Genomic DNA, 56,886 nt, shown 5'->3' with positions numbered 1-56,886 from the left:
TGCAGAACAGGCGGCCTCGGGTTGTGCTCGCGCCGGACAAGTTCAAGGGGTCGCTGGAGGCGGCCGGGGTGGTTGCGGCGTTGGCGGTGGGGATCGGGCGGGTTCGGCCGGATGCCGAGATTCGGCGGTTGCCGGTGGCCGATGGTGGGGACGGGACCGTGGCGGCGTTTCTGGCGGCGGGGTGGGAGCCGGTGGCCGTGATGGTCGCGGGGCCTACCGGGGAGCCTGTCGAGGCCGTTTACGCCGTGCGGGGGAAGACCGCGGTCATCGAGCTGGCGAGGGTGGTGGGGCTGGTGAGGATGCCGGGTGGGCGGTTGGATCCGTTGCACGCCAGTACCTTTGGGCTCGGTCAGGTGATCGGGCATGCGCTCGATGGTGGGGTGCGGGAGATCGTGCTCGGGGTGGGTGGGAGTGCGTCGACCGATGGCGGGGCGGGGATGTTGCAGGCGCTCGGGGTGCGGGTGCTCGATGCCGAGGGGCGTGAATTGGCCAGGGGCGGAGCCGCTCTCGCGCGGGCGGATCGGATCGATGGCTCGGGATCGCATCCCGCGCTGCGCGATACCGCCGTCACGCTCGCCAGCGATGTGGATAATCCGCTACTCGGAAGGCATGGTGCCGCAGCCATTTTCGGGGAGCAGAAGGGGGCCGATGCTCGGCAGCGCGGCATCCTCGATGCGGCGCTGGCCAATTGGGCGCGATTGATGGGCCCGGAGGTGGCCGATCGGCCGGGTGCGGGGGCTGCCGGTGGTACCGGATTCGGGGCCATGGCGATGCTCGGTGCGGTGGAACGGCCGGGCATCGAGGTGATTCTGGAGCTGATCGACTTCGCCGATCAGGTCGCCGAGGCCGATCTCGTCGTCACCGGTGAGGGGTCGCTCGACGAACAGACCCTGCACGGTAAGGCGCCCGTCGGTGTCTGCGCGGCGGCGCGGGCCGCCGGAGTTCCGGTCGTGGCGGTCGCCGGGCGATGTCTTCTCGACGAAAGCGAGTGGCGCGCGGCGGGTTTCGCGGACTGCTATGCGCTGTCCGAACTGGAACCCGATCCGAAACGCTCGATGGCCGCGGCGGGCCCGCTGCTGGAACAGCTCGGCGCCCGCATCGCACTCGACCACCTCCCGTCCTGAATCAGGCCGGGGCCAGGGGTCGTCCGAGCATGCGGTCGCGGTGCCGCTCGCCCCACTGTTCGAGCGGGCGCAGTGCGCGGCCGAGCTCCTCGCCGATCGGAGTCAGCGAATACTCCACGCGCGGTGGCACTTCCGGATAGACCTCCCGGCGCACGACGCCGCTGGCCTCCATCCGGCGCAGATTCTCGGTCAGCACCTTCTCGCTGACGCCGGTCAGCAGCGCCCGGATCTGCCCGAACCGCTGCGGCCCGTCGCCCAGCACCCACATCAGGTGCAGCTTCCACTTGCCCCCGACCACATCGATGGCCACCGACATGCCACACGCCTCGTGATCCGCACCACTGTCCGTCGTCACGGCGACCCTCCTGACCGTATTTCGTACCTCCGGGTTAGCAACCGCAGCTGGAGGTGCGTTATTGCCCGGCCCCGAATTCGTGGTGAGTATCGCTGTAGGCGCCGCATCCACCCGAAGATCTCGAACCGGAGGAATCACCATGTCAGAACGTCGCTCCGTCACTGTCATCGGCCTCGGGCCGATGGGCCGATCGATGGTGCGGGCCTTCCTCGACGCCGGTGTCGCGGTGACCGTGTGGAACCGCAGCGCCGATAAGGCCGAGGCCATGGCCGCAGTGGGCGCGACCCGCGCCACCACCCTCGCCGAGGCGCTCGACGCCAACGAGGTGATCGTGCTCAGCCTCACTCACTATGCCGCGATGTACGACGTGCTCGGCCAGGCCGCGGACCGGCTGCCGGGCAAGGTGATCGCGAATCTGTCCTCGGACTCGCCGGAGAATGCCCGCAAGGGCGCGGCCTGGGTGCGTTCGCACGGGGCCGAATTCCTCTCGGGCGGTTTCATGTCGGCCGGTGACAACATCACCCACCCCGCGTCCTATCTGTTCTACAGCGGGTCGCGGGAGGTCTTCGACCGCCATGCCGAGCTGCTGCGGCCGCTGAGCCCGCAGGAGTATCTGGGCGCCGACGACGGTCTCGCACAGGTCTTCTACCAGGCCCTGCTGGCGATCTTCCATCCGTGGTTGATCGGCTATCAGCAGGCGCTGGCGCTGATCGACCGCGCGGGCCACGACCTCGAGCAGTTCCTGCCCTACGCGCTGCGGTCCAATGCGGCCTTCCCGTACTTCATGACCGAGTACGCGACCGCCGCCAAGGCCGGGGGCTGGGGTGATCCGGCGACCTACACGATGATGGACGCCGGCGCCCAGCACGTCATCGACGCCCTCGACGAGGAGGGTGTGGACGCCTCGCTGTCGCGGACCGCACAGGATCTGTGGCGCAAGGGAGTCGAGGCCAACAGCGCGGCGGACGGCTCGATCACGGTGTACGAACTGATCCGGGGCGAGCGTCGATAGTGCCGCCCGTTCAAGCCGTTTCGCTGTCGGAGCCCAGCCTCGGGAACGGCCGGACCGAGAAGACCACCTCCATCGGCACCTCGAAGTACTCCGAAATCCGGAGTGCCAGATGCAGGCTCGGGCTGTACTCGCCGCGTTCGAGATAGCCGATGGTCTGGTAGTGCACCCCGAGTGCCTCGGCCAGCTGCCGTCGCGAGATGCCGCGCTCGGCGCGCAGCATCGCGATGCGGTTGTAGATGACCTCAGTGGGCACCGTGGATCGCCCTTTCGCGGCGGGCGGCGACGCCCGATCCGGATTCCCGACGAGCCATGCGCCGCAACATGATCGGGGCGCAGGCCAGGCCGAGGACGGCCCAGGCGCCGAGCACCCCGAAGGTCTCCCAGTGTCGCCAGGAGTGGCCCAGTTCCACGGCGGCGGCCTGGCCGGGCAGTAGCGCCGATCGCATTCCCAGGCCCAGCCAATACATCGGGAACACCTGCGCGATGGCCTGCACCCAGCCGGGCATCGAGGTGATCGGATAGAAGATTCCGGAGATCCCGACCAGGCCCATGATGGGGAGCGAGACGAACGCCATCGTGCGGGGACTTTCGAACAGCGACCCGAGGACGGCTCCCGCTGGCAGTGTCGCCAGCATGCCCAGGACGAAGACCCAGATCAGGGTGAGCCAAGCGCCGGGATGCCCGAAATCGAGGCCGCCTACGAGGAATGAGCCGATGATCAGCACCGTCATGATCTCCAGTAGCAGGAGGTTCGTGAACATGACGATCTTGCCGATGAGATATCCGGCCATGCCGTGGGGAGTCGCCTTGGCGCGCAACAGGGTTCCGTCCTCCCGGTCCACCGCCAGGAACTGCGAGATGCCGAGCAGGCCGCCGGAGGCCACCAGCATGCCGAGGATGCTGGGCAGCGCCAGCGATCCCAGGCCGATCCCGGTCTGCTGGAAGTGGCCGTGCCGCATGAAGTACAGCGCCACCAGAATCAGGACGGGCCAGAAGAACTGGGTGAACAGATCCGTGCGGCTGGTCAGCATGTGGCGGGTCTCGATCAGCCCGCGTGCCAGTCCCGTGCGCGTCGCGCTCGTCAGCGGAATCATCGGATCACCTCCTCCAGGGTGTGCGCGGTGTCGTCGCCATGTCCGGATTCGGCGCGCCGCACCAGTGTCATATACGTGTCCTCCAGGGAGGCGCGGCGCACCTCGAGTTCGCCGATCTCCTCCCCGTACTGCTTGAACAACTCGTAGACGTACTTGGTGGATTCGGTCGAGCTGTGCACGAATCGCTGCCCGTCGCGCGTCCAGCGCACCTCGGCCTCACCGGCGATCCTGCGTGACAGATCGTCCGCGGAGCCGTCGGCGATGATGCGCCCGCCGACCAGGATCAGAATCCGGTCGGCCAGCTTCTCCGCCTCGTCGAGGTCGTGCGTGGTGAGCAGGATGGTGGTCTGTCCGTCGTCGGCGAGATGATGGATCAGATCGTGGAATTCGCGGCGGGCCTGCGGATCGAAGCCCGCGGTGGGCTCGTCCAGGAACAGCAGTTCGGGGCGGCCGACGATGCCGATCGCCACATCGAGGCGGCGGCGCTGGCCGCCGGACAATCTGCTGATCTTGGTGCCGGCCTGGGCGGTCAGGCCGACCGCAGCGATCAATTCATCGGTGTTCCATGGCCGTTCGATCGCCGCCGTGGAATACGGCGCGTAGTAGGACCCTAGATGCGCGAGCAGTTCGCGGACCCGCCAGCGACCGTGATCGCGCCAGGACTGCAGCACCACGCCGATCCGCGCCCGCCAGTCCTCCCGGCCATGCGCCGGATCGGTCCCGAGCACCGAAACCGTACCGGCCGAACGCATTCGGAAACCTTCCAGCACCTCGATGGTGGTCGTCTTACCCGCGCCATTGGGCCCGAGCAACACCAGCACCTCGCCGCTGTGCGCTTGAAAGGTGATGTCCTGCAAGACATCTCGTGTGTCGTATCGCATTCGCAGACCGCGGATGTCGAGTACGACATTCTCCCCTGCCGTCATCCTGTCCTCCGTAGCATCCCCAGGATGCCATGTAGCATAGATGCTACATCCAGAGATAGGCAAGGCCCCGGTGACCCGTGGCGAATCCTGCCGGGATCAGCCTCGTAGGCAGAGGAATTCGATGGCGGCGGCGTAGCCCTGGACGCCCATTCCGGCGATGACGGCCGTGGCTATGGGGGAGATGTAGGAGTGGTGCCGGAACTGCTCACGCGCGTGGACGTTGGAGATGTGCACCTCGACGATCGGGACCTCCGGGATCACCAGGGCGTCCCGGAGGGCCACGGAGGTGTGGGTGAGGCCGCCCGGATTGATCACGATGGCGGACTCGGCCCCGCGCGCAGCGTGGATGCGATCGATCAGCGCCCCTTCGGAATTCGACTGGAAGGCGACGATCTCCCGGTCGAAGCGGGCGGCGGTCTTGTGGCACAGCTCGATGACATCGTCGAGCGTCTCCGAGCCGTACACCTCGGGCTGGCGGGTGCCGAGCATATTCAGATTCGGTCCGTTGAGCACGAGGATCGGCGCCATGGGGCCAATCTAGTCGGTCATCGGCCGGTCACAGCCCGCGCGGACCCTCGGCGCGCAGATCGTCGACCTTGCGCATGGCCTCGCGCAGTTCGTCGAGCCATTCCTCGGCGTGCTGACCGGCCAGCCTCACGGTCCAGGCCAGAGCGTCGGCGCGGGAGCGGGCGACGCCCGCGTCCACCAGGGTGTCGAGCACCTTGCGTTCGGGCTGGCGCAGCCGGGTCATGACCGGAACGGCCAGATGGGTGAACAGGATTCGCTCGCCGTCCACCGAGACGCCCCAGGCGACATTGCGGCCGTAGCGGGCCTGGGCCTCCTGGGCGATCTGCATGCGGGCCGGTCGGGTGGATTCGCGGAACCGCGCGATCAGGCCCTCCCGGGTGGCCTTGGGCACCTCGCCCGTCGGCGGTTCGGCATCGGCGGGCTGTTCGGCGTCGACCGGTTCGGCGGCGGGAATCGGCAACTCGCCGATCACGACGATCTCGTCCCGGTCGATCTCGATGGTCGGCGGTCCGGCGAACCAGTCGGCGGGCAATCTCCCCGCGAACCAGTCCGGGGCCTCCGCGGCATCGGGGAGATCGGCCTGCTGCCAGCCGCCCGGCCGGCCGAATCCGCGTCCTCTGTATCCGTGTCTCATGGGTGATCCTCACTTGCTTGTGCAAGAACTGTTTCAGTGATTACAAGATTACGTCGAAAGGCGGCGTGGCGATTCCGCCCTGGGAGAACGACGTCGAGATGGCAATTCAGTGAACACGGCTAACGATTCCGCGGCCGGTCCCAGCGATGTATGGAAACGGGCACTATTGTGGTCGCTGAGCATGGAGAATGCGGGCGGCGTCGAGGTGACGTCGCAGAAGACTCCTTCGGGTACCGTTGGTCTTGTTGCAGAAGTGACAAGAGTGAAGAGTGGGCGATATGGATGTGTGGGGATCCCGCCGCTTTCGCGTTCGCGGCGCAGCGGCAGTCGGGGTGACGGCTGCCCTGGCGATCGCGATGGGATCATGCGGTTTTCATGACAAACCCAGCGACCCCCAGGGCATCGTCAAGCGCTTCGTCGAGCTGCTGGACAACCAGGACGCGATCGGCGCGGCACAACTGACCTCGTACCCCAGTGGGGCCGAGGCGACACTGAAGCAGATCTTCGGCGGGCTCAATCCCGGCAAACCCGATTACTCGGTGGTGCAGTACATCGGTCTGGACGCGGATTCGGCCATGTTCAACCTCAAGGCGGACTGGAACTTCGGGCCGGGTAAGGACTGGAACTACGATCTGCAGGGCAGTATTCGCAAGCTGGCCATCGGCTGGCGAATCTCCTGGGATCCGACCGTGGTGATGCCGCAGCTGGACTACAAGCGGACGGTCAAGCTCGTGAAGACCGATGCCACGCCGTCGCCGAAGGTCGACGACAACGCGGGCGCGCCGCTGATGTCGGAGCAGATCATCAACGTGATCAAGCTGGATCCGACCAAGACCTCCGATCCGGTCGCCTCCACCAATGCCCTCGCTGCCGCCATTGCGCCAGTGGCGCCTTTGATCACCGGACCCGCGCTGATGCAGCAGCTGGCCGCGTCCCAGGGCAAGCCGATCGTCGCGGTGAATCTGCGCGAGGACGACTTCGCCATCCTGCAACCGCGTATGGCGCCTATTCCGGGCGTGGTGATGGAGAAGCAGCCGCAGCTGGTCGCCGCCGATCGCCGGGTCTGGTCGCCGCTGCTGGACGCGCTGCGCAAGGTGTGGCAGGACAATCGGGATCAGCACGCGGGCTGGGGTGTTCAGATGTTCGAGCCGGACGGCAAGTTGGTCACCCAGCTCGCCGGGCAGCAGGGCCCGCCGGGTCCGGATATCGCCTCCACGATGGATCAGCGCCTGCAGCGCGCGGCCGAGGATGCCGTGGTCAGCGCGGGTACGGCGGCCTCGATCGTGGCGATCCAGCCGTCCACCGGTGCGGTGGTGGCCGCCGCGCAGAACACCTATGCCAGCTCACAGGGTTCGGTCGCCTTCACCGGCGCATATCCGACCGGCGGCATGAACGAGCTGTTCAAGCAGGTGGCCGCGATCGTGAAGAAGAAGGCACCCCAGGACGTTTCGACCCAGGACATGGCCGAGGCGGCCGCATCGCTCGGCGTCGGCATCGGCTTCAAGGTGCCCGGCCTGGACGAGACCACCGGCCGGTTGCCGCTCGGTATCCGCGGTGTCGAACAGGTTCGCCAGGGCAGTAACGATCCGATCCTGGCCAGCCCCTTCGGCATGGCGATCGCCGCGGCCACGGTGGCCCGGGGCTCGGTGGCGCCGCCCATGATCGAGATCGGCCGACCGGCCACCACCGAGGCCGAGCTGACCCCGCCGCCCGGCGAGGTCGTCGACCGTCTGCGCGGCATGCTCCGCGATGCCGCGGGCGGCCCCGAACTGGCGAGCCTGCGCCGCTATGCCGATGTCACCGCGTTCTCCGCGACCGCGGGTTCGGCGGGCTGGCTGATCGGGACCATGGGCGATCTGGCCTTCGCCATCCATATCGACGACGTGGATTCCGGCGATGCCACCGCCCGCATGGCCACGCGCATGCTGCAGTCGCTGGCCGCGCCGGACGACAAGTGAGCGTCAGCTCAAGGCTTTCCACGCGCCGCGCCAGCCGAGCAGGAAGAAGGCCAGCACCGCCGCCGCGACCAGGACGAAGCTGAACGCGATGCCCTGACCGCTGAGCACTCGCAGCGCCATACCGCCGAGCAGCGTGCTCAGCCAGATGACCACACCCGTCGGCCACATCCGGCGGCCGTCGAAACGCTTGATGGCGCGGGCCCATTCGCTGCCCGCGAACAGCCATAGCCCCAGGGCCCAGCCGATGATCAGTCCGGTGCCGAACGGCCAGAACGTGTGCAGGAGGCCGGAGAAGGCACCCTCGCCGTGATTGCGCCGGCCGATCGCGCAGAAGACGATCACCAACAGGGCGTCGAGCACGAACGGCACCAGTTTCTTCACGCCGACAGGGTAATCGGGGCGATGTAGCCGACCGCTCACCCGGTCTGCGCGTCGTTGTTCGGGCGCGGGTCGGCCTCGCCCGTCAGCCGTCGCTCGGCCAGGATCGTCGAGCGCTGCTCGAACTCCTTCTCGAATTCGGCGTCCTCGGCCTGCGGCTTGCGGAATACGAAGGCGAAGACGATCCAGCCGACGACCGCCACCAGGATCAGGCTGACCAGCCGATAGACGAAGGCGGCCGAAACCGCCTGTGCGAAGGGCAGACCCGCCGCGGCCGACAGGCTCGCCACGAGCGTCAGCTCGACATAGACCAGCCCGCCGGGCGCGAACGGAATCGTCCCGACCGCCTTGCCGACGCTGAAAGCGATCATCACACCCGCCAGCCGCGGATCGGCGCCCACGGCGTAGCAGGCCGAGGCCAGACAGGCGACATCGCCGAGCCGATGCATCAATGCCCACAGCACGACCAGCGCGCCGTCGCGCCGGCCCAGATCCACCGACTCGAGCTGATTCAGCATCTCGGCGACCGTCTCGATGCCGTCGTCGGGCCGCTGGCGGCGAATCCGATTGACCAGGCGCAGAATCCGCAGCGCCAGCGCGCGCACGGCCCCGGGGTGATGGGAGAGATAGTTACCGGCCCACACCAGGACGACCACGCCGCCCAGCGGCAGGATCAGCTTCCACGGCCCGATCTGATTCCCGACCAGCACCGCGCCGCCCACGCCGAGCAGCACCATGCCCGCCGCGGCCACCACCCCCGACACCGCCAGCTGCCAGGAGGCCAGGATCGGGCTCGCGCCCCAGCGCCGGGTCTGCCGATAGGTGAACGCGGTGGAGAACACCTGTCCCGCCGGCAGGGTCACCGACATCGCGGTGGCGCCGTAGACCACCGCCACCGATTTGCGCTGTGTCACATTCACGCCACCGGCATGCAGCAATTGTTTCTGAATGCGACCAAATCCACTCATCGAGACGGCCTGCATCACGATGGCGGCCGTGACCCAGCCCCAATGGATTTCGGTGAGGGTTTGCCACGATTCGTGCAAACGGGGCCATAGGTATACGCCCTCGGCGATCAGAACGGCCGACACGGCCACGCCGAGCACCCATTTCAGCCAGCGGAACCGTCCCCGACGCGCCGGCCGTTCGGGGCCGCCGGCAGGTTCACCATGGGCCGTCACGAGGTCAGCCTAACAGCGCCGAAGCCTCCTTCGGCCAGGCCAGTTTCGTCTTGCGCCGCCGCCCGCGCAGCTGGACCTCGTCGCCGGATTCCCAGGATCGCTGTTCGAACTCGTCGGCGAAATACAGCGCACTACCCGAGGCCAGCACCCGGCCCGGATGTTCCTTGGCCAGTTCCGTCAGCCGTGAAGCCTCATTGACGGGATCGCCGATCACCGTATATTCGAAACGATTGGCGGCACCGATATTCCCGGCGACGGCAAGCCCCGCCGAAACGCCGATTCCGATATCCAGCCCCGAAACCTCGCGCAATGCCTCGCGCAGTTCTCGCGCGGCCGCCAGCGCCGCGGTCGGGGCGTCCGGACGGTCCAGCGGCGCACCGAAGATGGCCAGCGCGGCGTCGCCGACGAACTTGTTGATCAGCCCGTTGTGCCGGTCCACGACATCCACGACGATCCGGAAGAACTCGTTGAGCAGGCTGACCACCTCGGTCGGCGGGCGCTCGGCCGCGGTGGCCGTGGAGCCGACCATATCGACGAACAACACCGCCACGAACCGGGTCTCGCCGCCCAGTTCGGTGCCGTACTCCAGCGCGCGGCGGGCCACCTCCTCGCCCACATGCTGGCCGAACAGCTCCTGCAGTTCGCGCCGCTGCGCGGCCTCCTCCATCATCCGGTTGAAACCGACCTGCAGCAGCCCGATCTCGCTGCCGTCGAAGACCTCGACCTGTACATCGCGCGCGCCCTCCTGCACCCGGTCGATGGCCCGGGACAGCTGGCGTACCGGATCGGAGATGCTCGAACCGGTCAGCATCGACAGCGCCAGCGCCTGCAGGATCACCACACCACACAGCAGCAGGATCGATACCGCCAGCGAGCGCGCGGAGAACTGCACCTGCGAGGTGATCTGGGTGACACACAGCAGCACGATCGCGATGGTCGGCGCGAATGTGCCCATGCCCCAGGTCATTCCCATCCGGGTGCCGACGCCCGGGGTGAGGGTGTGGTCGAAGGTGCCGGTCTGCAGCGCATGCGCCGCGACCGGTCGCAGAATCCGCTCGCCCAGCATGTAGGTGAAGCCGAACACGATGGTGGCGGCCATACATTCGGTGACGATGACCGCGCCTGCCAGCCGCGGCGTCTCCGCGATGATCGACCAGGCCAGCACCGCGCCACCGACCAGCCACAGCGCCAGATGCACGATCGCCTGCCGCAGTGGCGCGTGCAGGGCGGCCATCTGCTCCTGGCGGCTCGGCGGACCGCCGCGCATCTGCCAGCGCATCACCGGGCGCAGCATGAGCGCCGAGGCGGTCATGCTGAGCGTGCCGCCGACGACGAAGACCAGGGCGGGCACCAGCAGGCCGGTGCGGCGGATGCCGTTGGGGCTGCCCTCCGGTGCGGGCAGGCCGTATTGAATGAACGCGTACACCAGAATCGCGCCGAAGGCGTTGGCCGCCAGCATCGATGCGAGGTATAGCGGCCAGCGCGTTCGCATGGTCTGTTTGACCGCTTCCAAGGGCGCTGACACGAGACCAATCTAGCGTTTCGAGTGGTGTCGGCTCGGCGGTGCTCCCGTGTCCGGGAACGGCCGGGTCCGTGCGGATGCGGTCTATCTCCTGGTCCGCATCGGGCGTGCCCTTCGCTGTGGCCTGTCTCGCCGGGTGCCGGTGCTCGCGCTGACATGACCACCAATCCAGCGTCACCGCACCGTGGACACGTGCTCGCGGCGGTCGCGGCGGTTAGGCTCGCGGCGTGAACGAGGCCACGGGTACCCAGTCGACCGGCGGCTCGGCGCGCCGGGCGCGCGCGACCCGCGCTCAGCGCTCGGCGCCGGACGCGGTGCATCCGCTGGTGCGCGAGGCCGCCGAGTGGTGCTGGCGGCTGTTGATCATTCTGGCCGCCGTCCTGGCCGTGGCCTATCTGGCGCATAAGCTCACCACCGTCGTCATCCCGCTGGCCCTCGGGCTGCTGGCCGCGGCGCTGCTCTCGCCGCTGGTGGACTGGATGCAGCGGGTCGGATTGCCGCGCGGCATCGGCGTGTTCGTGGCGTTGATCGGATCGCTCGGGCTGGTGGCCGGGATCTTCACCTTCGTCATCGAGCAGGCCGTCACCGGCATCCCGCAGCTGACCGACGAATTCAAGACCAGCATCCATCAGGTCCAGGACTGGTTGATCAACGGACCGCTGCATCTGAGCAACGATCAGATCCGCGATGCGGGCAACACCATCATCAAGACCATCGAATCGAATCAGGCGTCGCTGACCAACGGCGCGCTGACCACCGCCGCGGCGATCGGCGAGTTCTTCACCGGTGCGTTCCTGACGATGTTCATCCTGATCTTCTTCCTCTACGGCGGCGACCACATCTGGGAATTCCTCACCCGGATCGTCCCCACCGCACAGCGCGAACGGGTCCGCACCGCAGGACGATTGGGCTTCGGGACGCTGATCGGATTCGTGCGGGGCACGGTCATGGTGGCCGCGGTGGATGCCATCGGCATCGGCGCCGGACTGGGGATTCTCGGCGTGCCACTCGCCCTGCCGCTGGCCTCGCTGGTCTTCATCGGCGCGTTCATCCCGATCATCGGTTCGCTGTTGGCCGGATCGATCGCGGTGTTCCTGGCGCTCATGACGAAGGGCTGGGTGACGGCGGTGATCGTGCTCGGCATCACGATCGCGGTCATGCAGCTCGAAGGGCATGTGCTGCAACCGTTGTTGCTGGGGCGGGCGGTGGATATCCATCCGCTGGCGGTGGTGCTGGCCATCACCACCGGTGTGGTGCTCGCCGGAATTCCGGGCGGACTGCTGGCGGTGCCGTTCGTGGCGGTGCTCAACACCGCGATTCGGTCGCTGCTGGCCGACAGTCCCGAGGATCTGTACGACGAGCTCAATACCGGCAGCAAGGAGCCCATGTTCCACGCCGAGCCGGACAAGCCGACCGACTGACGTATATCGGGGATTGCCCTGATGTGCCGAATCCGGCGCGTCGGTAGCCTCGATCGCATGGGCGAGACGGTTTCTCCCTTCACGCGGCCGGTCGAGCCGGGCGGGGGCGCGGTGGGCGATCGGGATCTGCGAGTGTCGGATGTCGAGCGCGAACATGTGGGCACGTTGCTGCAGCGCGCGGTCGGGCTGGGCATGCTGTCGCTGGGGGAGTTCACCGAGCGGATGGATACGGCGCTGGCGGCCAAGACGCGCGGCGAGCTGAACGCCGTGCTCGTCGACCTGCCCGGGATTCGCCTGGCGGGACAGCCGAATCCGGAGCCGCGGCAGTTCGCGCCGCCACGGCAGGCCCCGCCGCCCGCATCGGGCAATGTGATCCGTACGCGGCTGTCCGGGGTGACCCGCAAGGGCATGTGGCAGGTGCCGCCGACGCTGTTGATCAACAGCTATCTGTCCTCGGTGACGCTGGACTTCACCCAGGCGATCATGAGCACGCAGGTGGTCGAGCTGCGGATCGACGATTTCTGCAGTTCACTGACCCTGATCGTGCCCGCCGAGGCGACCGTCGATCTCAACGGCATCGAGCTGATCAGCGCCAGCGCCAACACCAAGGTCCGCACCGGCCCGCCGATGGGACGGCTGCATCTGGTGGTGCACGGGCGGTCCCGATTCAGTTCCGTCACCGCCAAACAGCCGTTCGGGGTGCAGTGGCGGCGCATGATGTCGGGGTTCTGAACGGGCCGACGCCGTGCCCGCCCGGTAACCTCAGCGCATGGCGGAGGGCGTGATCCAACCGGAGTCCCGATTTCGTGCCGGGCGAGGCGAGCCACTGCTACTGGTGCACGGCCTGCTGCTCACCTGGCAGTCCTGGGGTGTGGTCGCCGACGAATTGGCAAGGGATTACGAGGTTCTCGCGCCCACCCTGCCCGGGCATTGGGGCGGACCATCGCCCCGCCGACCCGCGACCATCGCGTATCTGGCGGACTTCGTGGAGGCCGTGCTCGATGAAACGGGCTGGCCCACAGCGCATCTCGTCGGAAACTCGCTCGGCGCCTGGCTGGTGCTGGAACTGGCCGCCCGCGGTCGCGCCCGCTCGGTGACGGCGATCGCGCCGGGCGGACTGTGGGATTCCGATACCGATGCGGGCCCCCGCCTGATCCGCAAGTACCGCGCCTTCGCCCCCATCATCGGCATCGGCACCGGCGCGGGCGCACATCCCATGGTCCGCAGTCTGGTCACGCCCCTGCTCGCCCACCGCCCCGCCCTCGTCCCACACCGCCTGGCCACCGCGAACGCCCTCGCCCCCGCGCACTGCACGATCGTCGACGACCTGATCGAAGACCCCGCCATCCCCACGGGTTTCACCCGCTTCGCCGAGATCACCGCCCCCGTCACCGTCCTCTACTGCGCCGAGGACCGCCTCCTCCCACCCCGAAACCCCAACCCGCTCCCCACCCACCCCACCCTGCATGCCCACACCCTCCCCGCCGTGGGCCACGTCCCCATGCTCGAGGCTCCCACCCTCATCGCCACCGAAATCCGCACGGCCACAACCCGACCCGGCCGGACATCCGCGATGTGATTCGCCGCTCAGGCGTATCGCGGCAGGCATCCGCTGTCGACGGTGAACCCGAACGGCCCCGGCAGCGGAATGTCGAGGCCGTATTCGCCTTCGAGTTCGCCGTGATACGAACCGCTTCGGGGATGTGAATACAGGGTCCACTTCCCGAAGCGCGGGTCGACGACCAGCAGCAGGCGGACGCCCGCGATGCTGTACCAGCCGTTCTTGTCGGTGATCCGCCGGGCCTTCTCGGTCTGGGAGATCACCTCGATCGCCAGTTCGGTATCGGTGGGATCGGCCAGCCACTCGTCATCGGTATCCCAGGCCTCCGGCAGAATCACGAGATCCGGTGTGCAGTAGTCATCGGGGTCGCCGGGCATGGCGAGCGAGGTGACCTCATAGGCCGCGAGCCCGCCGGGCATCCGAGCCTCGAGTTGCTGGCGTATGCGCCTGATCGTCCCCGCATGTTTGCCACGGGGAGTCGGTGACATCACGAGACTTCCTCCCAGAATCTCGACACGTAGACCTGTCGCCTTCTCGATCTGTTCGGCGACCGTGCGCAGATTACCGGGGCGCGGGTGCATTGCGGGGACAGTCACGGACGATCACTCCAATCCTTACGGACGGGCCCGCCTCGAGACTAGCTCGAGCGGGTCAGTCGCGGTTCTGGCGGCGGAGGAGTTCGTTGACGCTGACCGTGCGGCCCGGGGTGCCGGTGTGTCTGCCCTCGCTGGGGTCGGGGGTGTTGGTGCGGCGGCGGGAGGAGCGCAGGTCGGACATCCACTTTTCGATGCTGCTGCGGTTGGTGGTGTCCGGTTCCTCTGGTTCCTCCGCGGGCTGGGCGGGTTCCGCGGGCTGTTCGACGGGGTCGGGGTCGGGCTGGGGGTAGGCCTGGGCTCGGCTGGCCGGGTGCGGGGGGACCATGGGCAGCGGCTGGGGCGGCAGGATTCGGGGGGTCGCGCCGACGGGGGCCGTGGGGGCGGATGTGTCGGTGGGCGGGAAGTCCTGGTCGGGGGAGCCCAGGCGCGGGGGTGTCGCGGGGCGGGAGATCTGGGGGGTGGAGATGCTCGGCAGCGGTGGGGGCTGGGGCGAATCCGCCTGGGGTGCGGGCGGAATGGGCTGTGGGGGGGTCGGGACGGCGTCGGCCGCGGTCGCCTCCGACGGCGGGGTCAACGGAATCACCCGGGGCCGCGGGGTTCCCTCCGCGCCGCGCATATCGAGCAGACTCGGCGATGGGTCGCTCGGGGACTTGTCGGCGGCGGGGGTCTGCGTCAGACGTTCGGTCGGCGCCTCGCTGTCGGCCTCGCGAACGAGCCTGGCGCGCTTGGGTTTACGGGCGGGTTTGGCGGGCGTGCCGTCGGGCAGCATCGGAATCTGCATGGTCACCGGATCGGTGACGGGTGTGGTCTTGACCAGGTCGACCACATCGCTGTCGCCGGGGCGCTCGCTGTGCAGGATCGGCTCGCCGAGGCCGATCCTCCGCTGGATGCGCTTCATCCACGCCGGCGCCCACCAGCAGTCGTCGCCGAGCAGTTTCATGGTGGCGGGCACCAGCAGCATGCGCAGCACGGTGGCATCGATGAACAGCGCCGCGACCATGCCGTAGGCGATGTACTGCATCATCACCAGATCGGAGAATGCGAACGCGCCGACCACCACGAACAGGATCAGCGCGGCCGCGGTGATGATGCGGCCGGTCTGCGCGGTGCCGATGCGCACCGCCTCGGTGGTGCTCGCGCCCTGGGCGCGAGCCTCGACCATGCGCGAGAGCAGGAACACCTCGTAGTCGGTGGACAGGCCGTAGATGATCGAGATGATCAACACCAGCACCGGTGACATGATCGGCTGCGGGGTGAAGTTCAACAGTCCGGCGCCATGCCCGTCGACGAAGATCCAGGTCAGAATGCCCAGCGTCGAACCGAGACCGAGCCCGCTCATCAGGGCGGCCTTGATCGGCAGCACCAGCGAGCCGAAGGTCAGGAACATCAGCAGCGTGGTGGCGAGCACGACCAGCAGGATCATGAGCGGCATGCGCTTCATGAGCGAGTCGATGCTGTCCTTCTGCATCACCGGCTGGCCGCCGATCAGCACCCGGACATCGCTGGGGACGTCCATCGATCGCAAGTAGTCGACGGTGTCGTCGGGGTGGTCCGGATCCTTCAGCTGGGTGGTGGTCTTCCAGACGTCCGAGCCCGTGGGCGGTACGCCCGGCGTGGAGAACTTCCCCATCAGCCCGGGCGCCTGATTGGACGCGTTGATGACCGCGCCGATGGCGTTCTTATCGGTGCCCACGACGACCAGCTGAATCGTCTTGGTGCGGAAGGCCGGGAAGAGCTGGTCGAACTCCTGCTGCGCGACGCGCGTCGGATTGTCCGGCGGCAGATAGGTTTCGCTGATACCGCCGAACGTCAGGTTCTTCACCGGGATGATCAGCAGCAGCAGGATGATGCACAGCGGGATCGCCACCTTCAGTGGATGTTTCATCACCCACTGGGTGCTGCGACCCCAGAACCCGTTCTCCACCTCTTCGGCGGTCTTGGTCTTGCGCATCCACTTCAGGCCCAGCATGTCCACGCGCGGGCCGATGATGCTGAGAATGGCCGGCAGGATCGTGATGGACGAGACGGCCGCCAGCACCACCGTCGCGATGGTGCCGTACGCCAGCGACTTCAGGAAGCCCTGCGGGAACAGCATCATGCCCGCACTGGCCGCGATGATCATGATCGCCGAGAAGGTGACGGTCCGGCCGGCGGTCACGACCGAGCGCCGCACCGCCGTCCGGGTGTCGTAGCCCTCGGCGAGTTCCTCGCGGAACCGGCTGACGATGAACAGGCCGTAGTCGATGGCCAGGCCGAGGCCGATCATCGAAACCACGGCGCTGACGAACGAATTGACATCGGTGAAGTTGGTGATGATCCGCACGATGCCGTTGGCGCCGACGATCGTCAGCCCGCCGACGATCAGCGGCAGCGCTGCGGCGACGATGCCGCCGAAGATGAAGAACAGCAGCACGCCGACGGCCGGGATGGCCAGCAACTCCATGCGCTTGGTATCCGCGGCGATGGTGTCCTGCAGCGTGCCGGAGACCGCCTGCAGACCGGCGACCTGGACATTGACTCCCGGGATCAGGAAGGCGTCCTTCACATCCCGGTAGTTGTTCATCGTGTCGGTGTCGTTGTCGCCCTTGATGGCGATCGTCGCGAAGGCGACCTTCTTGTCCGGACTGGCGAAGACGGCCGCGGACTGGGTCTTCGGATTCGCCAGCCGCCAGTACGAGACGTTGACGCCGGTGATCTGATTCGGATACTTCTGCGGCAGGCCGTTGAGCGAGCCGACGACCTGACCGCTGAACTGCGGATCGTCGACGGTCTTCCCGTCCGGGGCGGTGTACAGCAGGACCACGTCGCCGGTGTGGTCGCGCCCGTAGGCGTTGTCCACCAACTCCCCGGCCTGCGACGACTCCGCGTTCGGATCGAACCACCCGCTGGAGCTGAGGTGCTTCTCGAGCCCGAACCCGTAGCCGCCCAATCCGAGCAGCGCGGCTACCACCACGCCGAGTACGGCGAAGCGGAATCGGTAGACCAGGTCGCCCCAGCGGGTGAACACTAAGCGACTCCTTGAGCGGGGCGGGAGGTGAGCAGGGCCGACAGCGGTCGGAAGGGCTGCAGCCAGGCTCCCTCTTCGGGCAGCGAGTCGAGGCTGACCCGGGGCAGCGGTTCGCGGAACACACCCGGGATGTCCTCGAGGTCGATGAACTCGAGGATATCGGACGTGACCGCCCAACTGGCATGCTCACGGAAACCCAATATCTGCACCGGAACTCCGCTCGCCGCGATCTCCTCGAGCGGTTCGCGGAAGGCCTGGCCATCGGCCGAGGCCACCATGATGCCGGCCAATCCGGCGCCGCGGCGGCGTAATTCGATATGCCCCAGCATGTCGCTGTCGACGTCGGAATCCTCGTCGATCTTGGGCTTGGCGAAGACCGCGTAGCCGACGTTGCGCAGCGCCTCGACCCAGGGCCGGACCACATCGGCGGTGCCGGGGGCGATATTGGTGAAGACGGTCGCCTCGGCCTCCACGCGATGCGCGCTGCCGACCGACAGTTCCGCCGTTCGCGCGAGCAGCCACCGTCCGAGCGCGTCGAAGCGCGGCCGGTATGCGGCCGTGGGTCTTCCGCCGAGGATCGCGCCCAGGCCCATATCGAGATTGGGCGCGTCCCACACCAGCAGCACCCGGCGCATATCGCCCCCGGGTGGTACCGCCGATACGGCTCCCGGACCCTCCGAGGCGGTGCCGTGCACTATCTCGGCAACATCCATGACCTCGTGGGCCATCTCGCTCAGGCTCATGATGCGATCTTCCCCCAGATGAGCTCCGTAATGGCGCTACCGGCCCGATGCGCCTTACCTTCGAACTTGGTGACGGGCCGCTCGAAGCCGATCGGGGCGCTCGCGCGGAAGGCCTCCGGATCGCCTCCGGTCGCCTCGTTCATGCCGATGAACTGCGGTTCCGCCCCGCCCACCTCCGCGATGTGCTCGGCGTAGTCGGCGTGGTCGGTCGCCACGTGCAACACGCCGCCGGGCATCAGCCGACTCGCGATGAGCGACATCGTCTTCGGCTGCAGCAATCGCCGCTTGTGGTGGCGGGCCTTCGGCCAGGGGTCGGGGAAGAAGACACGCACACCGGTCAGCGAACCCTCGGCAATCATGTGCTCGAGGACGTCGACGGCATCGCCGCGCAGCAGCCGGATGTTCTCGATGCCCTCGCGCTCGATGCGCTGCACCAGCTGCGCGAGGCCCGGCTTGTAGACCTCGATGCCGATCAGGTCGAACTGCGGTTCGAGCTGGGCCATGGCCGCGGTCGCGGTACCGGTGCCGCAGCCGATCTCGACGATCAGCGGGGCTCGGCGGCCGAACCACGCGGCGGTGTCGAGCTGTTCGTCGCCGACCTCACGTCCGATTCGAGGCCAGGTTCGCTGCCAGGCTTCCTGCTGGGTCGCGGTGAGTGCGCCACGGCGCGACCGGAAGCTGGTCACCCGGGGATACAGGCGGGAGCCGGTGGCTGTGGAGCCGCCTGCGGGCCCGTCGCTCCCGGCGGTGGGATTCGCGGCGTCGTTCACGGCCTCCATTGTCCAGTATTCGACGATCACCGCAGCAATCGACCGCGCCTACCGGGACTGTCAGGGGTCAGGCGGCGAGGGTGCGGGCCGGGCGCAGCACCGGCTCGGACTCCTGCCGCAGCGGCAGGCCCAAGGCGACTCGCGTTGCGGTGCCGATCATTTCGAGTAACCCGCGCCGGCTCGCCGGCGCCGTCGTGACCGACCACACGGTCCGTGTCGTGGTATCCGTCACGGGGCGCCCGGCGATCCGATCGGCCAGCCAATCCAGGCTGAGCGGAGTGCTCAGCGGAAGCAGTGTGAAGTGATCGCTGCATCGGTCGCGCAGATAGGTGACGGCGGCGCCCGCGCGACGGTACCGATCGACCTGTCCGTCGATGCCGTCGACGTGGATGATCTGGTCGTGCACCGGCTGCAGCACCAGGATCGGGCAGTGCGGCGCGCTGCCGCCGAGGCGCATATCGTCGAACATCGCCCGCAGTTCGGGCTCGTCGAGAATCTCCTCGAGCGATCGGTTCAGATGGTCTGCCACGTTGTTGTGGGCCAGCCGCAGCATCGCCACGAGCGGGGTGAGCCGGGCGGCCTGGTCGATCAGCCGCAGCCCGCTCGCGGTCAGATCCTCCGCCATCACCCGGCCCAGCGCCGGATACACATGGCGCAGCGCCGCGATCACGATCGCCGGGAATCCGGCGTAGCGGCCGCCGTTGAGCCGGAGGAAGACCTGGCCGGGATCGCCGACCGGCGCGCCGAGCACCGCGCCGACGATATCGAGTTCGGGTGCGTAGGCCGGGGCCATCTCCACCAGCCATGAACTGGCCATGCCACCACCGGAATACCCCCACACCGCGACCGGCGTCCGCGCGTGCAGGCCCAGCGGTGCGAAGCGCAGCGCCGCGCGGATGCCGTCGAGCGCGCGATAGCCCGGCTCACGCGGCGCGCCGAAGTTGCCGTGCGGGCCTTCATGATCGGCGATGCTCACCGCCCAGCCGCGCCGCAGCGCCCCGGCGACCAGCGGCCATTCCAATTGCGTGATGGAACCGGGCGCGAAGGCGCCCGCGCGCAGGACATAGGAAGGCGCGCAGCGTTCGGAGACGGCATCGATGGCGGATTGGAAGGCCAGCAGCGGGCGCTCGGCGGTGGGGTCGGCCCCCGCGGGCAGCAGCACCGTGGTGATCGCGGCCTCGGGGCGGCCGTGCAGATCGTTGCTGCGATACAGCAGCTGCCAGGCCGAGACCTGCTGCGGCACCAGGCCCAGGAGGGCCACCCGGACCGGGCGGCTGCGCAGGATCGCGCCGGGGGCCCGGTCGGCCAGATCCACGGGAGGTCGCAGGAACGGATCCCGTGACGGCGGCAGCGGACGCCCCGTGCCGATCTCCTCGATGACATCGCCGATGACGGTCATCGCAGCCTCCTTCACCACCCGCGGACCGCGACGCCGTCGTCGCGGATCGAGTCAGCGTAATTCTGTTCTCTTAGAGCACAAGCCATGACCCATGGCGGAGAATTCCCGCGAGTGATCCCGATATTCGATCGGGATGCTGTGAGCGATGACACAGTGAATCCGCACGCCATGCCGACAATCGCCTCCGCTTCTGACAGAATTTCCCGCCGGAAGGGGGTGCCAACCGTGTCGACAGGCATCACATCGTTGGGTCTGGTCAGCGATTACGGCGGGCGCACACCGGGACTCGATCAGCTGCTGACCACACTGCGCGCCGACGCCGATCCGAATCTCACCGCGGCGGTGGCCACCGCGCTCGCGAGCCGGCGGCGGCCGTTGCGGATTCAGGTCACCGGCCGCGCGCGGGCGGGTAAGAGCACCCTGCTGCGGGCCCTGGCGCTGATCTCGGCGGAGGAGACCGATCCGGTGGACGAACCGGGCCGGCCGGATCCCGCCCTCGACGGCGATCTGGTGGTCTACGTGCTCGCGGCCACGCCGCAGCCCGCCGACCGCCGGATCCTGGCCGATCTGCCGCGGGATCGGACGGTTGTCGTGGTGAACAAAGCCGATGCGATCGGATCGCGCTGGGCCGACGCCGTCGCCGCGGCGCAGGGCTGCACCCGCGAACTCGGCATACCGGTGCTCCCGGTCGTATCCACCTTGGCCGCGCACACCCGCGCGGGTATGCCGAGCGAGGACGATCTGCGCATCCTGCGGCGGCACGCGGATCGCGCCGATCCGGCGTTCACTCTCTCGCCGGAGTTGTTCACCGCATCCGGCGCCGGGCCCGACGGCGCGGATCGTCAAGCGCTGCTGGATCGTTGGGGCCTCTACGGCGTCGCCTGCGCGCTCACGGCGGTGCGCCACGAACCGGCGCTGCGACCCCAGCAGCTGCTGCAGCTGTTGCACGCGGTCAGCGGTATCGATGCGGTGCACGCGCTGGTGCATGTGAACTATCAGCGGCTCGCCAGCCAGCGCGGCGGCGATCTGCTCGACGAACTCGCTCGCCTGGCCGCCCGCGCGGTCCCGGACGCGCGCTCGCGGGCCCGCGATCTGATCGAGGACTATCTGGCCGGTGACGAGGCGCTGTGGCTGGGCGTACAGGCCGGCCTGGCGTGCCCGCACGTCCGCCATCTCGCCGCGGGTTATCCGTCCGCGGAGCCGTCCGATGCCGACGATGCGCTCGCCCGCGCCGAACGCTGGCGCGCGGTCCTGTCGAGCGATATGCCCGCCGACGCCCGGCGATCGGCGATCCGCGTGCACAACGGTTACGTCCGGATGTGGGAACGGATGAGCAGTGCCGGACTCTGAATCGCCCTCACCCCAGGTGCTCGCCGTCGTCGAGCGCTGGAATCCGCAGGGCGGCGCGCTGTTACAAGCGGTTCCGGCCGAGCCGCGTGACCGATCCGCCGCGGGCGGACCGGTCACCCTGATCGGCCCCGACGATGCCAACACCGCGCTGTTGCGCACCGAACTGGCCCGGCTCGAGCCGCATATCGCCCTGGCGGGTCCGATCGCCGATCCGGCCGGTCTGGCGACGCCGCCCGATGTGGCGCTGATCCTGCTCGACGCCGGCGCCACCCTCGGCGCCGCCACCCTGGAGCTGATCCATCGGCTGCATGCGGGCGGATCGCGAATCCTTTTCGCGCTGAACGGATTTCACGCACACGCGGATTGGCGTATCGTCGCCGAACGCGATCGTGCGCTGCTCGCCCCGGTGCTGGGCGGCGAGCCGGAGATCGTGCCTGCCTCCGCGCGGCTGGCCGTGGCGGCGCGCGGCAGCGGCGACGCCGCCCTGCTCGATCGCTCGGGCATCGCCGCCCTGCACGCCCGCCTCACGGCCGTGGTCGGCGCGCCGGGCGCGGGAACCAGGCCCGGGGTCGTCGAGCGGGTCCTCGCCGATACCCGCCAGCGCATCCTCGATCAGGCCGAGGCGCTGCGATCCGGCGCGACCGCGCGGCAGGTCCGCGAGGAGCGCGCCCTGCTGTCGGCCAATCGCGACGGCGGGCGCGCCCAGGCCATGGCGACCCTGCGCAACCGCCTGCATCTGGCCCGGATGGATCTGCTGCACGAGGTCGGCGCGCGCATCCGCACACTGAACACCACCGCCCGCACCGAATTGGATCGGCTCGCCCGTCGCGAGGCCGACACCTATCCGGACCGCCTGCAGCATGCGGTGAACGCGCTGACCACCGAACTCGATGCGATGGTGGGCCGCAGGCTGATCGAGCTGATCCGCCAGCTCGACGCCGTCACCGGTCCGACCCCCGCCGAGGCGGCCCTGATCCCGCGCACGGATCCGCCGCCGCGGGTCGGCGCGGATCCCGAACCGCGCCACCGCGGCGTCGAGGATCATCTGATGGTCGCCCTCGGCGCCTCGGGCGGTTTCGGCCTGGGGCGGCTCGTCGTCGCGCCGCTGTCGCTGGTGCCCGCGCTGGACTATGCGACCGTGCCGGTGACGCTGCTGCTGGGCGGTGGCGTGGCGTACTGGGTGGTCCGGGCGCGCGGACATCTGGCGGATCGCGCGCACCTGCGCCAATGGGTCTCCGACGTGCTGGTCAATGTGAAGGCCCACCTCGAGCAGCGGGTCGCCACCGCCCTCGTCGAGGCGGAATCCCAACTCACCGATCAGGTGGTCCGCGCGAGCACCGCGCGCGTGATCGAGGCCGATCACCGCATTGCCGAACTCGAGGCGCAATTGCGCCAATTGAATTCGCATCGGCCCGCCCAATTGGCCGCCTGCGAACGCGACCTTGCCGTCCTCGACGGGGAGCAGTAGCACATTCTGGGGGTTGACCGGGGGAGGTTTCGACCGGCTACCGAGTGAGCAACCCCATTCCGTACCGGCCGTCACATCGCGTTAACCTCTTTACACAGGAACCTGGGCGTCCGCTTCGTCCTTGTACGCCGTCCAGCCGGGGCGTGCTTTCGGCAAAGCCGGAGCGGGTACCCTCCGCCAACGGTGGCTCTCCGGCGTCGCGAGTTGCCGGAAGCAACCCCATTCAGGAGAGTTTTCATGACCTCAGTGACCATTCCTGGTCTTCACGGATCCGATGGCACCGCACCGACAGAGCACGCGGGTCTGCTCGCCTGGGTGCAGGAGGTAGCAGAACTCACCCAGCCGGATCAGGTGGTCTGGGCGGATGGTTCCGAGGAGGAATGGAGCCGGCTGACCGAGCAGCTGGTGAAGGCGGGCACCTTCAAACAGCTCAATCCCGCCCAGAAGCCCAATTCGTTCCTCGCGCTGTCGGATCCGTCCGATGTGGCCCGCGTCGAATCGCGCACCTACATCTGCTCGCGCGAGGAGTCCGACGCCGGCCCGACCAACAACTGGGTCGCGCCGGACGAAATGCGCAAGACGATGACCGAGCTGTACCGCGGCTCGATGAAGGGCCGCACCCTGTTCGTGGTCCCGTTCTGCATGGGCCCGCTCGGCGCCGAGGATCCGAAGCTGGGCGTGGAACTCACCGACTCCGAATACGTGGTCGTGTCGATGCGCGTGATGACCCGGATGGGCAATGCCGCGCTGGAGAAGCTCGGCAGGGACAAGCCGTTCGTGAAGTGTCTGCACTCGGTGGGCGCGCCGCTCGAGCCGGGCCAGGCCGATGTGCCGTGGCCGTGCAACGACACCAAGTACATCACCCATTTCCCCGAGGATCGCGAGATCTGGAGCTACGGTTCGGGTTACGGCGGCAACGCGCTGCTGGGCAAGAAGTGCTACTCGCTGCGCATCGCCTCGGCCATGGCCCACGACGAGGGCTGGCTGGCCGAGCACATGCTGATCCTCAAGCTGATCTCCCCGGAGAACAAGAACTACTACATCGCGGCGGCGTTCCCGAGCGCCTGCGGTAAGACCAACCTCGCGATGATCCAGCCGACCGTGCCGGGCTGGCGCGCGGAGACCCTGGGCGACGATATCGCCTGGATGCGCTTCGGCGAGGACGGCCAGCTCTACGCGGTGAATCCGGAGTACGGCTTCTTCGGCGTCGCGCCGGGCACCAACCACAAGTCCAACCCGAACGCCATGGCCACCATCGAGGCCGGAAATACCGTCTTCACCAATGTCGCGCATACCGACACCAATGACGTGTGGTGGGAAGGCCTGGAGGGCGAGCCCGATCATCTGATCGATTGGAAGGGTAACGACTGGTTCTTCCGCGAGACCGAAACCCTTGCCGCCCACCCGAATTCGCGCTACTGCACGCCGATGTCGCAGTGTCCGACCCTGGCGCCGGAATGGGACGACCCGCAGGGCGTGCCGATCTCGGCGATCCTGTTCGGCGGCCGCCGCAAGACCACCGTTCCGCTGGTGACCGAATCCTTCGATTGGCAGCACGGCGTATTCATGGGCGCCACCCTGTCCTCGGAGCAGACCGCCGCGGCCGAGGGCAAGGTCGGCACCGTCCGCCGCGACCCGATGGCCATGATCCCGTTCATGGGCTATCACGTCGGCGACTACCTGGGCCACTGGATCAACATCGGCAAGAACGCCGATGCCGCGAAGCTGCCGAAGATCTACTACGTCAACTGGTTCCGCCGCGGCGCCGACGGCCGCTTCCTGTGGCCCGGCTTCGGTGAGAACTCCCGCGTGCTGGAGTGGATCATCAACCGCATCGAGGGCAAGGCCGACGCCGAGCCGACCGCGATCGGCAATGTGCCGACCGCCGCGCATCTGGACCTGGACAACCTCGACGTGAATGCCGCCGATGTCGACGAGGCCCTGAAGGTCGATCCCGCCGAGTGGCGCAAGGAGATTCCGCTCATCGAGGAGTGGTTCGAATTCATCGGCGACAAGCTGCCCTCGGGCGTGCGCGACGAATTCGAGGCGCTGAAGCAGCGGCTCGGATAGGGGTCTGCGACTCCCGTAGCCAGCCGGTTCATCAATCGCCCGCACCGCGTCCAGCGCGGTGCGGGCGGTCCACTATTGTGTGCCCTATTCTGGGTGTTCTACATCTCATGACTGACCAGTTCGATTTCAGGTAGATAGCTATTCGAGTGAACTGATTGCCACGCCGTTGCTCGCGGATTCTGGCCCGTCCGCGACCGTCGGGCCGAACGTGTGAGAGATGGGTGGTTGGGATGACCGATCTGCAGTTCGACGCCCACGTTGTCCCCGAGTTGCCCGACGCCGGGGCGAGTACCCCCCTGCGCCGCGCAGCGCAGCGCTTGCAGGCGGTCCTGCCGCCCGGCTGGGCGGTCGACATCGTCGATCCGCCGCTTCGCTCCGATCGTGGATACCAGCCCATTCTGCGCGTGCGCATGCCGGAAAACTGAGCACATCAGGCATATCGGTTAATCCGCAGCAATTCCAAAAGCGAAACCCTACCCGCCGGTTCGCTTTTCGCGGAACGCACTATTGCGTTCTGTAGTCCGTCGGAGCATGCTTATAGCAATCTGCTTTGCCCTCCCGATTTTACAGATGCAATCGCAGGGGAGTCCGAGTCATGGCGGTGCAAGTGGTCGGCCGGTCCTTGATGACCAGCGATCAGACCCCACATCAGGCGAGATGTGTCGGCATGGGTGGTTGGGTGGTCTCCTTCCTGCCCGGCCGCACCCTCACACTCGAACAGGCCGCGGCCGCACTACAGGCCGCCGAGGCGGTTGCTGCGGTGCGCGCGCTGGCGGATCGGGTGGGCCTCACTCCACTCGAGACCGTCGGGTTGGCTATGCAGGAGCCACCCTGGAGCGAACTACCCGCGCATACCGGCCGCCGGTCGTGGCGGCGCGGTCGGCTCGAGCGTTAGCGCACCGTCGCCCTCACGGTTTGGCGACCACCACGACGAGATTGCTCACCAGCAATTCGCGCAGGCCCGGTAGCCGTACCAGCCACCAGGCCCACCGGGGGTGATAGCGAGGAAAGGCGGCCAGCACCTGGCCGCGCGCGCCGAGGCGATCCGCCCAGCGCAGGCCCTCGGCCGCGGTGACCACGAACAGCGATGTGCCGAAACGATTCTTCGGCTCCCGGCCGTTGCGGCGGTGATATCGCCGCGCCGCGTACTCACCGCCCAGATAGTGCCACGGCCCGGTCTCGTGTCCGCCGAACGGACCCAGCCACACGGTGTACGAGAACACCATCAACCCACCGGGTTTCGTCACCCGCAGCATCTCCTCGGCCATCCGCCACGGTTGCGGCACATGTTCGGCCACATTGGAGGACAGGCAGATCTCGACCGCGTCGTCGCGGAACGGCAGCGCCATCCCCGACCCGCGCACCGCACCGGGCACCCGCAGTCCGGCGGCATGCATTTCGCTCGGATCGGGTTCGACCGGAAGATAGCGCGCGCCCGCCTCGGCGAATCGGTCGGCGAAGTAGCCGGGTCCGCCACCGACATCGAGCACCGTGGCGCCCGACAGATCGCGGCCGGTGAGATCGCGATGGAAATCGGCGATCAGAGCCACGGTATCGGCGGCGATGCCGCCGTAGAACAGGCCCGGATCGGTCTGCTCGAAGCGAAAGCTGCCCAGCAGCCGCAGCGATCGGCGCAGTGTCGCCCGGCGCGCGAAGCTGGGTCTTCCCGGCGAAAAACGTGCCGGGAACGAAGTATGGCGGCGTGCCGGGAACGAGGTATGGCGGCGTGCCGGGAACGAAGTATGGCGGGTTCGAAGCATGGCGAATCAGTCTCGCACAGCGGCTCGGCGGGAGGGTCTTGACCCAAGCTGTAGGGTGGACCCACTTGTCCCTAGATCATCTGGAGTAGTGCCGTGTCCGAATCCGGCAGAGTGCGTGAGGTGCTGCTGCTCTGCTGGCGCGATACCGGACATCCCCAGGGTGGCGGGAGTGAGCGTTATCTGGAACAGGTCGGCGCACAGCTGGCGGCGCGCGGCATCAGGGTGACCCTGCGGACCGCGCACTATCCGGGCGCCCCCCGGTCCGAGCGCGTCGACGGCATCGAGATCAGCCGCGCGGGCGGGCGGTTCACCGTCTATCCGCGGGCCCTGGCGGCGATCCTGGTGGGTCGGCTCGGATTCGGGCCGCTGCGCGGGCTGCGCCCGGACGCGGTGATCGATACCCAGAACGGCATCCCGTTCTTCGCCCGCGCCGCGACCCGATCACCCGCGATCGTGCTGGTCCATCACGGCCATCGCGAGCAGTGGCCGGTCGCCGGTCGGCTGGTGGGACGGATCGGCTGGTGGATCGAATCGCGGGTGTCGCCGCGGGTGCATCGGCGCAATCAGTATCTGACCGTATCGCTGCCCTCGGCGGAGGAGCTGGCGATGCTGGGTGTGGACAGTTCGCGAATCGCGGTGGTACGCAACGGCGCCGAGCCCGTGCCGACCGGCGCCGGGCAGGCCCGCACCACCCATCCCAGCATCGTGGTGCTGTCCCGGCTGGTACCGCATAAGCAGATCGAGGATGCGCTGGCGGTGGTCGCGGGTCTGCGGCGGCGGGTGCCCGGTCTGCGTCTGGACGTGATCGGCGACGGCTGGTGGGCCGACAATCTGAAGGCCCGTGCGCGCGAACTGGATATCGACGACTCCGTCACCTTCCACGGCCATGTCGGCGAAGGCCGTAAACACGAATTGCTCGCCCGCGCCTGGGTGCATGTGCTGCCGTCGCGCAAGGAGGGTTGGGGGCTGGCGGTGATCGAGGCCGCCCAGCACGGCGTCCCGACCGTCGGCTATCGCGGTTCGCGCGGTCTGACCGATTCGATCGTCGACGGCGTGACCGGCACCCTGGTCGACGACGCCACCCAGCTCACCGAGGCCGTGGGCCGACTGCTCGTCGACGCCCAGGAGCGCACCGTCATGGGGGAGAAGGCCCGCGCGCGATCGCGCGAATTCTCCTGGGAGCAAACGGCCGACGGCGTCTACGAGGTGCTGGCCGCGGCCGGGCGCGGCGAATACGTCTCCGGTCTGGTCAACAACGGTCGCACCGATCACCGGCCGTAGGCCCGCTCACCGCCCGGGCGGCAGAACGAATACGCAGAACGGATGTCCGGCCGGATCGGCGTAGACGTAGAGCGGTTCGACCGGATCGTCGAATTCGTCGTGCAGGAGCGTCGCGCCCAGCTCGAGTATGCGCCGGTGCTGTGCGCGGAGGTGGTCGGTGGTCGGGACCTGGAAGTCGAGGTGCAGCTGTTGCGGCACTTCGGGTTCGGGCCAGGTGGTTCGCGGGAGTTCCGGCACGGGCTGGAAGGCCAGGCGAATGCCGGTGGGGCCGAGGAGATTCAGCCAATCCGGGTAATCGGGTTCGCCGGATGTGGGTGGTGTGTCGTGCGGGGCGTAGTCGTAGCCGGTGAGTTGTCGATAGAACTCCGCCAGGCCGCCCGGATCGGTCGAGTCCAGCACGATCGATCGCAGCGTAGGAGCGGGTCGGCCCGCGGGGACATCGCGAACGGCGACGACGCAGAACGGATGTCCGGCCGGATCGGCGCTGACATACAGCGGCTCGTCGGGATGGTCGGTGCGATCGAGGAGCAGCGGTGCGCCGAGCGCGCTGACGCGGTCGTGCTGCGCGATGAGCTCGCCGCGGTCGGCGACGGCGAAATCCGGATGAAGTTGCTGCGGCACATCATGTTTCGGCCAGGTCGAGCGGGGGAGCTCGGGGACCAGCTGGAATGACAGCCGCGGTCCGCCGTTGGGCGGGGCGAGGGCGAGCCACTCCGGGAGGCCGGCGGTGTCGCGTGCGTCCTCGGGGAGGTACTCCCAGCCGAGCAGCCGTCGATAGAACTCCGCGGTGCGGCGGGTATCGGTGGTGTCCAGAACGATCGAGCGCAACGTGGGGTAGATCGACGCCATGATGCCATCATGGCGCGGATTCCCGCTCGGGCGCAGCAGATTTCGTCCGGCGGGCGATCGATCGGAGTAGCGGGCCCGCGAGCAGCAGTAATGCCCAGAGCAGATGGGCCGCGAGGGCGAGGGATCGGTGCGCGGCGTGGCCCGGCGCGCGGGTATCGGCGGGGTCCGGCACGCGATAGAGCGCGAGATCGTCATCGATGTATCGGGATTCCAAGTGGGACAGGGTATTCGCCGAATCTCCGAGCGGTCCGGGCGTGGTGCGTTCCACCAGCACCCAGCCGATGCCGCGCGCCGCGAGCTCGCCCGGCGGGCCGCCCCGCAGCAGGGCCTGCTCGACCTCACGGGCCCGGGTGCCCTCGCCCGCGACGACTCGGCCGCGCACCGGCAGCTCACCGGTCTGCAGCACATCGCGCGGCAGCATGCGGGGCGCGGGATCCAGGACCGGGACGCGGCCGCTGTAGGGGAATCTGCGGAACATGCCCGCCGGAAGTACGGCGATATCGCCCGGCCCATCGATGGCCGCGGCGACGTGTTGCCATCCGGGCGGATAGTGCACCGGGCGCAGCGCGCCACCCACGCCCCATGCGAGATCGGGCAGGGTGATCACCGGAAGTACGATGAAAACCGTTGCCGCCAAAGGCAATACGTCGACATCGGTAACCCGTTTCCCGATCGCCCCGGCGACGGCCCGGCATCCGGCCGCCGCGCACAGCGTATAGGCGGGCATGGCCAGGGCCACGTACTTCTGGGTGTCGCGCAGCAGTCCGGCGCCCGGAACCCGCGTGACCAGCCACTCGCCGATATGCAGGCCCCAGCCCGTGGCCCCGAGCGCGGGCAGCGCGACGGCGGCAGCCGCGAGCACCAGAAGTGCCCGGCGCACCGGGCGGGTCGCCGGATCGCCCGCCGCGGCGACGCTCCGGACACCCGTCGCCACGATGGCCAACAGTACGAGCGTCGCCGCGAGCGCGAAAAGTGTTGTGCGGGAACCCGGTACGGCATCACCGTTCCAGATCCCGCCGAGCCCGGCAAGACTGCCCAACGCACCGAGCCCGGGTTCGGCCCGCGCCGCGAACGCCGCGATCCCGCCCGGATCCGACGGTTCGGCCCCCGCGCCGGAGAGCGCGGTCGCGACCAACCAGGGCGCGGAGGCCGCGATCGAGAGGATCAGCGCACCGGCAATCCGCCTGCGGCCCACTGCGATAACGGCCACCACTCCGGCCAGCAGCGCTCCCGTCGGCGTCAGCCCCGCGACGGCGAGCCAGCTCCCCAGCGCCGCCCAGGCGCGGGCCGATTCGCCTCTCCCCGCTGCGCTTTCGGTACTCGGCGGCACGGAGTATCGAATTCGATGGGCCGCCAGAATCGTCCACGGCAGGGCGGCGTAGCCGGTGAGCAGGCTCCAATGGCCTTGGAGCAGGCGCTCGGCCACATAGGGATTCCACAGTGCCAGCGTGGCCGCCACCAACTGCGGGCCGAGCGATACGCGCAGCAGGCGGCGGGCCAGGACGGCGGATCCCCAGCCCGCCGCCCACAGTGCCGCCACGAGAATCGCTTTCACGACGAGGCCGCCATCCACCAGCGGCGATACCGCGGCCAGCAGCCCGTCCTGCGGTACCGCGCGCGGTGCGGCATCACCCAACCCCAGTGCCGCGTCGGTCGGATAGGACCGCGGCGTGCTCACCGCGTCGCGGAGCAGCAGATATCCCGGACCGAGCAGCGGGCCGACCACGAGCAGCGCCACACCCAGGCTCCAGACGGCCGGTGCGATCCGGTCCCACAGCCCGCGACCTGTCCGATCACCCGCAGTCACGCTCAGCCACCCTACGTGTCCCCGACCCGAGGTGGCAGCATGGCGGGATGCCTGCCTCGCGTCGTCTACCCGTGGTCGCGGATCTGACCCTGGTGACGGCGGGGGCCATGACCGCCAATGTGGCCGGATATCTGCTGCAGCTGCTGGCCGGTCGGTGGCTGGGGGTCGCGGGGTACAGCGAGTTCGCGAGCTTGCTCGCGGCGCAGACGCTGTGCGCGGTCCCGGCTCTCGCACTGCAGAATGTGGTGGCCCGCCAGATGGTGCACGGCGCCTCCGTGCCCGCGGCCCGCGCACTCGGACGGCGCTGCGCGGCAATCGTGGCACTCCTCGCCGCGGCCCTGGTCCCGGCCGTCGCCGCCGGTCTGCACGTCAGCGTCGCCGCGGCATCGGGCGCATTGATCTCGGCCCCACTACTGGTCCTACTGTCCACCGAACAGGGCATCCTGCAGGGCACCCACCGATTCCGCACGCTGGCAACGATTCTCGGCGGCAGCGGCATCCTCCGAGCCGCCCCCGCCCTGATCACCCTGGCCACCGGCGCAGGCGCCGCCCCCGCCCTCTGGTCCGCCGCCGCAGGCCTAACCCTCGCCACCACCTACGCCCACCGCACCACCACCCCCGAAACCCTCGCACCCTTTCCCGCACTTCGCACCGGTTCCAGCCGCCCACAGGGGGTGCGAAGCGCGGGAAAGGGTGCGGGGGTTGGGGGTGGGGTGGTGGCGGTGGTGCGGGCGGCGCAGGTGCAGGCGGCGTTGATGGCGTTGTCTTCGGTGGATTTGATCGTGGCTCGGGTGGTGTTGGGGGAGGCGGATGCCAGTCGGTATGCGTTGGGGGCCATTGCCACCAAGATCGCGTTCTGGTTGCCGCAGGCCGTGGGGGTGGTGTTGTATCCGCGGATGGCGCAGCCGCAGCATTCGGCGCGGGCCGTGCGCGATGCGCTCGGGGTGCTGTCCGCGGTGGGGGTCGTCGCGGTCGTGGGTGCGGCCGTATTCGCTCCGCTGGCACCACTGTTCGCGGGTCACGACTATGCCCCGATCGAGGGGCTGCTGTGGCTGTTCGCCCTCGACGGCGCGCTGCTCGCGCTGCTGCAGGGTGCGCTGCTGTCCGCGATCGCCGTCGATCGCACCGCCCCGGCGGTCGTCACCTGGATCGGCCTCGCGCTCGAGATCGTGCTCGCGCTGACCGTGGTCGGATCGCTCCCCGCGCTGATCACCCTCGCGACCGTCGTCACGGCCGCGGTCACCGCGACCATCATCGTGCTGGTCGTCCTGGCCGTCGGCAGGCAAACGAAAGGCTCCCCGGAGTCGACCTCCGGGGAGCCTCGGGAACGAATCGGCTAGGGCCGCTTACCCAGATCGATCTGCTGCGTGGGCGCGTCGTCGGCGCCCACACCGCTCGGGTCGCGCTTGCGCACCAGGCGACCCGGCTTGTCCTCGCCGCCGCGCAGGCCCAGCAGCAGGCCGATGATCAGCGCGACCGCGCCGATCACACCGAGCGTGATCGGCAGGATCCGGCTGTAGAGCGACAGCTCGTCGGTGTACTTCTTGGCCTCGGCGATCTGCGAGTCGATCGTCTTACCGTCGAAGATCAGATTCGACTTCAGCGCCGTCACCTCGGGCTTATCGCCCGAACGCGCGTAGTACAGGTGAAGCTGCTCCGCGCCCTTGATGACCGTGCCGGTCTGCGGCTCGACCCACACATCGCGGGTGTCGGTGTAGAAGCGGTCCATGGTCACATCGCCGTCGCCCGCCACACCCCACTTGGCCGCGGGCAGGGTGAGCCTGTTGCTGGGCGCGTTCACGACCTTGGACAGATCGGTCGGCGGGACCTGCTGCTGGAAGTGATAGACCTTCAGATCGTTGATCTCGGTCTCTTCGACGTACTTGATATCGAAGGATTTGCGCGCGTTGAGATCGAAGTACGGGTAGTCCTTCTTCTCCGTGTCGATCGGGAACCGATACTGCAGGCCCGTGTGCTGCACCGGATCCGCGACGCTTTCGCCCTTGCTGTTCACCGAGACCGCGACCGAACCGTTCGGGTCGGCGTCGACCGGCATGCCGGACTTGCGGTCGATGGTGACCCGGTCGATGGTCGCGGTGAGCAGGCCGGTATCGCCCTGCTTATCGATCCGTCGCAGCGTCTGACCGGCCTGAATGGTCATATCGTTCTTATCGGACGGATCCTCGATCGTGAGGAAGCGCTGCGAGATGATCGAAACGTTCTGATCCACCTTCGCCGGACCGGTTCCCGAGGTCAGGGACTTCGCGTCCAGGACCTCGCTGGGCGCGTTCGGATTGTTGGTCGCGATGGTGGTGATCTCGAGATCGAGGGGAGTCTTGGCGAGCTGGCTGACCGCATATGTCGGGGTCAGCACTGCCGCGACGATCAGCAGCGTACCGAGCCCTACGAGCACGCAGGCTACCGTCCTCTTGGTACCGGCACCGAGTGCCATGCAACTCTCCTCGTCGTCGAACAGGCCGTTCCGGACGAACCCCGCTGCCGCACGGCGTTCGTGAGCCCCGACACTAACAGCCGAGTACCCGACCATGCCGATCTGAGGCCCGAATCGTCCGCACAGCAGACTGGAGCGCGATGACCACGACCGCGACCGACCCCGCCCCGGCGAATTCGCCCGCGCCCGGCCGCGTGCCGCCGCGGGCATTCGTCCCCGCGCTGGAGGGTATGCGCGCGCTGGCCGCGTTCGGTGTGGTGCTCACACATGTGGCCTTCCAGACCGGCGCGACCGGTGCGCCGGTGCTGGACCGGCTGTGGGGCCGGTTCGATATGGCGGTGGCCGTATTCTTCGGGCTATCCGGATTTCTGCTGTGGCGGCCGCATGCGGTGGCCGCGCGCGGATCCGGATCGGCCCCGCCCGCCGGGCGCTATCTGCTGCATCGGGCCGCGCGCATCCTGCCCGCGTACTGGGTGGTGGTGTGCGCGGTGCTGATACTGCTTCCCTCGGCGGCACATTCGGCCGGGCGCCGGGTGTGGCTGGCGAATCTGGCGCTGCTGCAGGTGTTCGTGCCGTTGACGCTGACCGACGGGCTCACCCAGATGTGGAGTCTGTCGGTGGAGGTGGCCTTCTATCTTCTGTTGCCGATACTCGCCTGTGCGCTGATGTGGATGAGTGGGCCGCGCGCGCGGGTGGCGACGGTCGCGGCGTTCGGGGTGATCAGCCTGGGCTGGAACTTCCTGCCCGTGCCCACGCCCGAGGCGATCCACTCCGACAACTGGCTGCCGGGCTATCTGCCGTGGTTCGCCGCGGGCATGCTGCTGGCCGAACTGGTCTGCGACGACGTACCGCGCTGGCGCCGTATCGCCGGAAACCGCTGGGCCATGTGGTCGCTGGCCGCGGTCGCCTTCGCGCTGTCGGCCACCGATCTGGCCGGCCCGGCCGGGCTGACCCGCGGCGCGCCCTGGCAGTACGTGATGAAGATGGGGCTGGGCGCGGTCATCGGCTTCGGCCTGCTCGCACCGCTGGTGCTCGGCGATCGGCGGCACCGTTGGTTGGAGAGCCGGGTGGCCGCGACGCTGGGCCGCTGGTCCTACGGGATCTTCATCTGGCATCTCGCGGTGCTGTCGATGGTGTTCCCCGTCTTCGGAATCATCCCGTTCACCGGTCATTTCGTCTACGTGCTGCTGCTGACGGTGGCGTTCACCGTCCCGCTCGCCGCAGCCAGTTACGCACTCGTGGAAGAGCCGGTGCGGCACTGGGTTCGCCGTCGCTTCGGCTGAGCGCCGCGAGACCGACGGCGAGCACCGCGACCAGCGCCGGGAACTGCACCCACAACGAGCCGCCCAGATATCCATCGGGTGAGCGCCACGGGCCTGTGGACAGCGCCGCGGCCGAGACGGCGGTGCCGAGACCGGCGAGGCCGACCAGGATCGCGGGCATGCGGCGCGGGTAGATCCGGTTGGCGATCAGGCCCGCGACGGTGAGCCCCACCGCGACCGGTCCGGAGACGATCAGCGCGGCCGCGGTCAGTCCGGCCGCTCCGGCGATCCGGGCATGCCAGCTCCGCGGCGGCGAATCCGCCTGCGGCAGTGGCGGATCGGACCGTCGCCGCCAGGGGACGGCGAGGGCGATGAGCGGCAGCAGCAGGAGCAGTCCGCCGAAGATGGCCCACCGGTACCAGCGATCGATGGGGAATTCGACGGTGACCGGACCGCGGACGTCGGCGGGCAGCAGCCAACCCTGCTCCCAGCCGTCGACCACGATCGGGACGAGGGCGCGGCCGTCGGCGCCGTGTGCGCGCCAGCCGACGTTGGTGCTCAACGGCAGGACTAGGAGCTTGCTGTCGGCGGGAGCCGACATCGGTTGCGGTGCGGCGTCGGTGCGGTCCAGTCGCAGTTCGTCGACCGAGAACAGTCCGGTCGGCGTGACCGTGACGTCGACCCGGCCCGGTGGCAGGCTCACCGGATCGGCGTCCCCCTCGCAGACCTGTGCGGAAACCGGTGCACCGGAACGCAATTGCTCCGCCGTCGCGGTGATCGAGGTGTGCACGATCCGACCGGCCACGGCCAGCGTCGGACCGTGCGCGCAGTCGACGGTGATCGGGCGATCGGATGCGGCGGGCGGCGGATAGTCCGGACCCAGCACGGTGACCTCCGCCAGGCCGGGCGGCTGCTCCAGGGTGAAACCCAGTGCCGTGCGGTCCAATACGGGCTTCCAGCTGTTGATACTGATCTCGATGCGGTCGGTCACCCGTGGATGTAGTTCGAGGCGTACCGGCGTACCGGCGGCCCCTCCATCTTTGTTCCCGGCGGCTTCCCCCTCTTTGCTCCCGGTGGCTTCCCCATCCCTGTTCCCGGCCGCTTCCCCCTCTTTGTTCCCCGCGCCTTCCCCATCTCTGTTCCCGGCGCGTTCTTCGCCGGGATCCAGCTCGCGAACCTGCGGCCCATCGCCGAGATTCACCGCGACGGCCGTCGGCCGGGCGGGCAGCGCGCCCCGCGACGGTGTGATCTCCACGCCCGTCACCAGCGCCGGATGCGGCAGCTCGAGGGTGAGGGTGGGCTTGGGCCCGGCCGGATTTCGCACCGTGTCCTCGGGGGCGATCCAGGTCGTGCGCGGATCCCCGTCGGTGGCGGCGAAGGCCGAGCCGCGCAGATCGCCGACGTCGGCCTTGCCGCGCGCGATCGGTCGCTCGTGGTCGGTGAGCAGCGCCTCGAGCTCGGGTGCCTGGCGGGTGCGGACGGTCAGCCGCGGCCGGACCGACATCGACTCGGGCACCCGCAGGGTGCGCTCGAAGGCCCCCGGCTCCTCGGCCGGAAGACCCAGACCCTTACTGCAGCGCACCCGATCGGGTGCGTCGAAACAGCCGCTGCGCCCGGGGAATTCCTGCCCGAGATCCCAGCCGCGCACCCCGGTGCCCGCGGCGAGCGGCGGCAGTACCGTGCGGTGGCGGATATCGACCGGCACCGGCGCCTCGCGATCGGAGTAGTCCTCGAGAGAGAGCTCGCTGATCCCGAACTGCCCGCCGCCCGTGCCGTTCTCGGTGCGGGTGGCGGTGATGGTGAGCCAATCGGTGCGGCCCGGCGGCAGCGAAACCGATACCGGCACACCGGGTTCGGAGATGCGCGCGGCGACCGTGCCGTTCGCGGTGCGCACCTCGATCCATTTGACCGGATCGCCGATCGCGGCCGGGCTGGTCGTCACATGCAGCACGGCGGTCCGCAGCGGATGCGCGAGATCGAGCCGAACCCATTGTCCTACAGCGGATTCGGCGCTGTTGCTCAGCCACGCTGTGGACAGATCGCCGTCCACCATCGCCGCGGTGGAACTGCCCGGCGCGGACCCGCCGAGCTGGGTGGCGTCGGCGGCCGAACCGGAGGCGGTGATCACGGCGCCGGACCATTCGCCCTCGACCGGCTGCTCGCCCGGGACGGGATAGTCCGGTACGAGATTGTGGGTTCGCCGCGCATCGGTCGGTGCGCGCAGGGCCGAATCATGGTTGTCCACCCGGCCGAAATCGGTTTCCCGGTCCATCGGGGTATCGGTCACGGTCACCGAACCGCCCGCCAATCCGGCCCGCGCGGCATCGGCCGTCAGCAGGGCGGGACCGTTCGGTGCGTCGGTGTCGCGCCGCAGGCGTTCGAGCACCTCGGGCCCGCCCCGCACTACCGGCACCGAATTCAGCGGCACGGTATAGGCGCCCGGGAATGCGCCGGGCGCGCCCGGACCGCTGCGCAACTCGACCGGCGTACCCGGCCGGGGAACGTCCACCCGGTAGATCTCGATCGCCGGATAGTCCGGGCGCAGATCACCATCGGTGACCAGGCCGTCGCCGTGGCCGACCTCGATATCGTTGCCGAATTCGGCGACCTTGGTCAGTCCGGGCGACCCCTCGATGGCCTGATGCGCGAGCATCGGCCGGGTCGAGCGCGAGGTATCCGGATCGAGGTCGTTGCGCAGCACCAGAATTCCGATGCCCTGATCGATCAGCGTCGGCGCCAGCGCGGTCGAGGGCCGCCCGTCGGCGATGAGCCGCTGCACCGAATCCATGGCCCGGATGGCCCCCGGCGGGACGAGCGGGACGGCATCGCGCACCGCCCACGGCGTCGTGGCCAGGGCCTGCAGCGGTTCGTCGCGGGTCAATCCCCAGATCTGACTGCCGAACGGCGCGCCCGGCACCACGAGGGCGCGGGTGTCGGAGGCGTTATGCGCCAACCAGTCCGCGGTCCGCTGCCAATAGCCGGGCACCGCGTCGTAGGCCCCGCGCGGGGCCAGCCGATCGGTCCAGGCCAGCGAGGTCGACAGCGTCAACGCGGCCAGGACCAGCGCGGTCACGGCCACCATCTTGTCCCGCTCGGGATGGGCGAAGGCATTGCGCCACACCGGCATTCGCACCGAGGCGGGCAGCGGCACCCGGCGCAGCAGATGAGCAAGCCCCAAGACCAAGGGAATTCGGATCAGCGGTTCCAGCTTGTGCACATTGCGCAGCGGCGCACCGGCGGAATCCAGGAACAGGCGCACCGGCTCGGCGAAGGGCCCACCCAGCTGTCCGGCATAGCCCGCGCAGATCCCTACCAGCCCGACGATCAGGATCAGCGCGAACCGCCCCCGATACGGCATCGACCGCAGCGCCAGTCCGGCCATCCCGGCCGCGGCAAGCAGTCCGGTCGCCAGCACGGCCGCGGGCTGGGTGACAAGCACCGCGCCCGCGATCCGCTCCGGCGAGACGAACGGCGTCCAACTGTCGGTGCCGCGCAACACCTCACCCAGCGAGGCCCACTGCGTGGTCACCCCGGAGGATTCGATGTAGTCCAGGAACGGCGGACTCACCCTGCCCAGCACCAGCAGCGGCACCACCCACCAGAAGGTGGCCAGCACCAGCAGCGGAATCCAGGCGCGAGTGAATCGCCACCACGTGCGGTTCGGCCGATACGAGATCCACCACAGCGCCGCGGGCAGGAATGCGGCCGCGGTCGCCACCGCGTTCACCGAACCCATCAGGGCCAGCGCGAGCGCGCTGCCCGCGGGCGAGGCGGCGCCGCGTTTCGGTAATCGGAGCCGGCCGAGTGCGGCCGGCGCCAGCAGCACCCAGGGCGCGAGCATCATCGGCAGCGTCTCCGAGGAGATCGACCCGAGCGTGGTCAGCACCCGCGGCGACAGCGCGAACGCCACCGCGGCCACCACGCGCGCGCCGCGCGAGCCGATGCCCAGCGCCTCACACAGCCGGACGATGCCCCAGAATCCGGCCAGAATCAGCAGCGCCCACCAGATCCGCTGCGTCACCCAGGCGGGCAGCCCGAGCATATGGCCGAGCGAGAAGAACGCTCCGTGCGGGAAGAAGTAGCCGTAGGCCTGATTCTGCACCTGCCCCATCGGCGCCTGACTGCTCCACAGATGGGCCGCACGCTCGAGAAAGCCCAGCGGATTCTGGGCCAGATCGTATTTGGTATCGGCAACCGTGCGCCCGGGCGCCTGCAGGAAGGTGAGCAGAAATGCCGCGACCACCGTCCCGGCGAACCATCGCCGGCCTAGTGGCGCGGTGGGATCGACGCGAGAGGGCGGCTCAGCGAGCGCCGTACTCAACGTTGTTGAGCAGCGACGATGAGGCATTGCCGCTGCGATCCACCTCGGGCCGCGAATTCTGCTGCGCCGCCAGCGTGATGGCGAACACCGCGACCACACCGAGCACAGCCCCGGCGGCGGCGCTTGCTACCCCAGGAACGGCAAACTTCATCGCGGACTCCCATACATCGACGCCAGGCGTGTTCCGAGTCAACCTACAACATCATCGTCGGAGGGGACCCGGCAGTGCAGCGCGCCGAGCAGGGTGCGCAACTTCGCGGTCGTCTCGTCGAGTTCGGATCGCGGATCCGAGGCGGCGACGATGCCGCCGCCGCCGAAGGCCCGGACCGTGCGGCAATCGGCGGACAGTTCGGCGCAGCGGATCGCGACCACCCATTCGCCGTCGCCGCGCGCGTCGCACCAGCCGACCGCGCCGCCGTAGAAGCCGCGCTCCTCCTCGAGTTCGGTGATCGTCTCGAGCGCCAGCTCGGTGGGGGTGCCGCAGACCGCGGGGGTCGGCTGCAACAGGACCGCCAGATCGAGCGCGGTGACGGCCGGATCGCGCAGGCGGCCCCGGATGGGTGTGGCCAGATGCCACACCTCGGCCGTATTGATCAGCCGCGGACCGTCGGGGATGGCGAGTTCGGTGCACACTGTGGCCAGCCGCTCGCGGATCCAATCGATGACGAAGGCATGCTCCGCGCGATTTTTACTGCTGGACAACAGCTCTCGTGAGCGTTCGGCATCGATCCGCGGGTCCGGATGCCGGGGCATGGTTCCGGCGAGTGGGTGCAATGTGACGATCTCGCCGTGGCGGGCCACCAGCACCTCCGGTGTCGCGCCCACCAGCGTCGCCCCGGTTCGCCCGGACGGGGTGAGGTCGACGGCGAAGACATTGGCCAGCGGATGGCGCGCCAGCAGATGCGCGGCCACCACCTCCGGATCGAGCGGGGTGTCGGCCTCGGCGAGCAGCGATCGCGCGGCGACCACCTTGCGCAGCGGCTGCCCGGGATCCGACAGCTGTTCGACGAGCTTCGTCACCCGCGCGATATGTTCTGCGGGACTGGGGATTTCGGTGGTCACCTGGACCGGCGGCAGCGGCGGTATCGCGGCCGGTCGCCACGGTCCGGCGGTGTGCTCGGCCCGCTCGGGCACGCAGAGCGCGGCCGGATTGCTCGGATCGAAGGCGAGCGCGCCGACCACGATTTCGGCCCCCGCCCGCAGTGCGGCGGCCGCCCGGCCCGCCTCGTCGAAGGCGGTGCGGACACCGGTGGTCCGCAACACCCCCTCGGGCTGTGCGAGCAGAAAGCCGTCCATGCCCCGACCCTAGTCCGCCGCTCGCACCGGGACCCGTGGCCAGCGATCGATATCTCAGTCACACCTCGACCGACAGCACCGAACTCAACGCCTCCAACAGCGCCCGCCCGGGCTCGGCGACCAGGCCGTGTGAGCGCCAGGCCACATGCATATCGGGGCGGACGAGCACACATCCGTCCTCCTCGACCTCCCGCAGCCGCGACCAGTCGTCGTAGAGGTCGGTATGGGTGTGGCCGGGTCCGATGATATGGGCCGCGATCTCGATGCCCAGCTTGTCGGCGACGGCCGCCGCGGCCTCGGCCCAGGCCGCTCCGGAGATGCCGGTGAGTACCGCGAAGCGGCCGTGCCCGCACAGGTCGAGGGTGCTCACCCGATGTCCGGTGGCGGTGCCGAGCCAGGCATGCGGCAGCCGGGCGCCGGGATGGGTGGTCGGGTGGTAGTACAGCTCCGGATCGCGGGTGTAGCCCGGTTCGCCACTGCCGTCGCCCGCCACCGCGCCGGAGCGGTAGCGCTGGCCGAGTTCCACACCGTGCGCGTTGAATTCGTAATCCTTGAGCTCGAGCGCCGTGCGCAGCTCGCGGCGTTTGCGTGCGCCGGTCTCGGTGTTGTCGCGGCGCTCGGCGATGGCCGCGCGCATCGTCTCCGGGTCGCTGGTGTCATCGATGCCCAGCGCTCCCAGGATCGCACCGAATTCCTCGATGCTCTTGTTGGCGCGCAGCACCACCTGGCGTCCGACCGGAACCCGTTCGGCGCTGTAGGTGTCGAGAAGTCCCTGCCCCGCAACACCTTTCAGCACATAGGCCAGTTTCCACGCCAGATTGTAGGAGTCCTGGATGGAGGTGTTGGAGCCCAGTCCGTTCGACGGCGGATGCCGGTGCACCGCATCGCCCGCGCAGAACACCCGCCCGGCGCGATAGGCGGTGGCGTACATCCGGTTGTTGCCCCACAGCGAGGTGGATCGGATGGTGATCGGAATGGTGTCGTCGCCGATCAGCTGATGTGCGATGCGGATCGCGGCCTCGTCGTCGACATCGGGTGCGGGCCGGGTGATGTCATAACCCCAGACGATGAGCCATTCGTTCCAGGGCCGCACCATGCGCACCAGTCCGAGCCCGATGCCGCCGACATCCGCACCCGGCCGCAACACCCAGTACAGGACGCTGGGCCGATGTTCGACCAGATTCGACAGGTCGGCATGGAAGACGATGTTCATACTGCCCGCGATATCCATCGCGCCCTCGAACGGCAGGCCGATATCCGCTGCCACGGCGCTACGCCCGCCGTCGGCGCCGATGACATAGCGGGCCCGCACGGTGAATTCGCCGCCGCTGACCCGATCGCGTACCCGGACATCGACGCCGTCGCTGTCCTGGGTGAGGCCCAGATACTCGCTGTCGAAACGGATTCGCGAGCCACGCGAGGCCGCGTGCTGGATGATGATCGGCTCGAGGTAGTTCTGCGGGATATCGCAGTTCTGGCTCGGACTGGCCTGGGTGTAGTCGGCCTCGCGGGCCGGATGGGTGCCCCACGCCCGCACCCGGCCGAGCTCGTCGCCGGTGAGGCTGGTGCAGAACACGGTCTGCCCCATCAGCTCGTGCGGTGTGGCGCGGGCCAGCACATCGTCCTCGATGCCGAGGTCCCGGAAGACCTCCATCGTGCGCTGATTGGTGATGTGCGCGCGGGGAGTGTTGGCCGTATAGCGGTACTTGGTCAGCACCAGATGATCGACGCCGAGCGTCGCCAGCGCGAGCGCCGCCGCACCGCCGGCGGGTCCGCTGCCGATGATGAGGACGTCGGTCTCGATGTCTCGGGGGGCGGTCATGGCTGAATCTCCTGGGCGAGCGCGATATCGAAGGTCATGCGGTAGTAGGGGCGATCGCGGTCGGCGCCGTCCGGCGCCCGGCCCGCGGGATATTCGGTCGCGTCCACGACGAGGCTGTCCTTGACGCCGAACACCGCATCGCTTGTCAGATACGGATCACCGGCCACGAAGATATGCGTCACCAGCGTCGTGAAGCCGGACGCGGCGACGCGAAAGTGCAAGTGCGCCGGGCGCATCGGGCTGCGGTGCACGGCGTCGAGCAGTTCGCCGACGGGACCGTCGTGCGGTATCGGATACGACGAGGGCAGCACCGACCAGAACCGGTAGCTTCCATCGGGCGCGGCGGTGAGCCATCCGCGTCCGGCGCGGCGCTCGCCCTCGTACTGCACGTCGTAGAAGCCGTCCGCATCGGCCTCCCAGATATCCAGGCGCGCACCGGGAATCGGTGCGCCGGACGTGGTTCGGACCGTGCCGCTGACATAGCAGGGCGTGCCCTTCACCCCGAGCGCGATATCACCGCCCAATGCGATCTCCGGGGCGTCGTCGACGAAGAACGGCCCGAAAACCGTTGGCTCCGTGGCATTCACATCCTCGGGCGCGTTGACGGCCATGGTGAACATCGATAATCCGAGAACATCGGAGAGCAGGATGAACTCCTGGCGCGTATCGGTGGTGATATGCCCGGTGCGCGTGAGGAAGTCGATGCCGCGCTGCCATTCGTCCTCGGTGAGGCGGACCTCGCCCGCGAAGGCGTGCAGATGCCGGACCAGGGATCCCATCACCTCGCGCAGGCGCGGCGGCGCATCGGCGAAACTGGCCGCGACCTCGTCGGTGAGGAGCCGCTCGCGGCGGTCTCGATCGATCATGACTGCTCCGGGGTGGTGGTGCCGGACCACGCCGCGGCGAGCAGTGCGCGCAGCGCGGCGCGGTCGGCGGGTACGGGATTGTCGGCGGGTACCACGGCGGCGACGAGCGCGGCCGCCTCGTCGAGATCGGTTTCGGCCAAACCGATTTCGCGCAGACTCAGGGGAATGCCGAGGCGCTTGGCCAGATCACGCAGGGCCGCGACGGGATTCGCGCTGTTCAGGGCGCGGCCGATGCGGTCGACCGCCTCCGGTGCGCCCGGGGCGTTGAACGCCAGCACATACGGCAGCACGACGGCATGGGTCTGCGCGTGCGGCAGGTCATAGGTGCCGCCGAGGACGTGGCAGAGCTTGTGGTGCAGGCCGGATCCCGCGGTGGCGAAGGCCGAACCGGCGAGATAGGCGCCGTAGAGCAGATCCGGCGCGGCGGCCTCGGCCCTGGCATCGGCGAGGGTGCGCAGTCCGGCGCCGAGCGCGTGGATGCCCTCCTCGGCGATCACGGCGACGCTGGCGCTGCGGCCCGGCGCCCAGAACGCCTCGACGCAATGCGCCAATGCGTTGAAACCGCTTGCCGCGGCGACGCTTTCGGGCATGGAGCCGAGCAGATCGGGATCGTAGACGACCACCCGGGGCAGCGCGGCCGGATCGGAGCCCGTGCGCTTGCGCCCGTTCTCGGTCAGCCCCCACACCGGCGTCACCTCCGAACCCGCGTAGGTGGTGGGCACGGCGATGATCGGCAGACCGGTATCCAGGGCGATGGCCTTGGCAGTTCCCGTGGTGGAGCCGCCGCCGATGCTCAGCACGGCATCGGCCCGCGCGGCCCGGGCCCGGTCGCTGGCCATCTCGGCCACCACGACCGGAACATGCGGCCGCACGCCGGTGAACACATCGGCGATCAGATCCGACAGCGAGCACAGCAGGCCCGCCGAAATCCGTTGCCGGGCGGGGCTGGTCACCGCGAGGACGCGTTCGGCGCCGAGCCGCTCGATCTCCGATCGCAGCTGCCGGCGCACCGAACCCGTGCCGAAGACGATGCGCTGCCAGGGCGCGTCATAGATGAATTCCGGCATCGGCTCACCTCATTTCGATCTGTGTGACGTCTCACACTCGCGCACCCGCAGGTATATGTCCAATACGAAATTCATGGTGCAGCCATACGATTGGCTATGGATCTGCGCCAGCTCGGATACTTCGTCGCCGTCGCCGAGGAGGGGTCGGTGACGCGCGCGGCCGATCGGCTGCATGTCACGCAGCCGCCGCTGACGGCCCAGATCAAGAAGCTGGAGGCCGAACTGGATGTGCGGCTGTTCGTCCGGCACCGCCGCGGCGTGGATCTCACCGAGGCCGGTCGGGAATTGCTCGTCAAGGCCCGCCGCATCCTGTCCGATATCGCCGATATCGCCGAATCCGTGCGGCATATCGGCGACGGCCGAGCCGGGCGGCTGACGCTGTCGTTCGATGCCGGTACCGGCTGGGGAGTGCTGCCGGGCCTGCTGGCCCGGTATCGCCGGGAGCGGCCGCACGTCGAACTCGACTACATCGAGGAGCCCGGCACAGGCGTGCTGGATTCGGTGCGCTTGCGCCGCAGGGAGATCGGCCTCGTCCATCTGCCGCCGACGGTCGTGGATTCGGACCGCGAACATCGTCTCGATATGGCGGTGATCCATCGCGAACCGCTCATGGCCGTCCTGCCGCGGGTCCCGGCGCGGCGCGAGGATCGCGTCGATCTCGCGGATCTGGCGGGCGAGCAGTTCTTCGCGCCGGCGCCGGGGGCGTGGGGTGGACTGCATCAGCATCTGATCGAGGCGTGCCGCCTGGGCGGTATCGATCCGCCGATCCGGATCGTGGCCCAGATGTCCACCGCGGTCGCGATGGTCGCGGCCGGACACGGCGTGGCCCTCGCGCCCGCCGCGGTGCGCTCGCTGTGCGGCCCCACGGTGACGACGCTGCCGTTGACCCGGTACGTCCCGATGGTGGAGACGGCCGTGGTGAGCCGTCGCGGGGATGCCCTCTCCCCGCCCGCGGACGCCTTCCGCAGGCTCGCGATGTCGACCCCCGAGCCCGATGTGCTCGGCCCGGAACTCGCGCCCGGTCGCGAACGCGTCGACGACTCCTGGCGCTGGCTGCAGCAGCGCTGACCGCCGCCTAATGCTCGTGATCGACCGGATGCTTACCGGCGGGCGGGACCAACAGGATCGGCCGGTGGCAATGCTTCAGCACGGCCTCGGCGACGCTGGAATGCAGCAGGGCCCGAATTCCGGTGGCGCCGCGGGTGCCGGCCACGATGATGTCCACATCGAGTTCGTCGGCCACATCGACGATCGCATTCCAGATCGCCGAGGTGCATTCCGCGGTCCGCGCCTCGGCATTGAGCCCCGCGAGCTTGGCCAGCCGGACGCCCTCGGCATTGATGTGCTTGGCGTCGACGTAGGCGATGTCCTCGATCTCGTCGTCGGCGATCCACTCCGGCTGCATCACACCCGACAATCCGGAGACCCGCGCGGCCTGGCGCACCATCGGCTCCCATGCGGTCAACACCACCGCCTTGGTCGCCGTCAGAAACCGCCCGGCATACTCCACTGCGCGCTTCGCATTCTCGGACCCGTCGTAGGCAATGAGCACCAGATCACACGCCATGACGAACCTCCCAGGTTCAGCGTTCGGCTACGGTCCCGAGCGTACCCGGCACACTCTCGGGAAACGGGTATGCGACGCCGCACAACCCCAATTCCCGGGGCGCATTCGAGAAATGGTTCGGCCGATTGTTGTGGACCGATGTAAGAACAGCGGCGGCCGGTCGGTTTGTGTCCGCCATACCCGTTCGTCCTTGATAATTCGCTAACGATTCACCGAAATCGCTGCCGCAGCTTCCTATTCCGGGCTTGACTGTCAAGACCACACCGACGTCGGGGCACAGTGTCGGTAAGGAGAGAGCCGAGCGAGGTTTATCGTGCGGTTGGAAGAGCTTGTGACACCGCAGGATTGGGCGGCCGCATATCGTTGCGTGTTCGGATTGCCCGGGGTCCACGTCACATCGCCGGGATTCGTGGTGTTACCGCTGGTCGATACGATCGCGGCGGTGAACACCCCGGAAACGTTGGGCGCCTTGATGCTGGACGAGTTGACCGAGCGTGGGATTCCCGGGCCGGTGCTCGTGCGGGAACGTCCGCCACGGCGGACATTCCTCGCGGTCTTCGACGGCTATCCGGCGCTGGAATGTACCGTCCAGTTGGAGCGGCACAGCGTGGATATCGGGCCGCATCGCAGCAATGTCATTCTGCCCACCGGACTGGGCAGGCATACCCATGAGGGGCGATGGTGGGTCCGGCCGCCGCAACGCGACGAATCATTACCCCTGCTATCCGAAGTCGTCGCGGCGGCGCTGGCCTCCCTGCGAGTTCATCTGTGAAGATCATGGAATCCATCGAATCGGCCGCCTTCGGCCACCCTGAGGCGGATCCGCGTGCCCTGCTGTACTTCGAATGGCGGCAGCGTCGCGAATCCGGATGCCTTGTCGGCGAATTCGCCGAGGAGGTGCACGACCTCACCCGTACGCTCATTCCCAATGCGGCGGCCTGCTGGCAATTGCTCGACCGGGTCGAGGCCGCGCCCCGCGACCCGGCGTGGCCCTATGTCGAGGACGGGGACGCGCCGGACGAGCCGCCCGGTCTCGCCGTGACGGCCGCGCCCACCCGGCTCTACGACCGCATCCTCGGCGGTTGGCTGGGCCGTTGTGTCGGCGCCACGCTCGGCAAGCCGCTCGAGAACGGTCTGCTGTGGTCCCCGGCGCGTATCCGCGCCTACCTCGAGCGCGCCGAGGCCTATCCGCTGACCGATTACGTGCCGGTGCTCAGCCCCATGCCGGAAGGCTGTGAACTGCAGGGTAATTGGCCCGAATCCACCCGCGGCCGCATCGACGGCTGCCCGCGCGCCGACGATCTGGACTACACCGTGCTCGGCCTGCATCTGCTGGAACAGCAGGGGTGGAGCTTCACCGCCGCCGATGTGGCGGGCCAGTGGCTGGAGCTGCTGCCGTTCCTGCAGACCTATACCGCCGAGCGGGTGGCCTATCGCAATCTCATCGACGGCTTCGCCCCGCCCGAGACGGCGCACTATCGCAATCCCTATCGCGAATGGATCGGCGCCCTGATCCGCGCCGACGCCTACGGCTATGTGTGCGCGGGCGATCCGGCGCACGCCGCGGATCTGGCGGCCCGGGACGCGGCGGTCTCGCATACCGGCAACGGCGTCTGGGCGGCGCGCTGGGCGGCCGCGCTGGTGGCCTCGGCGTTCACCGCCGATTCGGTGGCCGAGGCTCTTCGCGTTGCGCGGCAGGTGATTCCGGCCCGATCGCGCCTGGCCGAGGCGCTCGCGCTCGTGACCGCCGATCATTGTCGCGGGATCGGCTGGGAGCAGGCGATCGCGGCGGTGCGTGCCCGGCACGGGCACTACGACTGGGGGCATGCCATCGGCAACGCCGCCGTGATCGCGGCCGGATTACTCTGGGGCGCGGGCGATTTCACCAGAACCGTCGGCCTGACCGTCCAGGGCGGCTGGGATACCGGCGCCAACGGCGCGACGGCCGGATCGGTGGCGGGAGTGCTGCTGGGCGCGAGCGGCATTCCGAAGCAGTGGACCGCTCCGCTGCACGACACCCTGCGCACGGCGGTATCCGGCTACGACGGCACGAGTATCTCGGCGCTCGCCCGGCGCACCTTCGATTTGGCCGGTCGGCAGATCGCACGCCGCTATCCGCGACCGGCCGGATAGCAGCCGACCCCGGGACGGTAAGCCCGTCCCGGGGTCGGCGAATGCCACGGTGGTGCGGTTACCGCTCCACGATCGCCACGACGCCCTGGCCGCCCGCGGCGCAGATCGAGATCAGCGCGCGGCCGGAACCCTTCTCCGCCAACTGCTTCGCGGCCTGCGCGATGATGCGCCCACCGGTCGCGGCGAACGGGTGGCCCGCGGCCAGCGAGGAGCCGTTGACATTGAGCTTGCTGCGGTCGATCGCGCCGAGCGCGCCGTCCAGGCCCAGGCGCTCCTTGCAGTACTGATCCGATTCCCACGACTGCAGGGTCGCCAGCACGACCGAGGCGAACGCCTCGTGGATCTCGTAGAAGTCGAAGTCCTGCAGCGTCAACCCGTTTCGGGCCAGCAGCCGCGGCACGGCGTAGGTCGGCGCCATCAGCAGGCCGTCCGGGCCCCAGACGTAGTCGACCGCGCCGACCTCGCTGTCGACCAGATAGGCCAGCGGCGTGAGGTTGCGCGAGGCCGCCCACTCCTCGCTCGACAGCAGTGCGACCGAGGCGCCGTCGGTGAGCGGGGTGGAGTTGCCCGCGGTCATGGTGGCATCGCCCAGCTTGTTGCCGAATACCGGCTTGAGCGTGGCCAGCTTCTCCAGCGTGGAGTTCGGGCGCAGATTGTCGTCGCGGGTCAGGCCCAGGAACGGGGTGACCAGATCGTCGAAGAAGCCACGGTCATAGGCGGCGGCCATATTCCGGTGCGAGAGGTAGGCCAGCTCGTCCTGCGCCTCGCGGGAGACGCCCATCTCCTTCGCGGTGATGGCCGCGTGCTCACCCATCGACAGCCCCGTGCGCGGCTCGGCGTTGCGCGGGATCTCGATGCCGACCATGCTCGGGCGCAGCCGCCCGACCAGCTTCACATAGTCGGAATTCTTCTTGGCGCGGTTGGCGTCGAGCATCCATTCGCGGGCCGCCTCGCTCACCCCGATCGGCGCGTCGGAGGTGGTGTCGGTGCCGCCGCCGACGCCGACCTCGATGCGGCCCAGGGCGATCGCGTCGCCGACGGTGACGGCCGACTGCAGGCCGGTGCCGCAGGCGAGCTGCAGATCGTGTCCCGGGGTGTAGGGGGACAGCTCGCTGCCGAGCACGCTCTCGCGGATCATGCCGTGCTCACCGACGCGCTTGAGCACCGCGCCGCCGGCGACCATGCCGAGCCGCTCGCCCTGCAGGCCGAACCGGCTCACCAGGCCGTTCAGCGCGGCCGTGAACATGTCCTGATTGGAGGCGTGGGCATAACGGCCGTCCGAGCGCGCGAACGGAATCCGATTACCGCCCAGGATGGCGACGGGGCGGGTCTGCTTGGTGTTCTTGGCCCCGCTGTTCGCGGATGCGGCCTTCGCCGAACGGGCTTTGGTAGTCACTCCGGTCTCCACATGTCTCGACGTCGGTTTACATCCAACTTACTCTGGAGTAAGTTCATTGTCGACACCGTACCCCGTAGATGTGCGAAAAGACGCTCGGGGCAGAGCCGACCACATTCGACACGAAGGAAAAGGTAGGAACAGTGGCAGCCAGCAAGAGCAAGGGCGCTCCCAACCTCTACGGATCGTTCGTTCACTCGGCCCCCGGTCATTTCCTGGCGAGCAAGCTGGGGCTTCCGCAGCCGGAGACGCTGCGTCGCTACACCCCGGGCGAGCCCGCCCTGCCGGGCCCGGTGCTGGTGGGCGGCAAGGGCCGCGTGGCCGATGCCGTGCGAAACCTGTTGTCGGACTACACGTTCGTCGATTCCGCCGGCCAGGGCGTGAAGGCCGGCGCGCTGGTGTTCGACGCCACCGGCCTCGCCTCGGTCGAGGACCTCGAGCAGTTGTACCAGTTCTTCCAGCCCGCCATGCGCAGCATCGCCGCATCCGGCCGCGTCCTCGTGGTCGGCACCACGCCGGAACTGTCCGGCACCGTCGAGGGCCAGATCGCGCAGCGCGCGCTGGAGGGCTTCACCCGCAGCGTCGGCAAGGAGCTGCTGCGCGGCGCCACCTCGAATCTGGTGTACCTGCACCCCGAGGCCGCCTCGACCGCGACCGGGCTGGAGTCCAGCCTGCGCTTCATCCTCTCGGGTAAGTCGGCGTTCGTCGACGGCCAGGTGTTCCGGGTCGGCAAGGACGACAACGCCGCCGCCGATATCGACTGGGCCAAGCCGCTCGCGGGCAAGGTCGCCGTGGTGACCGGTGCCGCCCGCGGCATCGGCGCGACCATCGCGGAGGTGTTCGCCCGCGACGGCGCGAAGGTCATCGTGGCCGATATCCCCGCCGCCGGTGAGGCTTTGGCCGAGACCGCCAACAGGGTCGGCGGCATCTCGATCGCGGTCGATGTCACCGCCCCCGACGCCGCGGACAAGCTGGCCGAATTCGCCACCGAACGCTTCGGCGGTATCGACATCATCGTGCACAACGCCGGTATCACCCGCGACAAGCTGCTCGCGAATATGGACGACGCGCGCTGGAACTCGGTGCTGAACGTGAATCTGGCCGCGCCGCACCGGATCACCGCGGGCCTGGTCGCCAAGGGCGCGCTCAAGCAGGGCGGCCGCGTCATCGACGTGTCCTCCATCGCGGGCGTCGCGGGCAACCGCGGTCAGACCAACTACGGCACCTCCAAGGCCGGCGTGATCGGCATGGTGAACGCCGAGGCGCCGAAGCTGGGCGAGAAGGGCATCACCATCAACGCCGTGGCCCCGGGCTTCATCGAGACCGCCATGACGGCCGCCATCCCGCTCGGCACCCGCGAGGCGGGCCGGCTGCTCAGCTCGCTGTACCAGGGCGGTCAGACCGTGGACGTCGCCGAGACCATCGCCTACTTCGCCAGCCCGGCCTCGAACGCGGTGAGCGGTAACGTGATTCGCGTCTGCGGCCAGGCCCTGATCGGAGCGTGAGATGACCGAGACCATCTCGCTGACCGAGGCGCCGAAGCTCGGCGGGCTCTATCTGAAGGCGGCCCTGGGTGCCGTTCCGCTGCCGCTGTTCTCGGCGCGCACATCGCGGATCCCCGATCGCGCGATCGAATTGCGCGGCCTGAAGGTCGATGCGGACAATCTCGCCGCCTACTGCCACGCCACCGGACTCCGCTTCGGTGACGCGCTGCCGCTGACCTATCCGTTCGTGCTCACCTTCCCGGTGGTCACGCAGTTGGTGGCCGCTCGCGACTTCCCGTTCGTCGCGGTCGGTGCGGTGCATGCGGAGAATCTGATCGAGCGCAGCCGCGAGATCTCGGTCAGCGAGCCGCTGGATATCCGTGCGCACGTGGAGAATCTGCGCGAACATCCGAAGGGTCTGCTGGTCGACGCGATCAGCGAGGTCAGCGTCGGCCGCGAGCTGGTCTGGCGGCAGGTGACGACCTTCCTGCATCAGCAGCGGACGTCGCTGTCGGGTGGGCCGAAGCCGGAACCCAAGCCGGACGAGGTCCCCCCGCCGCCGCTGCGCACGCTGCGGGTCGATCAGCCGCTGATCCATCGGTACGCCGCGGCCGCGGGCGATCGCAACCCCATCCACATGTCCGCGCTGGGCGCGAAGGCCTTCGGCTTCCCGCGCTCGATCGCGCACGGAATGTGGTCGGCGGCAGCGATTCTGAGTGCGATCGAGGGCCGGGTGCCCGCGAAGACCACCTACGCCGTCAAGTTCGGCAAGCCGATCCTGCTGCCGTCGACGGTCAATGTGTACGCGGATCATGTCGGCGGCGGCTGGGACCTGTCGCTGCGGCACCCGAAGAAGGGCTATCCGCATCTGACCGCCACATTGCGCTGAGCCCCCCCGGCCCGCGGGCCGAATGAGCAGGAGCCGCACATCTTCTCGGCCTGGCCGAAAGGATGTGCGGCTCTTCGTTATTCGGCCTTCTTCTTACCGGCCAGACCGCGCCAGGCCAGATCGTCCAGCAGATCCACCGCCTCGCCCACGGCCACCTCGCCGTTGGCGATGCGATCGGCGATGGCCTCGCCCGCGCCGATGACCGCGACCGAGACGATGTCGAAATTCGTTCCGGGCTCGGCGTATTTGGCGCTGGACTCGAGCAGTTTGGCGGTCAGCTCGATCACCCGCTCGCGGCTGTTGGCGATCTCGGAGGCGAACGGCTGCTGGCCGAGGGCCTGCCGATACAGCACCTGCCAGGACAGCCGGTTGTTGTCGACGTAGGACAGGAAGGCCTCGAGGCCCGCGCGCAACTGTTCGTGCGGGCTCAGTTTGGGATTGCCCGCCACCGCGACGGCCTCGATGAAGCGGATGCTCTCGCGCGCGATGCAGGCCCGGAACAGTTCGTCCTTGGAGCCGTAATACAGATAGAGCATCGGCTTGGAGATCTTGGCCTCGGCGGCGATGGCGTCCATCGAGGTGTCGTGATAGCCCTTGCGCGAGAACACCTCGACGGCGGCGTCCAGCATCTGCTGCTCACGAACCGCCCGAGGAAGCCGCTTCGTTCCGCCTGCCATCCACTCTCCTAGACCATGTCGAAACCCTTATCTTACTCCAAGGTAAGTTCAACAGTGGCCAATTGCCCGTGATTCGCCGATGCTCAGCAGTTCAGCGCGATGCCCTTGAAGCGGGCCATCCGCACTACCGAGTCGTCGACCTGCCGCATCGGCAGTCGGCCCGCGCGGACCTCCTGCTCCAGATGGTCCAGCACCTGCGGGACGGCAGTGCTGGTGATCCACAGCGCGTTATCGGCGCCGGCCTCGAGCGCGGCGGCCACCGCATCCTCGATATCCATCCGATTGGTGATGGCGGCCATGCCGCTCAGATCGTCGGTGAAGATCGGCCCGTCGAACGGGGCCGCACCGTAACCGTTGCCCTGGCGCAGCAATGCCATCGCCTGTGGACTGATGCTGGCCGGGGTGTTCGGGGCGGTCAGCCCGGGCACATCGAGATGGCCGACCATGACGCCCGCGCCGGAGCCGATCAGATTCCGGAACGGCGCCAGATCCTTACCCTGCAACTGATCCAGCGGCGGCGTACGGACCGCACCCGTATGCGAGTCACCCGATCCCGAACCGTGGCCGGGGAAGTGCTTCATCACCGCGCCCAGTCCGGCATCGTGCATCGCGCGGATGAACGCGCCCGCATAGCGGGTGACCACCTCCGGATCATCGGAGAACGAGCGGTCGCCGATGACGCTGTCGTCGGGCTGGCTGCTGACGTCGGCGTCGGGGGCGAAGTCGACGGTGATGCCGAGATCCTTCATCGCGCCGCCGCGGGCGAGGCTCTGCTTGTAGAACTCGTCGTCGGAGACGGTCTGCGCGGCGACCCGGGCGGCGGGGGCGGGCCCGATCATGCTGCGCAGCCGCGAGACTCGGCCACCCTCCTCATCGATGCTCACCATCAGCGGGGTGTGCGCGGCGGCCTTCACGCGGTCGATCTGCTTCTCCGCCAACAGCGCCGGATCGGTCCAGCTGCCGACGAAGATGCCGCCGATCTGTTCGGTGCGCACGACGTTCTCGGCATCGGCCGCGCCGGTGATGCCGACGGTCAGTAGCTGGGCCAACTTCCGGCGGGTGGTGAACTGCGCGAGATAGCCTGCCGCGCAATCGGTTCGACCCATCGTGCTCGCCTGTCCTGTCCCCGTTGTGCTTGCCTGCCCAGTCCCCGTCGTGTCGGCCTGTGCTGTCCCGGTCGTGCCGACCTCTGCTGTCCCCGTCGTGCTTTTCGACGGGGCCCCGCCGCTGCCCGAGCAGGCCGACAGGGTGACCGCGGTCACGGCGAGCAGGATCCCGGGAACGATGCGCATGCTCCGACCGTACCGCTGTCGCCCTGTCCGGTTCCACGCCGGGTGATCGGAATACGACATAGCAAAAGTCGCCCCGCGAGTGATATGTCTCATATTCCCTCAAACGCCTTTCTCTGTATTCAGAATGCGGCGGTCGAGGAAATCTCGCTACCACCAGGCAATTCATCCGAAATGGGTGTAGCACACCTTTAGATAATCATCCCATGACTCAGGTTAACAGCTCTGGCATTGTGGTTCATAGCGTCCCCGGCGGCCGAAGCCCGGTCGCCGAGTATCACTCAGGCCGAAAGAGTTATTAGTTGGCAAATGTGACCGGATTGGTTTTTTGAATCAGTAATCGCAGAGCGAAAGGCTGTCTCACCATGCGCATCGGTGCATTTGTGCGCGGCGCGGGATTGGCCCTCGCGACCGTGATCGCCCTGGGCGTCGGCACCGCCGGAACCGCGGTCGCCGCGGACGGTCTGGATCGCTATCTGGATCTGCCGCTGGTGAACCGCGACGCGGCACAGGGCCCGGGCGGCGTGAACCCCGAACTGCCCTATGACGAAGCCGAATTGGGCCGGCTGCTGGACGAGGCCCGCGGCCGTGGCGTGCCGCCCACCCGGTACGCCGCGCTGCTCTACCAGTACTGGCTGGTCGATGTGACCACCAGGGCGGGTATCGATCTGGCCGCGTGGAATCCGCGCACCGGGGTGCCGGCCAACCGCGAGAACCTGATCAGGTCCTACCGCTACTACGAGGATCTGCAGCTGGGCCACCGCGAACTGCAATGGGCCGGAATGGGCGGCCAGGTCGGCGCGGACTTCGGCGGCGGCATGGTCGACTTCGATCTGATGAGCGATATCTACGATCTGCCCGGCATCGCCGACGCCGCCCGCACCGTCGTGGGTGCGGTGGAACAGGCGGCGGGTCCGCGGGCCGCCGCGCTGCTGCCGGAGGGCCTGCGTGCGCTCGCCCGGGCCGGAACCCGGATCACGCCCGAGGATCTGAACTGGATTCTGGGCATGATCCTGGTGATGCAGAAGAACATCTTCTCCGATCTGATGCCCATGCACGATGCCTACGTCACCGCCGGGTTGTCCGCGGTGGCGGAGTTCGAGGCGGCGGGGCTGTTCGGCGAGGACATCATGGGCGCCTGGCGCGATATCGCCTCCGGTGACGACAATCGGATCGCCGCGGGTAACGGCGCGCTGCTGCGCCGCGAACAGCAATGGGCCGTCGGCCCGCAGTGGGACCTGACCCGGGCCTACAAGGGCGATGTGGGCGAGGCGATCACCTATCTGAGCGGCGCGGCCGGATCCCCGTCGGTGGCCGGTGTCGTGCCGCCGCGCGAATTCCGGCCCGTGCGAATCCCTTTCACGGGCAATGACGGCAAACCCATGCAACTGGTGCTGCCGCTGCCGAGCTGGAACTGGTCGGTATTCGACGATCGCTGGGACTACATCACCGGCGAACTGCTGCCGAAGTACGAGTTCCAGGTCGAAAACAATTGGCCTGCACTGGAAGCCACCATGCGCATGCCGTACGAGGCGCAGCTGGAATCACATCGCCCGCTACTGAATCTGCCGCAGTTGCTGCTGTCCACGGCACAGCAGCTGCGGGTGGAACCCGCCGGACAGGGAGACCGCTGATGCGACGATATGTCCTCGCCACCGTGATCACGGCCTTGGCGCTCTCCGTCGGTGGTACGGGAATGGCGGTGGCCCAACCGGATTCACCGGAGCCACCGAACAGCACGCCGGGCCTGGACCGGGTGTTCAACGGTTTCGTCGTCGGCGCGATCGGGAACTCGCCCGCGGTCTCGCCGCAGGAATCGTTCCAGGCCTTGATGTTCGACGATCCGTTCTATCAGGAGCCGCCGCTGACCGGCGAGGAGCGGCCGGGCACGGTGCTGAAGGCCAAGCCGGTCGATGTGATGTTCCTCGGCGTGCGGGCTGTCTCGGTCGAGGCGTACAAGCTCATGTACGTCACCACCGCCCTGGACGGTGTCACCCCGGTCATCAGCACGGGAATCCTCATGATTCCCAAGGACGGTCGCCCGAACTCCGAGCGCAGGGTGATCTCGTATCAGGAGGCCAACGACAGTGTCGGCTGGTCGTGTCATCCGAGCACGCAGTGGACCGGCGGGGATCCGCTCGACGGCTCGTCCTGGTCGGCGCTGGGCCCGCTCGCGCTGATGTTCGACAAGGGCTATGCGGTGATGATCTCCGATGTCGGCAACGACGGCGATCGGCGGCCGCACGGCGTATTCGCCGGGAAGTTCGCCGCGCACGCACAGCTCGACGGGGTGCGCGCGGCGCTGAACCATCGCGAGGCGGGGTTGGATCCGAATGCCCCGATCGCCCTGTTCGGTATCGCGGGCGGCGGTGTGGGAGCGGCGGTTTCGGCCGAACTGCAGCCGGAGTACGCGCCCGAGCTGAACGTGCGGTCCGCGATGCTCGAGGGCATGGTCGTCAACCAGCGCAACTTCATGCGGGTGGCCAACGGTTCGGTCGGATCCGGCTTCGTCCTCGCGACGCTGCTCGGGCTCGAGCCCTGGTATCCGGACATGAAGCTGGACGAGAAGCTGAATCCGGCCGGATTGGCGATCGCGAACGCGTTCCGGACGCAGTGCCAGACGCCCGCCTACTTCGGCATGCCGTTCATCCCGCTGAACGCCCTGTTCAATTCGGGCCTCAGCCCGGCCGACGAGCCCGACTTCCAGGCCGCCTTCGACGATAACGAGCTCGGTAAGTGGGGTACGCCGAAGGCGAAGATCATGATCACCTCGTGTGCCGCCGACGACTCGTTCATGTCGCTGGTGCCCGCGCGCGATGCCCGCGAACTCGCGCAGACCTATCGGGACGGCGGCGCCGACGTCGACTACCAGCCCACCAACTGCAGCATGGAACGCCTGCTGACCGACTTCTACGGTTGGGGCACAGACCTTTTCGGCATGCAGACCATCGACTGGATCGACAGATCGTTCGACTGAGGAGTGAGAGATGGCCTTTCTGATCGGCGCCGCGTACCTGTTCTTCTACGGCCCGCTGGCGGTGCTGAAGCTCGGGCTACAGGCCCTGCATCTGTCCTGAGAAGCGAAAAGCGAAGGGCGGTGGGATATCCCACCGCCCTTCGCCTCAGCCTGGAATCACTTACCCGGCAGCTCGTTGTGGCCGCCGAACGCCTTACGCATGGCCGAGAGGACCTTATCGGCGTACAGCGCCTCGCCGCGCGAGGAGAAGCGCTGATACAGCGCCGCGGACAGCACCGGCGCGGGCACACCCTCATCGATCGCGGCGTGGATGGTCCAGCGCCCCTCACCGGAGTCGGACACCCGGCCGCCGAAGGTGGACAGCTCCGGATCGGCGTGCAGCGCGGCCGCGGTCAGATCCAGCAGCCACGACGCGACCACCGAGCCGCGGCGCCAGACCTCGGTCACCTCGGGCACATTGATGTCGTACTGGTAGTACTCCGGATTCTCCATCGGTGTCTCCTCGGCGGAATGCGAACCGTCGAGCTCCTTGCCGATATTGGCCTTCGCCAGGATATTCATGCCCTCGGCATAGGCGGCCATGGCGCCGTATTC

The 56,886-nt window shown here is 68.5% G+C and carries 50 protein-coding genes (2 of these 50 cut by a window edge); 21 read left to right on the top strand and 29 right to left on the bottom strand.

Annotated features, from left to right (window positions below; all coding sequences use genetic code 11):
- Positions 1–1,124, top strand: partial view of a glycerate kinase gene (locus tag ACIA76_RS13870; RefSeq protein ID WP_397152140.1) — the 3' portion only. 1 nt of this gene lie to the left of the window's left edge; 1,124 of the gene's 1,125 nt are visible here — the last part of the coding sequence; the start codon is cut by the window's left edge — 2 of its three bases fall inside, at positions 1–2; it ends in the stop codon at positions 1,122–1,124.
- 1 nt (position 1,125) lies between these two features.
- Here ACIA76_RS13870 and ACIA76_RS13865 read toward each other — a convergent pair whose 3' ends face one another.
- Entirely contained in the window at positions 1,126–1,479 is a 354-nt protein-coding gene (locus ACIA76_RS13865) for a winged helix-turn-helix transcriptional regulator (RefSeq protein ID WP_397152139.1), read from the bottom strand.
- Between the two features lie 139 nt (positions 1,480–1,618).
- Here ACIA76_RS13865 and ACIA76_RS13860 point away from each other — a divergent pair, with 139 nt between their 5' ends.
- Positions 1,619–2,491, top strand: coding sequence for an NAD(P)-dependent oxidoreductase (locus ACIA76_RS13860; protein WP_397152138.1), 873 nt, complete (start codon positions 1,619–1,621; stop codon positions 2,489–2,491).
- Between the two features lie 10 nt (positions 2,492–2,501).
- Here ACIA76_RS13860 and ACIA76_RS13855 read toward each other — a convergent pair whose 3' ends face one another.
- From ACIA76_RS13855 to ACIA76_RS13835, 5 genes are all read right to left on the bottom strand, one after another.
- Positions 2,502–2,744, bottom strand: coding sequence for a helix-turn-helix transcriptional regulator (locus ACIA76_RS13855; RefSeq protein ID WP_397152137.1), 243 nt, complete (start codon positions 2,742–2,744; stop codon positions 2,502–2,504).
- The gene (locus ACIA76_RS13850; RefSeq protein ID WP_397152136.1) at positions 2,734–3,585 is read right to left on the bottom strand and encodes an ABC transporter permease; all 852 of its coding nucleotides are present in this window, start codon (positions 3,583–3,585) and stop codon (positions 2,734–2,736) included. Before ACIA76_RS13850 ends, ACIA76_RS13855 begins: the two co-directional genes overlap by 11 nt.
- Positions 3,582–4,511, bottom strand: a complete 930-nt coding sequence (locus tag ACIA76_RS13845; RefSeq protein ID WP_397152135.1) for an ABC transporter ATP-binding protein — start codon at positions 4,509–4,511, stop codon at positions 3,582–3,584. The genes ACIA76_RS13850 and ACIA76_RS13845 overlap by 4 nt, the downstream gene beginning before the upstream one ends.
- Positions 4,512–4,607: 96 nt before the next feature.
- Positions 4,608–5,039 (bottom strand): type II 3-dehydroquinate dehydratase, encoded by a 432-nt coding sequence (gene aroQ / locus ACIA76_RS13840; RefSeq protein WP_397152134.1) that lies wholly within the window; start codon positions 5,037–5,039, stop codon positions 4,608–4,610.
- 28 nt (positions 5,040–5,067) lie between these two features.
- Complete coding sequence (locus ACIA76_RS13835) at positions 5,068–5,673, bottom strand: hypothetical protein (protein WP_397152133.1); 606 nt, start codon at positions 5,671–5,673, stop codon at positions 5,068–5,070.
- Positions 5,674–6,005: 332 nt separating this feature from the next.
- Here ACIA76_RS13835 and ACIA76_RS13830 point away from each other — a divergent pair, with 332 nt between their 5' ends.
- Positions 6,006–7,631, top strand: coding sequence for an NTF2-like N-terminal transpeptidase domain-containing protein (locus ACIA76_RS13830; RefSeq protein ID WP_397152132.1), 1,626 nt, complete (start codon positions 6,006–6,008; stop codon positions 7,629–7,631).
- Between the two features lie 3 nt (positions 7,632–7,634).
- Here ACIA76_RS13830 and ACIA76_RS13825 read toward each other — a convergent pair whose 3' ends face one another.
- The 3 genes from ACIA76_RS13825 to ACIA76_RS13815 are packed head-to-tail and all read right to left on the bottom strand — an operon-like array spanning position 7,635 to position 10,682.
- On the bottom strand, positions 7,635–8,012 hold the full coding sequence (locus tag ACIA76_RS13825; RefSeq protein ID WP_397152131.1) for a DUF3054 domain-containing protein: 378 nt from the start codon (positions 8,010–8,012) through the stop codon (positions 7,635–7,637).
- Positions 8,013–8,047: 35 nt separating this feature from the next.
- A complete protein-coding gene (locus tag ACIA76_RS13820) occupies positions 8,048–9,190 on the bottom strand; it encodes a YbhN family protein (protein ID WP_397152130.1) in 1,143 nt (380 codons plus the stop codon).
- A 4-nt stretch (positions 9,191–9,194) separates the two neighbouring features.
- Positions 9,195–10,682: an adenylate/guanylate cyclase domain-containing protein gene (locus ACIA76_RS13815; RefSeq protein ID WP_397152566.1), complete on the bottom strand. Its 1,488-nt coding sequence runs from the start codon at positions 10,680–10,682 to the stop codon at positions 9,195–9,197.
- Positions 10,683–11,026: 344 nt separating this feature from the next.
- On the opposite strand from ACIA76_RS13815, the gene ACIA76_RS13810 reads away from it, so the two are divergent.
- The 3 genes from ACIA76_RS13810 (at position 11,027) to ACIA76_RS13800 (ending at position 13,712) form a co-directional block, all read left to right on the top strand.
- The gene (locus tag ACIA76_RS13810) at positions 11,027–12,133 is read left to right on the top strand and encodes an AI-2E family transporter (protein WP_397152565.1); all 1,107 of its coding nucleotides are present in this window, start codon (positions 11,027–11,029) and stop codon (positions 12,131–12,133) included.
- Between the two features lie 111 nt (positions 12,134–12,244).
- On the top strand, positions 12,245–12,865 hold the full coding sequence (locus ACIA76_RS13805; protein WP_397152564.1) for a DUF1707 domain-containing protein: 621 nt from the start codon (positions 12,245–12,247) through the stop codon (positions 12,863–12,865).
- A gap of 37 nt (positions 12,866–12,902) precedes the next feature.
- On the top strand, positions 12,903–13,712 hold the full coding sequence (locus tag ACIA76_RS13800; RefSeq protein ID WP_397152129.1) for an alpha/beta fold hydrolase: 810 nt from the start codon (positions 12,903–12,905) through the stop codon (positions 13,710–13,712).
- Between the two features lie 8 nt (positions 13,713–13,720).
- Here ACIA76_RS13800 and ACIA76_RS13795 read toward each other — a convergent pair whose 3' ends face one another.
- Genes ACIA76_RS13795 through ACIA76_RS13775 form a run of 5 tightly spaced genes read right to left on the bottom strand, consistent with a single transcriptional unit; the run spans position 13,721 to position 20,209 of the window.
- Positions 13,721–14,290 (bottom strand): Uma2 family endonuclease, encoded by a 570-nt coding sequence (locus ACIA76_RS13795; protein ID WP_397152128.1) that lies wholly within the window; start codon positions 14,288–14,290, stop codon positions 13,721–13,723.
- Between the two features lie 55 nt (positions 14,291–14,345).
- Positions 14,346–17,297, bottom strand: coding sequence for an MMPL family transporter (locus ACIA76_RS13790; protein ID WP_397152127.1), 2,952 nt, complete (start codon positions 17,295–17,297; stop codon positions 14,346–14,348).
- Positions 17,297–18,040, bottom strand: a complete 744-nt coding sequence (locus ACIA76_RS13785) for an NYN domain-containing protein (protein WP_397152126.1) — start codon at positions 18,038–18,040, stop codon at positions 17,297–17,299. Before ACIA76_RS13785 ends, ACIA76_RS13790 begins: the two co-directional genes overlap by 1 nt.
- Positions 18,037–18,819, bottom strand: coding sequence for a tRNA (guanosine(46)-N7)-methyltransferase TrmB (trmB, locus tag ACIA76_RS13780; RefSeq protein ID WP_397152125.1), 783 nt, complete (start codon positions 18,817–18,819; stop codon positions 18,037–18,039). Before trmB ends, ACIA76_RS13785 begins: the two co-directional genes overlap by 4 nt.
- A 58-nt stretch (positions 18,820–18,877) precedes the next feature.
- A complete protein-coding gene (locus ACIA76_RS13775; RefSeq protein WP_397152124.1) occupies positions 18,878–20,209 on the bottom strand; it encodes a lipase family protein in 1,332 nt (443 codons plus the stop codon).
- A 225-nt stretch (positions 20,210–20,434) separates the two neighbouring features.
- On the opposite strand from ACIA76_RS13775, the gene ACIA76_RS13770 reads away from it, so the two are divergent.
- From ACIA76_RS13770 to ACIA76_RS13750, 5 genes are all read left to right on the top strand, one after another.
- Entirely contained in the window at positions 20,435–21,559 is a 1,125-nt protein-coding gene (locus ACIA76_RS13770; RefSeq protein WP_397152123.1) for a hypothetical protein, read from the top strand.
- A complete protein-coding gene (locus ACIA76_RS13765; RefSeq protein WP_397152122.1) occupies positions 21,546–23,027 on the top strand; it encodes a hypothetical protein in 1,482 nt (493 codons plus the stop codon). Before ACIA76_RS13770 ends, ACIA76_RS13765 begins: the two co-directional genes overlap by 14 nt.
- 237 nt (positions 23,028–23,264) lie before the next feature.
- A complete protein-coding gene (locus ACIA76_RS13760) occupies positions 23,265–25,097 on the top strand; it encodes a phosphoenolpyruvate carboxykinase (GTP) (RefSeq protein WP_397152121.1) in 1,833 nt (610 codons plus the stop codon).
- A gap of 230 nt (positions 25,098–25,327) precedes the next feature.
- A complete protein-coding gene (locus tag ACIA76_RS13755; RefSeq protein WP_397152120.1) occupies positions 25,328–25,522 on the top strand; it encodes a hypothetical protein in 195 nt (64 codons plus the stop codon).
- Positions 25,523–25,692: 170 nt separating this feature from the next.
- Positions 25,693–25,992, top strand: coding sequence for a hypothetical protein (locus tag ACIA76_RS13750; protein ID WP_397152119.1), 300 nt, complete (start codon positions 25,693–25,695; stop codon positions 25,990–25,992).
- 13 nt (positions 25,993–26,005) lie between these two features.
- On the opposite strand, the gene ACIA76_RS13745 is transcribed toward ACIA76_RS13750, so the two are convergent.
- Positions 26,006–26,857 carry a class I SAM-dependent methyltransferase gene (locus ACIA76_RS13745; protein WP_397152118.1) on the bottom strand — a complete coding sequence of 284 codons (852 nt, stop codon included), beginning with the start codon at positions 26,855–26,857 and terminating at the stop codon, positions 26,006–26,008.
- A gap of 111 nt (positions 26,858–26,968) precedes the next feature.
- Between ACIA76_RS13745 and ACIA76_RS13740 the strand changes: the two genes are divergently transcribed.
- Positions 26,969–28,138 (top strand): glycosyltransferase family 4 protein, encoded by a 1,170-nt coding sequence (locus ACIA76_RS13740; RefSeq protein WP_397152563.1) that lies wholly within the window; start codon positions 26,969–26,971, stop codon positions 28,136–28,138.
- A 6-nt stretch (positions 28,139–28,144) separates the two neighbouring features.
- Here ACIA76_RS13740 and ACIA76_RS13735 read toward each other — a convergent pair whose 3' ends face one another.
- Positions 28,145–28,987 carry a VOC family protein gene (locus ACIA76_RS13735; protein WP_397152117.1) on the bottom strand — a complete coding sequence of 281 codons (843 nt, stop codon included), beginning with the start codon at positions 28,985–28,987 and terminating at the stop codon, positions 28,145–28,147.
- A 7-nt stretch (positions 28,988–28,994) separates the two neighbouring features.
- On the bottom strand, positions 28,995–30,794 hold the full coding sequence (locus tag ACIA76_RS13730) for a hypothetical protein (RefSeq protein WP_397152116.1): 1,800 nt from the start codon (positions 30,792–30,794) through the stop codon (positions 28,995–28,997).
- Positions 30,795–30,841: 47 nt separating this feature from the next.
- Between ACIA76_RS13730 and ACIA76_RS13725 the strand changes: the two genes are divergently transcribed.
- Positions 30,842–32,134: a polysaccharide biosynthesis protein gene (locus ACIA76_RS13725; protein WP_397152115.1), complete on the top strand. Its 1,293-nt coding sequence runs from the start codon at positions 30,842–30,844 to the stop codon at positions 32,132–32,134.
- On the opposite strand, the gene ACIA76_RS13720 is transcribed toward ACIA76_RS13725, so the two are convergent.
- Entirely contained in the window at positions 32,131–33,246 is a 1,116-nt protein-coding gene (locus tag ACIA76_RS13720; RefSeq protein WP_397152114.1) for a DUF3068 domain-containing protein, read from the bottom strand. The genes ACIA76_RS13725 and ACIA76_RS13720 overlap by 4 nt on opposite strands.
- Positions 33,247–33,386: 140 nt before the next feature.
- Here ACIA76_RS13720 and ACIA76_RS13715 point away from each other — a divergent pair, with 140 nt between their 5' ends.
- A complete protein-coding gene (locus ACIA76_RS13715) occupies positions 33,387–34,529 on the top strand; it encodes an acyltransferase family protein (RefSeq protein ID WP_397152113.1) in 1,143 nt (380 codons plus the stop codon).
- Here ACIA76_RS13715 and ACIA76_RS13710 read toward each other — a convergent pair.
- From ACIA76_RS13710 to ACIA76_RS13685, 6 genes are read right to left on the bottom strand one after another with little or no spacing between them, the layout of a single operon-like run.
- Positions 34,450–38,856 (bottom strand): alpha-(1->3)-arabinofuranosyltransferase family protein, encoded by a 4,407-nt coding sequence (locus ACIA76_RS13710; RefSeq protein ID WP_397152112.1) that lies wholly within the window; start codon positions 38,854–38,856, stop codon positions 34,450–34,452. The genes ACIA76_RS13715 and ACIA76_RS13710 overlap by 80 nt on opposite strands.
- Positions 38,810–38,980 carry a DUF2613 domain-containing protein gene (locus ACIA76_RS13705; RefSeq protein ID WP_397152111.1) on the bottom strand — a complete coding sequence of 57 codons (171 nt, stop codon included), beginning with the start codon at positions 38,978–38,980 and terminating at the stop codon, positions 38,810–38,812. The genes ACIA76_RS13710 and ACIA76_RS13705 overlap by 47 nt, the downstream gene beginning before the upstream one ends.
- A gap of 38 nt (positions 38,981–39,018) precedes the next feature.
- Complete coding sequence (locus tag ACIA76_RS13700) at positions 39,019–40,125, bottom strand: isochorismate synthase MenF (protein ID WP_397152110.1); 1,107 nt, start codon at positions 40,123–40,125, stop codon at positions 39,019–39,021.
- Between the two features lie 58 nt (positions 40,126–40,183).
- A complete protein-coding gene (locus ACIA76_RS13695) occupies positions 40,184–41,947 on the bottom strand; it encodes an FAD-dependent oxidoreductase (protein WP_397152109.1) in 1,764 nt (587 codons plus the stop codon).
- A complete protein-coding gene (locus tag ACIA76_RS13690; protein WP_397152108.1) occupies positions 41,944–42,813 on the bottom strand; it encodes a dioxygenase in 870 nt (289 codons plus the stop codon). The genes ACIA76_RS13695 and ACIA76_RS13690 overlap by 4 nt, the downstream gene beginning before the upstream one ends.
- Positions 42,810–43,880 carry a maleylacetate reductase gene (locus tag ACIA76_RS13685; protein WP_397152107.1) on the bottom strand — a complete coding sequence of 357 codons (1,071 nt, stop codon included), beginning with the start codon at positions 43,878–43,880 and terminating at the stop codon, positions 42,810–42,812. Before ACIA76_RS13685 ends, ACIA76_RS13690 begins: the two co-directional genes overlap by 4 nt.
- 96 nt (positions 43,881–43,976) lie before the next feature.
- Between ACIA76_RS13685 and ACIA76_RS13680 the strand changes: the two genes are divergently transcribed.
- Complete coding sequence (locus ACIA76_RS13680) at positions 43,977–44,948, top strand: LysR family transcriptional regulator (protein ID WP_397152106.1); 972 nt, start codon at positions 43,977–43,979, stop codon at positions 44,946–44,948.
- Positions 44,949–44,955: 7 nt separating this feature from the next.
- On the opposite strand, the gene ACIA76_RS13675 is transcribed toward ACIA76_RS13680, so the two are convergent.
- Entirely contained in the window at positions 44,956–45,447 is a 492-nt protein-coding gene (locus tag ACIA76_RS13675; RefSeq protein WP_397152105.1) for a universal stress protein, read from the bottom strand.
- 442 nt (positions 45,448–45,889) lie between these two features.
- On the opposite strand from ACIA76_RS13675, the gene ACIA76_RS13670 reads away from it, so the two are divergent.
- Together ACIA76_RS13670 and ACIA76_RS13665 are read left to right on the top strand one after the other, a co-directional pair.
- Positions 45,890–46,219 carry a hypothetical protein gene (locus tag ACIA76_RS13670; RefSeq protein WP_397152104.1) on the top strand — a complete coding sequence of 110 codons (330 nt, stop codon included), beginning with the start codon at positions 45,890–45,892 and terminating at the stop codon, positions 46,217–46,219.
- A gap of 5 nt (positions 46,220–46,224) precedes the next feature.
- Positions 46,225–47,580, top strand: a complete 1,356-nt coding sequence (locus ACIA76_RS13665; RefSeq protein ID WP_397152103.1) for an ADP-ribosylglycohydrolase family protein — start codon at positions 46,225–46,227, stop codon at positions 47,578–47,580.
- 58 nt (positions 47,581–47,638) lie between these two features.
- On the opposite strand, the gene ACIA76_RS13660 is transcribed toward ACIA76_RS13665, so the two are convergent.
- Entirely contained in the window at positions 47,639–48,976 is a 1,338-nt protein-coding gene (locus ACIA76_RS13660; RefSeq protein WP_397152102.1) for an acetyl-CoA C-acetyltransferase, read from the bottom strand.
- 143 nt (positions 48,977–49,119) lie between these two features.
- On the opposite strand from ACIA76_RS13660, the gene ACIA76_RS13655 reads away from it, so the two are divergent.
- Both ACIA76_RS13655 and ACIA76_RS13650 read left to right on the top strand, forming a co-directional pair.
- Positions 49,120–50,481: a 3-oxoacyl-ACP reductase gene (locus tag ACIA76_RS13655; protein WP_397152101.1), complete on the top strand. Its 1,362-nt coding sequence runs from the start codon at positions 49,120–49,122 to the stop codon at positions 50,479–50,481.
- 1 nt (position 50,482) lies between these two features.
- Positions 50,483–51,349, top strand: coding sequence for a MaoC family dehydratase (locus tag ACIA76_RS13650; RefSeq protein ID WP_397152100.1), 867 nt, complete (start codon positions 50,483–50,485; stop codon positions 51,347–51,349).
- 77 nt (positions 51,350–51,426) lie between these two features.
- On the opposite strand, the gene ACIA76_RS13645 is transcribed toward ACIA76_RS13650, so the two are convergent.
- Complete coding sequence (locus ACIA76_RS13645) at positions 51,427–52,026, bottom strand: TetR/AcrR family transcriptional regulator (RefSeq protein WP_397152099.1); 600 nt, start codon at positions 52,024–52,026, stop codon at positions 51,427–51,429.
- An 83-nt stretch (positions 52,027–52,109) separates the two neighbouring features.
- A complete protein-coding gene (locus ACIA76_RS13640; protein ID WP_397152098.1) occupies positions 52,110–53,318 on the bottom strand; it encodes a glycoside hydrolase family 3 N-terminal domain-containing protein in 1,209 nt (402 codons plus the stop codon).
- A 362-nt stretch (positions 53,319–53,680) separates the two neighbouring features.
- On the opposite strand from ACIA76_RS13640, the gene ACIA76_RS13635 reads away from it, so the two are divergent.
- Positions 53,681–54,949 (top strand): hypothetical protein, encoded by a 1,269-nt coding sequence (locus tag ACIA76_RS13635; protein ID WP_397152097.1) that lies wholly within the window; start codon positions 53,681–53,683, stop codon positions 54,947–54,949.
- On the top strand, positions 54,949–56,292 hold the full coding sequence (locus ACIA76_RS13630; protein WP_397152096.1) for a lipase family protein: 1,344 nt from the start codon (positions 54,949–54,951) through the stop codon (positions 56,290–56,292). The genes ACIA76_RS13635 and ACIA76_RS13630 overlap by 1 nt, the downstream gene beginning before the upstream one ends.
- A 156-nt stretch (positions 56,293–56,448) precedes the next feature.
- Here ACIA76_RS13630 and gnd read toward each other — a convergent pair whose 3' ends face one another.
- On the bottom strand, positions 56,449–56,886 hold the 3' portion of the coding sequence (gene gnd, locus ACIA76_RS13625) for a phosphogluconate dehydrogenase (NAD(+)-dependent, decarboxylating) (protein ID WP_397152095.1). Its footprint extends 591 nt past the window's final position; only the last 438 of its 1,029 coding nucleotides appear in the window; its start codon lies off the right edge, out of view; the stop codon is at positions 56,449–56,451.

This window comes from Nocardia sp. NPDC051570, from assembly GCF_044454005.1.
Lineage (GTDB): Bacteria > Actinomycetota > Actinomycetes > Mycobacteriales > Mycobacteriaceae > Nocardia.
This window is presented reverse-complemented; position numbering and strand designations above follow the sequence as displayed.

What these genes read in the sequence shown, in the direction of transcription:
- ACIA76_RS13860 (WP_397152138.1), top strand. Translation starts at nt 1,619, where the DNA reads ATGTCAGAACGTCGCTCCGTCACTGTCATCGGCCTCGGGCCGATGGGC.
- ACIA76_RS13850 (WP_397152136.1), bottom strand. Translation starts at nt 3,585, where the DNA reads ATGATTCCGCTGACGAGCGCGACGCGCACGGGACTGGCACGCGGGCTG.
- ACIA76_RS13845 (WP_397152135.1), bottom strand. Translation starts at nt 4,511, where the DNA reads ATGACGGCAGGGGAGAATGTCGTACTCGACATCCGCGGTCTGCGAATG.
- aroQ (WP_397152134.1), bottom strand. Translation starts at nt 5,039, where the DNA reads ATGGCGCCGATCCTCGTGCTCAACGGACCGAATCTGAATATGCTCGGC.
- ACIA76_RS13835 (WP_397152133.1), bottom strand. Translation starts at nt 5,673, where the DNA reads ATGAGACACGGATACAGAGGACGCGGATTCGGCCGGCCGGGCGGCTGG.
- ACIA76_RS13815 (WP_397152566.1), bottom strand. Translation starts at nt 10,682, where the DNA reads ATGCGAACGCGCTGGCCGCTATACCTCGCATCGATGCTGGCGGCCAAC.
- ACIA76_RS13800 (WP_397152129.1), top strand. Translation starts at nt 12,903, where the DNA reads ATGGCGGAGGGCGTGATCCAACCGGAGTCCCGATTTCGTGCCGGGCGA.
- ACIA76_RS13785 (WP_397152126.1), bottom strand. Translation starts at nt 18,040, where the DNA reads ATGAGCCTGAGCGAGATGGCCCACGAGGTCATGGATGTTGCCGAGATA.
- trmB (WP_397152125.1), bottom strand. Translation starts at nt 18,819, where the DNA reads ATGGAGGCCGTGAACGACGCCGCGAATCCCACCGCCGGGAGCGACGGG.
- ACIA76_RS13775 (WP_397152124.1), bottom strand. Translation starts at nt 20,209, where the DNA reads ATGACCGTCATCGGCGATGTCATCGAGGAGATCGGCACGGGGCGTCCG.
- ACIA76_RS13760 (WP_397152121.1), top strand. Translation starts at nt 23,265, where the DNA reads ATGACCTCAGTGACCATTCCTGGTCTTCACGGATCCGATGGCACCGCA.
- ACIA76_RS13755 (WP_397152120.1), top strand. Translation starts at nt 25,328, where the DNA reads ATGACCGATCTGCAGTTCGACGCCCACGTTGTCCCCGAGTTGCCCGAC.
- ACIA76_RS13750 (WP_397152119.1), top strand. Translation starts at nt 25,693, where the DNA reads ATGGCGGTGCAAGTGGTCGGCCGGTCCTTGATGACCAGCGATCAGACC.
- ACIA76_RS13745 (WP_397152118.1), bottom strand. Translation starts at nt 26,857, where the DNA reads ATGCTTCGAACCCGCCATACTTCGTTCCCGGCACGCCGCCATACCTCG.
- ACIA76_RS13735 (WP_397152117.1), bottom strand. Translation starts at nt 28,987, where the DNA reads ATGGCGTCGATCTACCCCACGTTGCGCTCGATCGTTCTGGACACCACC.
- ACIA76_RS13725 (WP_397152115.1), top strand. Translation starts at nt 30,842, where the DNA reads ATGCCTGCCTCGCGTCGTCTACCCGTGGTCGCGGATCTGACCCTGGTG.
- ACIA76_RS13720 (WP_397152114.1), bottom strand. Translation starts at nt 33,246, where the DNA reads ATGGCACTCGGTGCCGGTACCAAGAGGACGGTAGCCTGCGTGCTCGTA.
- ACIA76_RS13715 (WP_397152113.1), top strand. Translation starts at nt 33,387, where the DNA reads ATGACCACGACCGCGACCGACCCCGCCCCGGCGAATTCGCCCGCGCCC.
- ACIA76_RS13710 (WP_397152112.1), bottom strand. Translation starts at nt 38,856, where the DNA reads ATGCCTCATCGTCGCTGCTCAACAACGTTGAGTACGGCGCTCGCTGAG.
- ACIA76_RS13705 (WP_397152111.1), bottom strand. Translation starts at nt 38,980, where the DNA reads ATGAAGTTTGCCGTTCCTGGGGTAGCAAGCGCCGCCGCCGGGGCTGTG.
- ACIA76_RS13700 (WP_397152110.1), bottom strand. Translation starts at nt 40,125, where the DNA reads ATGGACGGCTTTCTGCTCGCACAGCCCGAGGGGGTGTTGCGGACCACC.
- ACIA76_RS13695 (WP_397152109.1), bottom strand. Translation starts at nt 41,947, where the DNA reads ATGACCGCCCCCCGAGACATCGAGACCGACGTCCTCATCATCGGCAGC.
- ACIA76_RS13690 (WP_397152108.1), bottom strand. Translation starts at nt 42,813, where the DNA reads ATGATCGATCGAGACCGCCGCGAGCGGCTCCTCACCGACGAGGTCGCG.
- ACIA76_RS13685 (WP_397152107.1), bottom strand. Translation starts at nt 43,880, where the DNA reads ATGCCGGAATTCATCTATGACGCGCCCTGGCAGCGCATCGTCTTCGGC.
- ACIA76_RS13680 (WP_397152106.1), top strand. Translation starts at nt 43,977, where the DNA reads ATGGATCTGCGCCAGCTCGGATACTTCGTCGCCGTCGCCGAGGAGGGG.
- ACIA76_RS13675 (WP_397152105.1), bottom strand. Translation starts at nt 45,447, where the DNA reads ATGGCGTGTGATCTGGTGCTCATTGCCTACGACGGGTCCGAGAATGCG.
- ACIA76_RS13665 (WP_397152103.1), top strand. Translation starts at nt 46,225, where the DNA reads ATGGAATCCATCGAATCGGCCGCCTTCGGCCACCCTGAGGCGGATCCG.
- ACIA76_RS13650 (WP_397152100.1), top strand. Translation starts at nt 50,483, where the DNA reads ATGACCGAGACCATCTCGCTGACCGAGGCGCCGAAGCTCGGCGGGCTC.
- ACIA76_RS13645 (WP_397152099.1), bottom strand. Translation starts at nt 52,026, where the DNA reads ATGGCAGGCGGAACGAAGCGGCTTCCTCGGGCGGTTCGTGAGCAGCAG.
- ACIA76_RS13640 (WP_397152098.1), bottom strand. Translation starts at nt 53,318, where the DNA reads ATGCGCATCGTTCCCGGGATCCTGCTCGCCGTGACCGCGGTCACCCTG.
- ACIA76_RS13635 (WP_397152097.1), top strand. Translation starts at nt 53,681, where the DNA reads ATGCGCATCGGTGCATTTGTGCGCGGCGCGGGATTGGCCCTCGCGACC.
- ACIA76_RS13630 (WP_397152096.1), top strand. Translation starts at nt 54,949, where the DNA reads ATGCGACGATATGTCCTCGCCACCGTGATCACGGCCTTGGCGCTCTCC.